This window comes from Streptomyces sp. NPDC087270, from assembly GCF_044744625.1.
In the GTDB taxonomy this organism is placed as follows: domain Bacteria; phylum Actinomycetota; class Actinomycetes; order Streptomycetales; family Streptomycetaceae; genus Actinacidiphila.
In genome coordinates, this window is the sequence record NZ_JBIUYR010000005.1 from 338738 (window position 1) to 396408 (window position 57671).

A 57671-nucleotide genomic window follows, 5' to 3' on the forward strand; every position below is an offset into this window, starting at 1 on the left:
AGTCGCTGTGACCGCGGCCCCGGAGATCCGAGCCGAACTGCTGGACTGCTTCCAGAGCAACCTCGCGGTGCTGGCCGACCGGTACCACGGCGCCGGGACCCACCTGCGGCTGGGCGCCGCGCTGCGCCTGCGCACCCGCCCCGGTCCGCACGGCCTGCCCACCGTCGAGCCCTCCCTGGACGAGGCGTTGGCCGACGCCGCGGACCTCCTCGGCCTCGCCCTCGCCCAGAAGTGGCCCGGCGCCGACGGCGACTGGGCGCGATCGCTACGGGAGACGGCGTGGGTGGTCGCGGACGCCTACCACCTGCCCTGGGTGCCCTACCACGGGCAGCGCCACATCGAGCACAGCTTCCTGGCCGAACCCGACGGCGACGGCGCCCTGGCGGTGACCGACGCCTACCACAACGACACTCCGTGGGGCGCGGCGCGCCCGACGCGACTGCTCCTCGAACGGGAGGAGCTGGCCGCGGTCCTGGACGCCGGCCCGGGCCGGGCCTTCCAGTTCGCCCCCACGCCCCTCGATCCCACTCGTCTCGGTCCGCCGGAGGAGGAGGTACGGATATCGTCCGCCGGGGCCGACGACTACCTGCGTCCCTACGCCGAGCATCCGGACCGGAAGCTGACGCTGGATCAGTTCACCATGGAGACCTGGCTGCTGGCCCGGTCACGCCGGCTGCGTGCGGCGTATCTGGCCCAGGGGGACGCGGGGACCCCGCAGCACGTCGCGGAGCACCTCGCCCGCTGGGACGGGTTGGTCGAGTACACGTATTTGACCTCCCGCCGCGTCGCCCGGGGCCGGGCGGAGCCACCCGATCTGCTGCCGCGGGCGGCCGAACTCCTGCACGCCGACTGGGAAGTGCTCTGCGGTGGCGACCGGGGGGCAGGCGGCATCGGGGCGGCCGGTGCTGCCGGGGCGGCCGGCGGTGGTCCGCCTTCCCCCGAGCAGGTCGCCTCGACGGTGGCCGGGATCGTCGGGCGGGTCCTCGGCATACGGGACGTGCCCGCGCCCGACGCCGACCTGACCGGACTGCCCGCCTTCAACTCCCTGCGCATGCTGGAGATCGTCGACGGCCTGGAGGAGGGCTTCGCCATCGAGTTCGGCCCGGGGGACCTCCTCCCCGAACGACTGCACCGCATCGTCGACCTGTGCGAGCTGGTCGAGCGACGGCTCAATGGCGGCGCCGGGTGAGCCCGGCGTCCACACCGACCGAGAAGGGTGCCCGCGCCGTGATGGACGAACGCTTCACCGGGATACTCCGGCCTTTCCTCCCCCACCTGGCCGACCGGCCGATCACCCCGGACACCCGGCTGCGGGAGGCCGGGCTGACCTCCATGCAGTCGATCGAGCTGCTGCTCGCCCTGGAGGACGAGCTGGGCGTCGAACTGCCCGACGAGGCGCTGGTCGAGAAGACCTTCAGCACGGCCGGCGCGCTGTGGTCGGCGGTCGCGGCACAGGAGGGCGGCGCCGATGTCTGAGTCCGCGCGTCCCCGCCCGGCGGCCGGCGGCCGCTTCGCCCGGCAGACCGATCAGGCCCGCGCGGTGGCCGAGAAGTACGCCCAGCAGACCGACGCGGCGGCCGAGTTCCCGGTCGCGGTGCTCGACGAGCTGCGGGCCGGCGGGCTGCTCGGGCTGATGGTCCCCACCGAGTACGGCGGCCTGGGCGGCACCCTGGACGAACTGCTGGACGTGAGCATCGCGCTGGGCCGCACCGACCTGTCCGCGGCTCTGATCTTCGCGATGCACTGCCAGCAGGTGGCCTGCGTGGTCACCCACGCCGCCCCGCCGCTCGCCGAGGAGTTGCTGCCGCAGATCGCGGCCGGGCGGATGTACCTGGCGTCGGTGACCACGGAACCGGGCAAGGGCGGCCATCTGCTCACCGCGGGCGCCCAACTCTCCGCGGAAGAAGGGCGGTCCGGGCACCTGGAACTCGACCGGTTCGCGCCGATCGTGACCGGCGGGGCGTACGCCGACGGCTTCCTGATCAGCATGCGCGCTCCCGAGGCGCCCTCCGCCGACGCGGTCTCCCTGGTCTTCGCCCGCCGCGACCAGCTGGAGATCACCGCCTCCGGGGAGTGGGACCCGCTCGGGATGCGGGCCAGCCACAGCGTGGCCCTGCGGCTGACCGGCAGCATCCCGGGGCACCAAGTCGTCGGCGAGCACGGCGAGTTCCGCGCGGTGGTGCTCCAGACCCTCGGTCCGCTGGCGCACCTGGGCTGGTCGGCCTGCTGGCTCGGCACGGCCGCGGGGGCGCTGTCCCGGGTGCTGCGGATGCTGCGGGAGTCCGCCCGGGGCAAGGACGGCAAGGACGGCCGGCTCGAGTCGGAGCTGCTGCTGAGCCGGCTCTCCCGGGCCCGGCAGCGGCTGGACACCGTCCACGCGCTGCTGCGCCACACCGCCGCCGTGGTCACCGCCGCCGCCGAGGGCGGCACCGATGTCTCGCTGCCCCGCAACCAGTTGCTGATCAACAGCCTCAAGCTGACCGCCTCCGAGGAGTGCCATCGCGCCGTGGAGGACCTGATCGACGCCGTCGGGCTGCGGCACGGCTATCTCAGGAACTCGCCCACCCGCCTGGAGAAGGCGTTGCGCGATCTGCGCTCCGCACCGCTCAACTACAGCAACGACCGTCTCCACCAGGCGGACGGCGTCCTCGCCCTGCTCGACGCGGGGGTGTCCTTTGCCTGACGTGCATGACGCCCGCGCCGCCGCTGTTCCCCCGGGCGCCGATCCCCCGGCCCCCGATCCCCCAACCGCCGTTCCCTCAACCGGCCTTCCCCCAAAGGCCGTTCCCCCGGCCGGCGTCCACCGGCTCCTCAAGGAGTTCGCGGACGCCGGGGAGTTCCGGCGGCTCTACCCGCACCCCGCACCTGGCCGGCTCGACCCGGTCGTGCTCAGGGAACTGCTGGCCGCCGCCGACGCCGAGGGGGCGCTGGGCCCGGTGCTCTCGCTCTGCGTCCACCTGGCGTCGGCGGTGCCGCTGCTCGCCGCGGGCTCCCGCTCGAAGACGACCGCCGCGTGCCTGGAGGCGGCGCTGCGCGGCGAGCGGCTGGTCGCCCTGGCCGCCACGGACGAGGGCGCGGGCTCCGACCTGGCGGCGCTCACCACCACGGTCCGCACGCGTCCCGACGGTCTGGTGGTCGACGGCACCAAGCGCTGGGTGACCTCGGCGACCACCGCCGGCGACGCCCTGGTCCTGGCCCGCCGGTCGCCCGGGCGGCACTTCACCAACTTCACCTGGGTCCTGGTGCCCCTGGACGCTCCGGGGGTCACGGCCGAGCCCGCGGACACCGAGCTGTTCGCCGGCTCCGGGGTCGGCCATCTCCGCTTCTCCGACGTCCGGTTGACGACGGACCACCTGGTGGGGCGGCAGGGCCGCGGCATGGCGGCCTTCGCCCAGCACATCGCGGTGGAGCGGCTGGCCTCCGCGGGCTGGGCGATCGACCTGTGCCGCAGGATCATCGCCGACACCGACCGGCGGCTGGGCAGCCGCATCGTCGAGGACACCGCGCTGCGCCGGCGGTCCGGCGTCCGCCAGCGCCTGGCCGAGTGCGCGGTCCGCGTCGCCGGGCTGCACGCCCTGTGGACGCAGCTGCGGGACCGGATCGCCGACGAGCGGGACGGCACCGCGGCCGCCCTCCTCAAGGCCGCGTCGGGGGCGACGGTGGACCATGTGCTCGCGGAGTGCGCGCGGTTGCAGGGCGCCGACGGCTTCGCACGGGGCGGGGCGCAGGCGCTGCGCGCCGAGGCGGCGATCTTCGGCATCGGCGGCGGCACCACCGAGGTGACCCTGGACATCGTCGCCGAGCGTCTGGACGCCGTGTTGGACGGGCTGGCGCCATGACCGTACCGCCGCCGGCCACGGGGCCGGGCCTGCGGCTCGAAGCCGCCCCGGGCATCTGGGTCGCCCTCCACGAGAGGCGGGGCGCCTGCCACGACGAGGAGCGGTTCGACCGCCACCAGGAGCCCGCGCCGCACGTGCCTCCGACCCGGGAGGATCTGGCCGCGGCCGACGGCCTTCCGCCGTGGCGGGCCGCCGAACTGCTCGCGGGCCGAGGGCTGTTGCGTGCCCTGCTCCGGGCGCGGTACCCGGAGGCCGCCGGCGCGCCCGTCGTCTACGAGCCGGGTGGCCGCCCCGCCCTGGCCGGCCGGCCCCGGATCGGCATCAGCATCAGCCACGACCGGGGGGCCGTCGCCGTCTGCGCGGCACTGGACCGCGCGGTCGGCGTCGACGTCCAGCACGTCCCGGCGGAGGTCCGGCCCGCCCTGCTGCGGCGCTGCACCCAGGGCCGCGCCGAGGAGTGGGCCCGGCTGCCGGCCGAGCGCCGGACCACCGAGTTCGCCTGGCTGTGGACGGTCCAGGAGGCGTGCGTCAAGGCCGAGGGCAGCGGCTTCGCCGGGCGGCCCTGGCGGGTCCGGGTCCGCCCGGCGGCGCGGGCCGGCAGCTGGGGCCGCTACTGCTGGGTGTCGCTGCGCGACCGGACCTCCCTCCCCCTGAGCGTCGCCTACGGCGCACCGGCCCCGTTCCCCATCGAGCCCGCGGAGCAGCAGCCATGACCCCACAGCGCGGCATGTACGGGTGGTTCGCCGACACCGCGCGCCGCCATCCCGCCGCGGTGGCCCTGGAAGTCGGCGGCCGGCCCTGGAGTTACGCCGAACTCGGCGACCTGGCAGGCCGGTTGGCCGAAGCGCTGCACGCGGCGGACCCCGGCCGGCCGCTGCGGCGGATCGGGCTGCTGGCCTCCCGTACCCCGCACGCCTACGCGGGCTATCTGGCCGTCCAGCGGCTGGGCGCGAGCGTGGTACCGCTCAACCCGGCCTTCCCGGCGGCCCGCAACGCGGCCATCGCCAAGGCGGCCGGGCTCGATCTGGTCCTCGCCCAACCCGACTACGCCACAGCCGAGTTGGGCGCCCGGCTGCTCTCGCCCGACCTCGGCTCCCTCCCGCCCGCGCGCGCGTTGCCGGCCCTCCCGGCGGGCGCCCGGGGACCGCGGGACATCGGCTACGTCCTGTTCACCTCGGGATCGACCGGCTCCCCCAAGGGCGTCCCGATCCAGCACCGTTCCGTCGACGCCTATCTGAGCCATGTCATCGACCGCTACCAACTGGACGTCGGCGCACGGCTGTCGCAGACCTTCGAGCTCACCTTCGACCTCTCGGTCTTCGATCTCTTCGCGGCCTGGGGATCGGGCGCGACGCTGGTGGTGCCGGGCCCCGACGACGTCCTGGCACCCGCCCGCTTCGTCGCCCGCGAACGGCTGACCCACTGGTTCTCCGTGCCCTCGGTCATCTCCTTCGCCCGGCGGCTGCGGGCGCTGGCCCCGGACAGCATGCCGTCACTGCGCTGGAGCCTGTTCTGCGGCGAGACGCTCACCCTCGCCCAGGCGAGCGCGTGGCAGCGGGCCGCGCCGCACAGCGTGCTGGAGAACCTCTACGGCCCCACCGAACTCACCCTCAGCTGCACCGAGTTCCGGATGCCCGCACCGGGCACTCCCGCCGCCGGCACTCCCGCCGCGCGCACCGGCACTCCCGCCGGCAGCACGCCCGCCGCCGGGCCGGGCGGCGCCGTACCGATCGGCACCCTCTACCCCGGCCTGGAGCACCTGGTCGTCGACGAGGACGGCCGCGAGGCCGACGAGGGAGAGCTGTGCGTACGAGGCGTCCAGCGCTTCCCGGGCTATCTCGACCCCCAGGACAACATCGGGCGCTTCCTGCGCCGGGAGCAGGGGCGTACCACCGTGGTCGAACGGGCCGATCCCCCCTCCGACGACCTCTGGTACCGCACCGGGGACCGGGTGCGCCGGAGCCCGGACGGGCTGGTCCACCTGGGCCGGCTCGACCACCAGATCAAGATCCGCGGCTACCGCGTCGAACTCGGCGAGATCGAGGCGGCGTTGCGCGCGCTACCGGGCGTCAACGAGGCGGTCGTGCTGTCACTCGACGGCGCCGCCGGACAGGAGCGGCTCGCAGCCGCCTGCACCGCGCAGTCCGGCGCCCGGCTCGACCCGGACACCCTGCTGGCGGGGCTACGGGAGCGGTTGCCCGCCTATATGGTGCCGGTGACCGTCAGCGTCCGTCGTTCCTTCCCCTACAACACCAACGGAAAGATCGACCGTACGGCGCTACGCGAGGCGCTGGCGCGGAACCCCTGATGAGCGCGATGAGGAAAGGCCCCGCCATGAACGTGGAGCCCGGCGCGACCACCCGGCGAGCCGCCGCACCGGCGGACGTGGCGGAGGGCGCCGATCGAGCGAGAGTGCCGGGGAGCGTGTCGGCCGTGGCGGGGGTGGTGGTCTTCTCGCTGACCTTCCCGACCACCGCCTGGGCCCTGGAGGGCATGGGCCCCTGGACGGTGACCACCGTGCGCGCCGTGCTGGCCGCGCTGATCGCGGGCGGCTGCCTGCTGGCCCGGCGCGTCCCCCTCCCCCGGCGCGCGCACTGGGCCGGACTGGCCACCGTGGCGGGCGGGTTGATCGTCGGATACCCGCTGCTGACCACGCTGGCGCTACAGACCACCACCTCCACCCACGCCGCGGTGATCGCCGGGCTCCTGCCGCTGACCACGGCCGTCTACGGCACCGCGCGGACCGGGGTCAGGCCGCCGCCGGTGTTCTGGGCCGCCGCGCTGACCGGGGCGGCGGTGGTCGTCGGGTTCGCGTTCCAGCAGGGCGGCGGGACGTTCTCGGCGGCGGACCTGTACCTGTTCGCGTCACTGCTGGTCGCCGCGGCGGCGTACACCGAGGGCGGGCTGCTGGCCCGGGCCATGCCGGGCTGGCAGGTGATCGCGTGGGCCCTGGTGATCTGCCTGCCGCTCACGGCCGCCGGCTCGGTGGCCGCCCTGCTCGTCGACCATCCGCACCCCACCGCGCGCTCGCTGATCGGCCTGATCTGGCTGGGCGCCGGGGCGCAGTTCCTCGGCCCGCTGGTCTGGTACCGCGGGATCGCGGCCATCGGCATCACCCGGGCCAGCCAGATCCTGCTCTCCCAGCCGCTGCTCACCCTGATCTGGTCGGTTCCGATGCTGGGCGAGCGCCCGCCGGTGATCGCGGCCGTCGCCGCGGTCGCGGTGCTGGTGTGCATCGCCGTCACCCAGCGGACCGGCCGATGAGCGAAGAACCCGGGCTGCTCATGACCCTGGGCCGGCGCAGCGGCCCGCTGGACACGGTGCTGATCCACCCCGCCGGCGGCGGGCTCGGCCAGTACCTCCGCCTGGCCCGGCGACTGGCCCGGCACGGCACGGTCTACGGCATCCGCGCCGCGGGCCTGCTGCCCGGCGAGCGCCCGGAGCGGAGCGTCCCACGGATGGCGGCCGCCTACCGGGAACTCCTCGACGCACTGCCCCGACCGCCCGCCCTGCTCGCCGGCTGGTCGCTGGGCGGCATCCTCGCCTGGGAACTGGCCGCCCAGGCCGCTGCCACGGGGAACGCCGGGGATACGCCGCCGCCCGCCGTCGTCATGATCGACAGCCACCCCGAACTGGAACCGGACAACGCGCTGCTGCGCTCCCACCCACTCGACAGCATCGAACACTCCGTCAGCGGGCTGTCCTCGGGCTTCGAGCCGGCGCTGCTGCGCTCCACCGCCGCCGCCCATCTCACCGCCGCACGAACCCATCGCGTCCGACAGCCCGGCGACACCCCCACACTCCTGCTCGCCTGCGCGAGCCCCGACCGCGAGGCGCAGATCGCCCGCTGGCGCTCGCTCGCCACCCGCCTCACCGTCCGGGACCTGAACTGCGGCCACTTCGAGATCTTCACCCCACCCCACCAGGACGAACTGCTGGGCCACGTCCAGCCGTTCGTCGACGGTCTCATCGCGGCACGCTGAGCCGCCCGTCCCTTTTGGGGCGGCTCCCGCGCGCTTGACCTCCGGCAGCCGTGAAGCCGTGACAGGCGCCGGGGAACTCGCGGGGCCCGGCATCCCCAACCCCTTCCGCCGGGCGTAGGTCACAGGGTGCGCAGGGCGCCGCCATCGATGTGGATCATGGTGCCGGTGACGTAGGACGCCGCCGGCGACAGGATGACCGCGGCCAGGCGGCCGAACTCCTCAGGTGTGCCGTAGCGTCGCAACGGGATTTCGGCGGTCCGTTCGGCGCGGGCCCGCGCCGGATCGTCGTTGGCCGACTCCAGGCTTTTGAGCCGGTCGGTGGCGATCGAGCCGACAACGAAGCCGTTGACCCTGATGCCGCGTGGACCCAGCTCGTCGGCGAGTGTTTTGGCGGCCATAGCGAGCCCCGGGCGCAAGCCGTTGGAGACGCTTATGTTCGGCCAGGGGGATTTCACGGACAACGACAGCACGAATCCGATCGATCCGTCGGACGGGAGTACGGGTGCGGCGGCACGGGCGAGGCGCAACGCACCGAGGAATACCGACTCGAAGGAATCCCGCCACTGCTCATCGGTGATCGTGGTGATCGGGCCGGTGGGCGGACCGCCCACGCTGATCAGCACGCCGTCCAACCGGCCGAAGTGGCGCAGGGCGGAGGCCACCATCTGCTCCGCCGCCAGGGCGTCCGCGTTGTCAGCGGCCAGGCCCAGCACGTTCTCCGGGCCGCCCAACGCCGCCGCGGCCTCGTCGACCGCGGCCTGGTTGCGTGAGGAGACCACCACCCGAGCGCCCTCACCGACGAGGGCATGGGCGGCGGCGAGGCCGAGTCCCTTGGTCCCACCGGTGATCAGGAAGACTTTGCCGTCAATTCCCAGGTCCATATGACTCCGCCGGCTCCACTGAATCCGCTGTGTTCAGACGCGAGGAGCGCTGGTATTTCCTTCAACGCACCACCGCAGGCCCGGGCCTGACTCTATCCGAGATCCAACACAGCGCGTGCCACCGCTGGATGGCCCCGATCGGCGCCGTCTCGCCTTTGCCGGCCGGTCGGCTCTTCGAGTCGGCGAGCCGTTCGATTTCTTGGTCACGGTGAATGCGGAACGGAGTAGCGCGCCGAGCAGGCCACCGGGTCGAGGGAGCGGTCGGCCGTGTCCATGAGGCGCAGGCACCCCGCGGCGATGCGATCGGCGTCCCGGAACGCCTCCCCGGCAATGCCCGACACGTCGAGGGAGGTGACCCAGGGCACGAGTTCGGTCGGCGGGCCGTAGCCGAAGCGCCGCGGGTGGGGCGTCCCGTCGGCACGGACGACCGCCACCGTCGCGGTGTCGACGTCGAGCGCTCCGGTGGCGTAGTCCCCCCGGCCGTCCGGGAGGGAGCGCTGGCGGATCTGGCCGGTAGCGGCGAGATGGCGCAGCAGCGGGTCGCTGGTGCGGCGGATGTCGGGCGCCGGCAGGTGGGCCTCGATCAGGCAGCGCGCGACGACCCGGCTGCCGCTCACCGCCGGTGAGTACGCGGCGAACCGCCCGGCGTCCTCGTCGGCCTCGATCAGCATGTGCGGGCCGACCAGGCAGACGGCAGCGCTGTCCATCAGGGCCGACAGCTCCTCCAGCCGGGCGCTCTGCGGGCCCTCCGCGCCCACGTTGTCCAGGGAGGCGAAGGTCCCCAGGACGTGGTCGCGGAAGGACCTGCCGCTGATGCGGCCCTCGCGCGCGAGGTCGCGGACCTGCCGCCGCACCGAGCTCAGCGCGCGGCCGACCGCTTCGGGGCGCGCGCCCTCGGGCCGCAGGTCCGTACGCATCAACCGGGCGGCCCACTCACGGTATTCGCCGGGGCTGCGGAAGGTCAGCCCCGAGGCCGGCCGGACCAGCGCGTCGACGTCGCGCTGGGAGGCGGATGTGCCGTCGACCGGCACGGGCGCCGCCGAGGCGTTGCGCAGCCGTCCGATCTCGTGCAGGGCCAGCGGCCAGATGTGGCGGCGGAAGTCGATCGGGCCGCTGCCCGCGCTCTCCCGCAGCCGGGCGGCGAGGTCGACGCCCGGCGCGGAGGGCGGCTCGGAGGCCGGCAGGGAGGGCTGCGGGACGCCGCGGCCCGACCCCGCGAACAGCACGGGCTCGCGCCCGGAGGCCAGGTAGCGCAGCCGTCCGTTCGCCGCGCGCTCGTAGCGGCCGCCGCGTCCCGTGGTCAGCATCGCCACGTAGTCGAAGAAGTTGAGGCCGAGGCCGCGGATCAGGACCGGCTCGCCGGCGGCGATGCCGTCAAGGTTCACGTCGGCCGGATTCGACGCGGGTACGTGGACCAGGCCCCGGGCCCGGGCCCAGCCGGCGAACCAGTCCTCGCCGGCGTCGGGGAGCATGTCGACGTGGCCCTGGGCGAGGACGACCGCGTCCACGGTCAGCGTCAGCTCCCGGCCGTCGGCCGCGGCGATCCGGACCGCCTGGCAGCCGTTCGGGGCGTCGTCCAGCGCGCGGGCGGTGGCGCGGTGGTCGAAGATCTGCACCCGTGCGGGTGCGCTGCGCCGTACGTGGTCGAAGGCCCAGCGGAGGTAACTGCCGTGGAAGGCGCGGGTGGTGCAGGCCGCGGGGGTCAGCGAACGGGCCTCCGCCGCCGCCTGGGGGTCGGCGGGGACGCTGCCGTCGGCCACGGCGCGGGCCCAGTCCCACAGCGTCGGTCCCGCGGTGGGCCGTGCGGCACGCTCGCCCGGCAGGGGCGGTTCGCCGAACACCGTCACGCGTGAGCAGGGGCTGTTCATCAGCAGTGACCTGCTCTGGTCGCCGCGCCACACCCGCCCCGCGCCCGGCTCGTACGGGTCGATCACATGGAGGTGGACCGGCCGGTCGGACGCGGACGCGGCGAGGCCCGAGCACAGCCGTTGCAGAGCGATCAGGCCCCTCGGTCCCGCCCCCACCAAACCGATGCCGAACGGTTCAACCCGCGTCACGTAGGCTCCTTCGCAACGTCCTCACCCGATGGGGAAGCGTGCTCGGCCGGAGCAGTGTCCGGCAGGCCGGGCGCAGCTCCGGGCCCAGCCCTGGGGGCGGCCTCAGGCCGGCCGCGAAGTGCCCCCTGGTCAATATAATTGACGCCCCGTCATCTCTCCAGCGAGCCTCGCCCCCGCGAGGGCCGGGGGCCCGGGTTTTGGCCACGTCCGGTGACGGGGAATCCGGTTCGCACTTTATAGTGAGCAGCGGTCCGGTTGACTACGACTTCGGGGGCACCGTGGAGGGGGAGGTCTCGCGCCTTTTCGGCGACGGCGCCAAGCGCTATGACGAGGCCCGCTCGCGGCTGGTCCCCCACCTCAACGACTTCTACGGCCTGGCGATCGACGTGGCCGTGCGCGGGCACGGCCCCGCGCCGCGGGTCCTCGACCTCGGCGCCGGTACCGGCCTGTTCAGCGGGGAACTGGCCCTCCCGCTGCCGAACGCCTCCGTCGACCTGGTCGACTCCTCGGCCGCCATGCTGGCCGTCGCCGACCAGATGCTCGACCTCTACGCGGTGGAACGGACGATCTACGAGCAGGATCTGCGGGCGCCGCTGCCGCAGGGGCCGTACGACATCGTGATCTCCGCCCTGGCCATCCACCACCTTCCGCACCCCGACCAGCGCGACCTCTACCGGCGGGTGCGCGAGGTGATGAGGCCGGGCGGCGTGTTCGTCAACGCGGAGCAGGTGGCCGGCGGCACCCCCGCCCTGGACGCGCTGTACGAGGAGACCTGGCACCGCGAGGTGGTCGCGCTCGGCGCGAGCCCGCGGGAGATCGACGAGGCCGTGCAGCGGATGGCCTACGACCTTCCCGCGCCCGTCTCCACGCACCTGAGCTGGCTGGCGGAAGCGGGATTCAGCCAGGTGGACTGCCTCTACAAGAGGTACCGCTTTGCGGTGGTGGCCGGGTGGGTGTGAGCGGGACCGGGGACCGGCCGGCGCGCGGGGCCCGGCCGCGGGTGCGCTGACCGGCGGTCAGGCGGTTTCGTCGCGCGCGTCCTCGGTCTCGGTCCCGGGCGCGAGCGGGTCCCCCGGCGGGAAGTCGCCGTCCTCCCAGGAGGCGGTGAGGCAGCGGGCGGCGCGGGCGGCCTGGAGGCGCAGCCGCTCGATGTTGGGCACGATCCGCTGCATGGGGCCGCTCACCGACAGGGCGCCGAGTATCCGTTTGGGGCCGGTCATCACGGCCGCGCTGACACTGGCGACGCCGACTTCGCGTTCGGCGATGCTGTAGGCGGTGCCTTCCAGGCGGATACGGTCGAGTTCCGCTTTGTCGATGTCGCCGAACTGCTGCCAGTCGTCGGACCAGGCGAGCAGGATCTTCGCCCCGGACCCGGCGTTCAGCGCGAGGCGCTCGCCGACGGCGACGGTCTCCCGCAGCCCGGTGGGGCGGTCGACGGCTGCGACGCAGAGGCGCTCGCGGCCCTCGCGCACGTAGAACTGCACGCTCTCGCCGGTCTCCTTGTGGAGGGTGCCCAGCACGTCGCGGACCGTGGTCAGCCACGGCAGGGCGGCGACGGCCGCGGTGCCCCAGGACAGGACGCGGGTGCCGAGCAGGTACTCCCCGGCGCTGGTCCGCTGGACCACGTCGTGCGACTGGAGGGCGGCGGCGATGCGGTAGATCGTGGAACGCGCTATGCCCGTCTCCTGGGCGAGTTCGGCAGGCGAGGAGCCGCCGCCGGCCAGGGCGTCGAGGACCGCGATGACACGGTCCACCATGACGATCCCTGACTCTGTGCTTCGCTGCGTCAATCTGCTCTCCACGAGGACCGTCCGTCGCCTGTCAGTCCTCGGACGCTATCAGGCACTTTACCGGGTGCCTTCGCGGTCGTGCCAGGTCCGGTGGCCGGTGCGGACGCCCCGGGTGGTCCGGGTGGCCCGGTCCCGGGCACCGGTTCCCCCCGGGGCGGCCGCTCGCCGGCCGTGCGCGGCCTACCCCGAGACGGGGTTGCGGAGCACTCCGACTCCGGCGATCCCCACCTCCACCACGTCGCCGTCGTGGAGGGCCGCGCTGCCCTCCGGGGTGCCGGTGAGCAGAACGTCCCCCGGCAGCAGCGTCATCAGGGCGCTGAGGTCCGCGACCAGCTGGTGGACGCTTCGCACCAGGCCGGCGGTCGAACCCGACTGCCGGACTTCGCCGTTGACCCGGGTGGTGATCTCCGCGTGGAGCGGGTCGAGGTCCGTGGTGATCGACGGGCCGAGCGGGCAGAAGCTGTCGAAGCCCTTGGCCGTGGTCCACTGGCCGCCGTCGCTCCCCACGTCCCACGCCGTGACGTCGTTGGCGCAGGTGTAGCCGAAGACGGCCCCGTCGGCCTGCTCAGGGGCGATGTCCCGGCAGGCCCGCCCGATGACGACGGCGAGTTCGCCCTCGAAGCGGGTGTCGCGGGAGATCCGCGGCAGGACGACCGGGTCGTTGGGCCCGATCACGGCGGTCGGCGGCTTGAGGTGGACCACGAGGCGGCCGGCCTCCTCGGCGCGGCCGCCGTAGTTCCGGCCGATGACGATGATCTTCCCCGGCTCGGCCGGGGCGAGCAGCAGTTCCTCCTCGAACAGGACCAGTTGTCCCGACTCGGCCGCCACCCCTTCGTGGAGATCGCGCACGATCTCCACGAAGGTCTCCCCCTTCAGCAGGTGGACGGTCCCGGAGGCACGGTCCACCCGCCCGTAGGAGGCGCCCCGTTCGGTGCGCACGCGCACGATCTCCATCAGTGCACCCCCTTCGCGGCCCAGATGCCGGTCGTCGGGTTCCAGTCCAGCACCCGTACCGAGGCGACCAGGCCGGCCTGGGTGAAGGGGTCGGCCGCCAGGACGTCGTCCAGGTCGGACCGGTCGGCGGCGCGGTAGACCAGCAGGCCGCCGTTGACACCGGCCACCGGTCCCGCCGCCAGCAGGACGCCGCGCTCGATCAGTTCCTCCAGGTACGCGCGGTGCTGCGGGACCCAGCCGGCCCGGGCGCCGCGGTCCCCCACGTAGGTGCGCTCCACGACAAAGGTTCCCATCGGTGCTCTCCTTCCACGGTGTGTCGCCCCCCTGGTGAGGGGAGCCGGTCAGATGAGCAGTCCGCCGTTGACGTCGATGACGGTGCCGGTGGTGTACCCGGCCTCCTCGGAGCAGAGGTAGAGCACGCTGCCCACCGCCTCGGCGACGGTGCCGAGCCTCCCCACCGGGATCTTGGACAGGACCTGCTCGCGCTCGGCCGCGGGGCGCCGCTCCCACGCCGTCGCGATCCGCTCGGTGGCGATCGGGCCGTGCGCGACGGCGTTCACCGTCACCCGGAACGGCGCGAGTTCGTAGGCGACCTGCTTGGTCAGCCCGACGACGGCCGCCTTCGCGGCCACGTACGCGGCGTTGCTGAAGTGGCTGTACGTACGCCCGCCGGCGGAGCTGAAGTTGACGACGCGGCCGTAGCCGGCCCGCCGCATCGCGGGGACACACAGCCGGATCGCGGTGAGCACCGGGACGACGTTGCGGGCCAGCGACTCGGTCAGGAACGCCTCGTCGAGGTCGGTGACCGGAGCCACCCGGGTGTCGCCGCCCACGCCGTTGACCAGGATCTGCGGAGCCCAGCCGGCGCTGAGGGTGGCGAGCTGTTCCTCGGTGCTGCGCACGTCGGTGATGTCCACGTTCAGGGTGCGGACCTGCGTGAGCTCGGCGACCTCGCCGGCCAGCTCCTTCAGGGCCGCGCCGTCGCTGTCGAGGAGCACCAGCCGGTCGCCGCGGCGGGCGAGGGCGCGGGAGAGTTCCGCGCAGATGCCGCCCGCGGCTCCGACGACCAGGGCGGTTCGCGGGGTCGCGGTCACAGGTCTTCCGTCCTCTCCGGAGAGGTGCGCAGGTACGGCGTGAGGGCCGCGGACGGGGCGAGGCCGTGGCCGTGGCCGGCCACCGGCGGGGCCAGCCCCCGGTCGCGGTCGATGGCGAAGGCGGGCTCGGTCAGCGGGGTGGGGAACCACTCGTCCTGGCGCCCGGCCTCGACGGTCACCGGGTCGTACAGCCGGGCGGCGAGGGTCCGGCCGACCGACCACAGCGGCCCCACCTCGCCCACCTGGACGCCGAGTTGGACCCGCATGCCGTGGTCGGCCGCCCGCGCCGCGGTGCGCAGCGCGGGCAGCAGCCCGCCGCATTTGGAGACGCGCACGTTCACCAGGGACGCGGCGCCGGCGGCGGCGGCCAGGTCGACGTCCACCGGGTCCACGGCGGACTCGTCGAGCATGACCGGGACGCCGAGTTCCTGGATACGGCGCATCGTCGCCCAGTCCCGCGGGGTGGTGGGCTCCTCCAGCCAGTCCGGCCGGGCCTGGTCACGCAGCAGGCCGGCACCCTTGAGCGCGTCCTGCGGGTCCCACGCGCCGTTCGCGTCGACCGACAGGCCCACCTCGTCGCCGAGGGTCCTGCGCACCTCGACCGCCCGCCGGGCGGTCTCCTCCGGGTCGCCCAGCGCCTTGAGCTTGACGTGGGCGAGGTGGGAGCGCGCCGAGGCGCCGAGGGCGCCGAACTGCTCGGCGGGTGAGCGGCTGAGGTCCACCACCTGGCTGACCGGCCGCGGGGGCACCCGGCGTTCGGCCAGGGCGCCGTCGACGCCGGGGCAGGCGTCGATGACGGCCTCCATGGGCAGTCCGTGCCGGCGGCACAGCGCGTCGAGCAGGGCGGTCTCCAGTGCGGCGGCCGCGGCCGGTGCCCGTCGCAGGCCGCCCAGCAGCCGTGGCAGGTCCAGGTCGGCCAGTACCGCTACGGCGGGGCCGAAGTCGAGGCCGGACAGCAGCACGTCCAGCACCGCGGTGTCCAGACCGGTCAGCGCGGTGTGCGCGCTGACCAGCGTCTCGCCGGTGACGTAGGGCCGGGGTGCGCCCTCGCCCCAGCCCTGGACACCGTCCCAGCGCAGGTGGAGCAGGACGGACCGGGTGCGGCTGTGGGAGTGGGTGGCGTGGGCGAAGGGGCGGTGCAGCGGGACCTGTGCGATGCGGACGTCCAGGTCGGTGATCACGCCTGGGTCCTCTCCCGGCAGACGGTGTGGAGCACCGCCGTGTCGGCCAGCCAGTCCCACAGTTGCCGGCGCACCGCCGAGAACTCCAGGTAGTGGGTGTCCGCGGCGAAGTGCACCTCGACCGCCTCCGGCTGGAGGCGGGCGAGTTCGCGGCGCGCCACGTCCAGGTCGATGATCGCGTCCCGTTCGGGCCTGGCGAAGTACACCGGGCCGCGTACCGCGAACGGGCACCAGGGTCCGGCCGCGGTGTAGGCGAGTTCGAGCTCGGCCATGACCGAGCGGAACCGGTCGCTGACCTGACGGAGCATCAGATGGTCGTTGGCCATGACCGCCAGGTAGCGCGGGTCGTCGGTGTAGTCGGTGTCGGACAGGGCGACCGGGGTGCGGCAGGTCCCCTCCAGCTTCAGCTGCTCCGCCATGCCGTCCCTGCCGAGCCGGGCATGCTGCTGGCCGAGGGCAGGCGCGCAGAACACGGCGGCGTCGGGGGTGATGCGCGTGGTGGACAGCAGCGCGGCGAGCAGGCTGCCGCCGAAGCTCTGGCCGACGACGGTCAGCGGCAGCCCGGGCGTGCGGTCGCGGACCACGTCGAACAGCGCCGCGTAGTCGTCCAGCACGCTCGCGGCGGAGGGGAGGTGGCCGCGCAGGCCGCCGCTGGCACCGGAGCCGCGGCGGTCCGGCGCGTAGACCGCGATCCCCCGTCCGGCGAGTTCGGCGCCGGTCTCGAAGAGCCAGCCGGCGTGGCTCTGCAGGCCGTGGATGTAGAAGAGGGCCGCTTCGGGGGCTCGGTCGGTCGGGAGCCACCGGTGGAGGCTGAGCGGGGTGCCGTCCGCAGCGGGGAACTCCTCGGTGCTGCGAGCGACCGGTAACGTTGCGTCATGGTCCATGGGCATGGCGAGGCGATGACCTCTCATGGCAGAAGGGCTGGGGTGCCGCGGCCGGTGGCCCGGCGCGGTGGTCACCGGCGGACGGTCAGGCCCATCTCGGTGACGATGTCCAGCAGCGCGTCGTTGCGCTGTATCCAGTGGTGCTTGATCTGCATGGCCGCGGCTCCGCGCCGGCGCTGCTCCTCGGCGATCAGGCCGAAGCTTCCGGCGACGAGCGGCAGGACCCGCAGCGGGGTGAGCCGGTCGGTACGGCGCTTCTCCGCGTACTCGGAGTTGAGCCGTTGCAGCGCGCGCTCGGCGCCGACGGCGAGCTCGGCCTCGGCGACAGCGCCCAGGCCCTCGGGCCACTCCACGGCGATGACGTATCCGGGCGGGGTCCCCCACGAGGGGATGCAGGTGAACAGGGGCAGCGCGCCCCAGGCGGGGGCGAAGGCCAGCCGCAGGGCGTCGTGGATGTGGGTCTCGGTGAGCTTCTCGCCGGTGAACGAGCTGGCGAAGCCGGCCCGGCCGGAGAACTCCAGCCGGGGCACGGCGCCCACCTTGCCGACGACCTTGTAGACGTCCCCGATGTCGTACCGGTAGAGGCCGTTGGCCTGGCTCATCACCAGGCGGTAGGAGCGGCCGACCTCCACCTCGTGGAAGTCCAGGGTCTCGGCGTCGGACGCGAGCGGGCCGCCGTCGTCGCCGTCCTCGTACGGGGCGAACTCGTACCACCCCTGGTCGACGGCGAGCGGGCCGGCCGACGGGTGGTCGTCGACGGGGAGGGTGACGATGCCCTCGGTGCCCGTCGTGCTGAAGGGCAGCTTCGGGATGCCGGGCGTGACGTTCTCCAGCCAGTCCCGGTACAGGCCGGCGGAGGCGGAGTTCCAGCACACCACCAGGGAGAGGTTGGGCCACAGGTCGGTGAGGCGCAGGCCCGCGTCGCCGCGGTCGAGCATCAGCTGGATGCGCCGGGCGAGTTCGGGATCGGCGGACGCGCCCTGGAAGGGGCGTCCGGCCACGGTGCCCTCGTGCACGTCCCGGACGAGTTCCGTTCCGCGCGCGGCGAGTTGCTCGGCCAGGCCGACGATCTTGGAGGGGTTGAGGGTGACCAGCAGCCGGACGTCGCCGCCCACCAGCAGCCGCAGCTTGCGGTAGAGGCTGTCGCCGTACTCCTCGTCGTCGTCACCGGTGAACCAGGGGGTGTCGTACCACGGCGGCACCCAGTCCTCGGCTCCGACCGCGCCGGGCCGGCGGGAGATGCTGTAGACGGGGAAGCCCTGGTGCTCGACGGCGACGGGAGCGCGCTCCCAGGACAGGTCGAGCAGGCCGGAGCTGAACGGGCGCGGCCGGCCGACCTTCTCGAAGTAGAGCCCCCACTGGGCATAGAGGCCGCGGCCGCGGTAGTGGTCGCGCCAGTGCCGGGTGCTGGGAACGTACTTGGGCAGCCCGGAGGAGCCGGACGTCTTGAGGAAGGCGTAGGGCGCGCTGCGGGTGAGGACCTGCGGCTCGCCCGCCAACTGGCGTTCCACGTAGGGGCGGAAGCCCTCGTAGTTGCGGATCGGCAGGGCCCGCTTCCACTGCGCGGAGGTGGCGACGGAGCCCAGGTGGTGCTGGCGGCCGAAAGCGGTGCTCCTGGCCTGGTCGAGCAGGTCCTGGAGTACGTCGTCCGCCACCTGCCCGGGGTTGAGGCACAGCGCTCGCTGCCAGCTGAGCGCGCTTTGCGTGCGGGCGAAGAAGTCGCCGCCGCCATGGAGTTTCGGCAGCGCGGGAGAGGATGTATGAAGATTCATTCTACTTCCCTCGGATGATGAAGCCGGAGAAATGGATCTCATTTCTCCGGCTTCAATCATGTCGCAAATCCGTGCGAACGAAAAGGGAAACCGTCAGGCGTTGTTGCGGTTTTAACGTGCCCGCAACCGAGCGCTCGCGGCGGCCTTCAGACGTTCACCGTGGACGCCGCATTGGCGCCGGCGATGCGGCCGAAAACCAGGCATTCGGTGATGTTGCTCGCCCCCTGGTAAAGGTATCCCCACACCGAGCCGAATTCTCCGGCCGAGAACAGCCGCGGAATCGGGTTCCCGTCGGTGCCGATGACCCGCCCCTGCTCGTCCCGCCTGGCGCCGCCCTGGGTGTTGAGGACCACCGGGTGCAGCGGGATCGCGTAGAACGGGGGCGCCAGCGGCTTCAGGGTGGCCGCCGAGCGGCCGAACTCGGTGTCCTGCCCGTCGGCACAGGCCGCGTTGTAGCGGGTGAGAGTGGCGGTGACCACGGACGCGTCCATGTCGAGCCGTTCGGCCAACTCCTCCACCGAGCCGGCCTCGACGATCCAGCCGCGCTCGACCTCCGCCGTGTTGTCGGGGCTCCAGCGGTACAGGTCGCGGTTGTAGCCGCTCGTGTTCCAGGTGAGCGGCCCGGCCAGCCGGGTCTGCTCGTTGAAAATCGCCCAGCTCGGTATCCGCGGGAACTCCACGTTCTCGGCGTCGAAGTGGGAGAACACCCGGTAGAACTCGTGCAGCTCGATTCCGGTCTCGTCGACGTAGCGGTTCCCGGCCCGGTCGGTGTAGATAAATCCGTCGGACGGGAAGAAGATGCCGAACGCCGCCTCGAACTCCGGTGCCTGAAAACCGACGATGGTGGAGGTGCGGGTCATGTGCCACAGGTCGGCGCCGACGCGTTGCGCCATACGTATACCGTCCCCGGTGTTGCCGGGGTTCCCGGCGAACTTCAGCGGCTTGGGCGGCGCGTAGTCCCATTTCAGTTCCGGGTCGTTCTCGAAGCCGCCGCAGGTCAGCACGACGCCCTTGCGGGCCCCGATCGTGATCTGCCGGCCGCCGGCCGTCGCCACGACGCCGACCACCCCGCCCGACGCGTCGGTGAGCAGGTCGCGCGCCGCGGTGCCCAGCCGGACCTGGACCGACCGCTCGGCCACGTTGCGGGACAGCAGGTTCCACAGCCGCAGCGACGGCGGGACGTCGGCGTCGCCGCGGATGCAGTACTTGTCGAAGTTCCCGCTGCCGCCGGGCACCTTGGGGAAGCCGGGGCCCTTGATGGTGCGCGGGTAGGTGCCGGAGACGATGAGCTGCTCGGGGATGTGCAGGTCGCCGCCGAGGTCGGCGGCCCATTTGACCAGCGAGCGCGCCTCGGTGACCAGCGCTTCGAGCACCGGGCGCGGGGTCGTCCCGAAGCAGAGCCGGTCGAGGTAGTCGGTGAAGCCCCGCACGGCCTCGTCGCTGTCCCGGGGGATCACGCAGTTGCCGCCGCTGACACGGGAGTTGCCGCCGGGCTGGGCCATCTTCTCCAGGATCACCACCTCGGCCCCGGCGTCGTGGGCGGTGATGGCGGTGGCGGCTCCCGCGTAGCCGTAACCGATGACGACGACGTCGGTCTCCACGTCGAAGGACTGCTGCTCTGCCATCCGCATGTGTGCTCTCCTGACTGGTGAGTCTGGTGCGATGCGATTGCGTGCGCTCGACCGATCCGCTGATTCGCCGATCCGGCGGTCCGGCGGTCCGCGGTCAGGCGTGCGAGGGCTGCCCGATGCGCGAAGGTCTCCGCAGGACGCCCGGGTTGGCCAGGTACTGCGGCGGCCGCCCGTCGAGCAGGGCGGTGACGTTGCGGATCGCGGTGGGGGCCAGCGAGTCGAAGAGTTCTCGGGTGTGCCCCACGATGTGCTCGGTGAGGATGACGTTGTCGAGCCGGCGCAGCGGGTGGTCCGCGGGCACCGGTTCCACCGCGAAGGTGTCGATCGCCGCGCCGCGCAGCCGGCCGGAGGTGAGGGCGCGGGCGAGCGCCGCCTCGTCGACCAGCCCGCCGCGCGCGGTGTTGAGCAGGACCGCGCCGGGCTTCATCCGGGCGAGCTCGTCGGCGCCGATCAGGCCCCGGGTGGTGGCGGTCAGCGGCAGGTGGAGGCTGACCACGTCGCTCCGGCCCAGCAGGGTGTCGACGTCGGTGAACTCGACGTCCGCGGCGTCCTCGGTGCCCGCGTAGTGCTCGGGACGCCGGGTGGCGACCAGTATCCGGCCGACCCGCCAGCCGCGCAGCCGGGCGACCACCTCGCGGGCGATCCGCCCGTAGCCCAGCAGGCCGACCGTGGAGCCGGCCAGCATCCGGCCGGTCTGCTCGTAAGGTGCGGGCCTGGCCAAAGAGCGCGCCAACTGGGCTTGTTTGGCGGGGAGTTCGAGCATGAGGGCGGACATCAGCATGACCGTGGACTCGGCCATGCTCTCCATGTTCTGCGGGGTGGCCCCGTTGGCGACCAGGACGCCGTGGGCGGTGGCCGCGTTCAGGTCGCAGGACGCGGTGCTGCTGGAGGCGAAGACCACGCCCCGCAGGTTCTCCGCCCAGCCCATCAACTCCGGTCCGATCAGCGTCCGCGAGCTGATCACGGCCACGGCCGCCCGGGCGAAGTAGCGCGGCCACTGGTGCGGCGGGTAGTCGGTCCTGGCCGGCGCGGGCTCCGCGGGCCCTCGAACGACCCGTACCCCCGCCCGCTCGAAGTGCTCCGCCACCTGCGCGAGTACGTCACCGAGCACGTGGTCGTCGCCGACGAATATCTCCGGAACCCGCGGCGTGGTGGTCATCGTCCCTCCCCGTGGTGGTGCGGCGGCCCGGCCCCTTCATGTGACCCGCCGGACCGACCGGTTGTCGTTGTCCATGCCGAACGCCGCGGCCGCGGCCAGGAAACGCCCGACCGCGTCGTCGGTCATCCAGGCCATGTGCGGCGTGACCAGCACCCGCGGGTGCGCGGCCAACGGGTCCCGCGCCGGCAGCGGTTCCACGTCCAGGACGTCCAGGGCCGCACCGCCCAGCAGGTCCGCCCGCAGCCGGCGGCGCAGTTCTGCCATGTCCAGCAGGGCGGCGCGGGCGGTGTTCACCAGCAGTGCCTCGGGCCGCAGCAGCGCCAGCCTGCGCGCGTCGAGAATGCCGCGGGTCTCGGGCACCGCCCGCAGGTGCAGGCTGACGACCTCCGACTCGGCCAGCAGCGTGTCGAGTTCGCGGCGCCGGACGCCGGCGGCGCGCGCGGCCTCCTCCCCCAGCGACGGCGACCACGCCGCCACGTCCATGCCGATGGCCTGGGCCAGCCGGGCCAGCCGGGCGCCGATCCGGCCCCAGCCGACGATGCCGAGGGTGCGCCCGGCCAGATCCCGGCCGGCCACGGAGCGCCAGTCGCCCGGCGCACCGACCGCCGACGGCAGGCGGTGGGCCAGCGCGAGCATCACGGTGAGCGTGAACTCGGCGACCGTATCGGCCGCCAGGCCCGGCGTGTCGTAGACCTCGACGCCGGCCGCGCGCATCGCCGCCGTGTCCACCACGCCGGCGGCCGGCCCGGCGATCACGACCCGGCGGGGCCGCTCGGCCACCAGCGCCTCGGTGTCCACTGCGCCCGAGTCGAAGAAGTGCAGGACGCTGTCGGCGCCGCGGATACGGTCCGCCCACGCCGCGGGTGACCCGGGCGCGTCCGGGTGCACCTCGATCCGCAGGCCCGCGTCGGGGTGGGAGCGCCGCACCAGGTCGGCGAGGCCGGGGTAGCCGTGGCAGGCGGGCATGACGAGCGTGCCCGCCGCCGCGCCCGCCCTCGTCGGCCCGGCCGCTGTGCGCTCAGGCCGCGACATGCCAGTTGTGCAGGTACGGAAGGCGCTGGGCAACCTCGGAGATGGCTGCGCCGGCTTCTGACAGGGTGGTCAGGGTGTCCCAGTTCCCGGCCACGAAGCGCCGGCGCTGCGACTCGTTGATGGTCACCGGCCAGCGCAGGGAGCCGGCCCGCAACTCGCTCCGCTCCAGGTCGACGACGACTTCGAGGGCCGGGTCCGCGTCCACTGCGGCCCGCGCCGCGGCGGCGTCGACGGGCGTCAGCAGCACGCACGGCAGGCCGATGGTCGCCGAGTTGCCGCTGAAGATCTCGCCGAAGCTCACTCCGGCGATCGCCCGGATGCCCCAGCGGTGGAGCGCCTGCGGGGCGTGCTCGCGCGAGGAGCCGCAGCCGAAGTTCTCCGCGGTCAGCAGGACGGACGCGGTGGCGTGCTCGGGCGCGTCGAACGGGTGCGCCCGGCCCGCCGCGGTGGCGATGCGGCGGTCGCCCTCGAAGACGTGGTCGCCGAGCGCGTCAAAGGTGAGCGACTTCAGGTACCTGGCGGGGATGATCCGGTCGGTGTCGATGTCGTCGCCGTGCAGCGCGATGGCTGTGCCGCGCACGGAGACCAGGGGTTGAACGGGGATCGCCATGGAGTGCCTTTCTCGGATTTTCGGTGTGGCGGGCGGGTCACGCGGCGCGGGAGCCCGATGCGTCGGCCCGGCGGGGCCGTGCGAGTCACGCGAGCCGGTCGGGCTACGCGAGCTGTGCAGGTCACGCAGGCCGTGCAGGCTGTGCGGGTCACGCGGGCCGTGCGGGTCCCGCGGGCCGGTCGGGCTACGCGAGCTGTGCAGGTCACGCAGGCCGTGCACGCCGTGCGGGTCACGCGAGCCGTGCAAGCCGTATGGGTCACGCAGGCCGGTCGGGCTACGCGAGCCGTGCGAGCTGTGCGAGCCGTGCAGGCCGTGCGGGTCACGCGGGCCGGTTGGGCTACGCGAGCCGTGCGAGCTGTGCGGGGGTCACGCGGGCCGTGCGAGCTGTGCAGGTCACGCAGGCCGTGCGGGTCACGCAGGCCGTGCGGGTCATGCGGGCCGTGCGAGCCGTGCGAGCTGTGCAGGTCACGCGGGCCGTGCGGGGGTCACGCAGGCCGGTCGGGCCGGTCGGGCCCGGTCGGGGCCGGTCGCATTCTCTGGCCGGCCGGTTGAACGCCCCAGCCGGCCGGTTGGATCGCTCCGGCGGCCGGTCGGCCGGATTCGGTCAGACCGGTCAGACCGGTCGAGCTGAGTCGGGACCGGCCGGGACCAGTCGAGACCCGTCGGCGAGGCCGAACACCTCGCGCGGGTCGGCGACCGCGCCGCGCACCGCTGCCGCGGCGACCGCCAGCGGCGACATGATCAGGGTCCGGCCGGTCGCCGCCCCCTGCCGCCCCTTGAAGTTCCGGTTGGAGGACGAGGCCGCCGTCTCCCCGTCCGCGAGCCGGTCCTGGTTCATCGCGATGCACATGGAGCAGCCCGGCTGCCGGAACTCGAAGCCGGCCCGTTCGAACACCACGTCCAGCCCTCGCTCCACCATCTGGGCCCGCACCTCGTGGGAGCCGGGGACGGCGAGGGCCCGTACCCCCTCGGCCACCTTGGCGCCGGTGCGCACCAACTCCTCGGCCACCGCCTCGAAGTCCGACAGCCGCCCGTTCGTGCAGGAGCCGAGGAAGGCCACGTCGATGCGGATGCCGGCGACCGGTTGGCCCGGTTCGACCCCCATGAACGCGCGGGCGTCCGCCAGGGCCGCCTCCTCGTCGCCGGAGGCCCGCTCCGGCACCAGTCCGTCGACCGGGACCGACTGCGCGAGGTTGACGCCCCAGGTGATCATGTGGCCGATGGCGGAGCCGTCGAAGACGACCTTGTCGTCGTACACGGCGTCGTCGTCCGACCGCAGCGAGCGCCACCAGGCGACGGCGCGGTCCCAGTCCTCGCCCTGCGGCGCGCTGGGCCGGCCGTCGAGGTAGGCGAAGGTCGTCTCGTCGGGGTTGCAGTAGCCGACGAGCGCGCCGCCCTCCACCACCATGTTGCACACGGTCATGCGCTCGTCCATGGACATGGCGTCGACCACCGGGCCGCCGAACTCGTACGCGTAGCCGACGCCGGCCTTGGAGCCGAGGTGGTGGATGACGTGGAGGATGACGTCCTTGGCGGTGATGCCGGGGGCCAGCGCGCCGGTGATCTCGATGCGCCGCACCTTGAGCCGCTTGGTGACCACGGTCTGGGTGCCGAGCACGTCGCGCACCTGCGAGGTGCCGATACCGAAGGCCAGGGCGCCGAAGGCACCGTGTGTGGCGGTGTGCGAGTCACCGCACACGATCGTCAACCCGGGCTGCGTCAGACCGCGTTCGGGGCCGACGACGTGCACGATGCCGTTCTCCCGGCGCTCGGGCGACAGGAAGCGCAGCCCGGCGGAGGAGGTGTTCGCCTCCAGCGCGCTGATCATCGCCTCGCTCAGCGGGTCGGCGAAGGGGCGGGCGACGTCGTCGGTGGGGATGACGTGGTCGACGGTGGCCACGTTCCGCTCCGGGTAGGCCACCTTCATCCCGCGCTCGGCCAGCATCGAGAACGCCTGCGGGCTGGTGGCCTCGTGGATCAGGTGCAGGCCGATGAACAGCTGGTACTGGTCCTCACCCAGTTCACGCACCACATGCAGGTCGAAGACCTTGTCGTACAGAGTCGAGGTCATGGTCGTTCTTCTCCTTGTGCAAGGGCGTGGACTGTGGTGGTGGAAGATCAGGAGTGGCCGGCGGTGACGCCGCCGTCGACCAGTACGGTCTGGCCGGTGACGTAGCTGCTCAGCGGACTGGCCAGCCAGAGGGCGGCGTTGGCCACCTCTTCGGGCGCTCCGAGCCGCTTGAGGGGGGCCCGGCTGCTGCGGGTGGCGAGCGCGCCGGCGTCCGCGTAGAGGGAGCGCAGGAGTTCGGTGTCGGTGGACCCCGGGCTCACCACGTTGACCCGGACCCCGGAAGCGGCGTATTGCAGCGCGGCGGACTTGCTCAGGCCGATCACCGCGTGCTTGGTCGCCGAGTACAGCGGGCTCTTGGCGTGGCCCAGGTGCCCTGCCACCGAGGCGCAGTTGACGATGGAGCCGCCGCCCGACGCCAGCATCCGGGCCACCTGGTGCTTCATGCAGCTCCACAGGCCGTGCAGATTGGTGCCGACGACGAGGTCGAAGTTCTCCTCGTCGTCCTCGTGCAGCGGACCGAACCGGCCGAAGGTGCCGGCGTTGTTGAACGCCGCGTCGAGGCCGCCGAAGCGGCCGACGGTCTGCTCGACCAGATCGGCGACCTCGTCCTCCCGCGCGACGTCGGTGCGGACGGCGAGGGCGTCGTCCGGGTGCGGCAGCAGGAGGCGGGTCTCCTCCAACTGGTCGGCGCGGCGGCCCGCGACGACGACGTGCGCCCCGGCCCGCGAGAACGCGACCGCGGCCGCGCGTCCGATGCCGCTGCTCGCGCCGGTGACGAGCACCACCTTGCCGCTGAGCCCGAACGCGTCGCTCAACGCCTGGTCTTCCGAGGGTGATTCGACGATCGAGGTGGAGGGTGCCACAACTACTCCCATCAGAGCCTGCGGTCGTGCCCGGGGACCTGCCCCCCGACGCCAGCGGCGGAGTGCTGTCCACCGTACGGGAATCGATTCTTGCACGGCAAGAGAAGAAATCCGGGCGCCGCCGTGACAAAGGCGGGCGAAGTGCCTCCCCTCGGCGCGTCAAATGGCCTGATCTCGTGGCAACATGACGCGAAGTCAAGGAACGCCGTCAGCTGATCAGCTTTCAGGACTGTCCATTGGGTGAGGTGCTAGTCTCATTATTCGCAGTGGAGACCCTCGACCTGAAGGAACTGTCCGATGGCAGACGAGTCGATCGCGGGCGGGTACACGGGCACCAGGCCACCCCGGACGGCGGAGCCCGCAGAGATCCCCTCAAGCACGCCGGGCGGCGACCGGCTCCGCGTGACCATGGCCTACGCCGGCGGCGTCCTCGGTCCGCTCGGCGGCGGCGTCGTCTCGCCGATGATGTTGCAGATCGGCCTCTCGCTGCACGCGTCGACGAGCGAGGTGGCCACCTCGCTCACCACCTACTTCGTCGCCTTCGCCGCCGCCCAACTGGTCTCAGGGACACTGGGCGAGCGCTGGGGCCGCAAGCGGACCGTACGCACCGCGTACCTGGTCTACGCGGTGGGGTCGGTGGCCTGCGCCCTGGCACCGAACCTCTCCGTCCTGCTGGTCATGCGGGCGGTGCTGGGCGTGGCGAACGCCTTCACCTCCCCGCTGCTGCTGGCGGGGCTGGCGGACATCGTCCCGAAGGAGCGGCTGAGCCGTTCGGTCGGGATCTACGCCAGCTGCCTCGCCGCCGGCCAGTCCTTCGCGCCGCTGGTCGGCGGCCTGGCGGCCGGCTCGTCCTGGCGGCTGGGCTTCGTCGTCGTCGCCGTCGCCGCGGCCGTACTCGCCCTCTTCCCGCCCCCCGGCGAGCCCCGGCCCGGCGCGTCGGCGCCGCCGTGGCGACCGCTGATCAGCCGGCGGATGGCCTGGCTGTCGGCCGCGGCCTTCGCCTCCTACATGGGCGCCTCGGCGCTGCCGTTCCTGGTCTCGGTCTACGCCGAGGAGCACTTGGGCCTGGGCTCGGGCGTCACCGGTGTGGTCGTCCTCGGCTTCGGCCTCGCCGGCCTGCTCCTCGGCGCCTCGTGGGGCTCGCTCACCGACCGCTACGGCGCCAAGCTCTGCGGGACCGTCGCGGCCGTGGTCAGCGCGGTCTTCGTCACGCTGTGCGGCATCACCGGCTCCGGCGTCACCCTGGCGCTCGCCTGGCTGGGGGCCGGCGTGAGCGCGTCCATGGTCACCGTGGCGCTCCAGAACCTCACCGTCCGGGCGGTCCCCGGTAACCGCAGCGGCTCCCTCTCGGCGGTCTCGGCCTTCCGCTACAGCGGATCGGCCATCGCCCCGCTGTGCTGGCTGCCGATCTACAACTCCTCGCCGTCCGCCTCCTTCGTGGCCGCCGGAGCGACCGCGCTCCTCGCCGCGGTGGCCCTCCCCCTGGTCCGTACCGGCCCCGAGCAGCCGGCCCGCGCGGGCGCCTGACCGCCCTCCCCTGACTCCCCCGACTCCCCCGACTCCCCCGACTCCTCCAACTCCCCCGCACCATCGGTATCCGTCAAGTTTCGGCCTCGTCGAGCAACGTGACGTCGGAAAGGAACTCCTGTGAGTGATCCCTCTGGTCTCCGCATCCTGGTGCTGAACGGCCCCAACCTCAACCTCCTCGCCGAGCGCGACCCGTCCCTCTACGGGCGGACGACACTCAAGGAGATCGAGCACCAAGTCACCGCCCTCGGAGAGGAGTTGGGTGTCTCGGTCACCTGCGACCAGCGCAACTCGGAAGGGGAGATCGTCACCCTTCTCCAGGACAGCCGTACGGCCTACGACGGCGTGGTCCTGAATCCCGGTCCCCTGTCGCACTACAGCTACGCGCTGCGCGATGTCGTGGACGTGATCAGCACCCCGGTGGTCGAGGTGCACATCTCCAACATCCTCGCCCGGGAGGCGTTCCGGCAGACCAGCGTCACCTCACCGGCCGCGCAGGGGGTCATCTGCGGCTGCGGCGCGTTCGGTTACGAGCTGGCGCTGCGCGCGGTGCTGCACCGCATCGCACAGAAGCAGGACCCCGCCGTCCGGTAGTGCCGCGACCGGCAAGGTTCACCGGTGCGCGGCACCCGGCACAGCGCTGGCAGGAGGGCCGCCCCTCCTCCCGCGCCGGCCGCGCCGGCACCCGACGGGACGGGCACGACGTGCGAAGGGCCCCAAGCCCCAACCCATCCACCACCCCGGGCGGTGGGGCCCGCGGTTCGCGGTGGTTGCGGTGACGGCCCGGGGCGGAAGCGGCGGTGTCCGCCGCGGGCGCCGGGGAATCCGAGGTCGCCGGGGAACGGCCCGTCAGGTGGGTGAGGAGGCGACGGCAGACCGGCCGCGGCATCCGGACCTCACCCTCCTCCCCCGCCGCCACCAGCCGCTTCGCCGCAGCCGCCGACGCCGACACGTCGTCCCGGCCGGCGTCGGCCGCCCGCGCCGGGACGGCCGACGCCCGCTCCGCTGCGGACCGTGGGGTGGCCGCTGGGTCGTCAGGCGGACGCGACCGGCCGGGACCGCGGAGCCGAGCGGCCGATCCGTCCCGCTCGGGTTCGCGGTCTGTCGGCCCGACCGTCGACGCGGCCCCGCGCCGCACCTCCACCGTCGACCGGCCCCGCGCCGCACCCTCCACCGTCGACCGGGCCGGCGCTGCACCCTCCACCGTCGACCGGGCCGGCCTCGTCGAGTACCACCTCCGCGGCGCCGGGCCACGGCCGCGGCGCCCGGGGCGACGACGGCGGTCGAGCAGCGTCAGCATTCGCAGGATGCACCCAACCCGCCCTGTATATAGTCCATTTGACGGCTGACGAAGGGGCAGGACCGAGATGCGCTACTACCTCTACGTGTCCCGTGCCAAGGTCGACATGCTCTTCGGACAGATCCCGCGGAAGCTGCTTCCTCAGCTGGTCACCGAGGCCCGCGCCGACCTGAAAGTGCTCAGCGTCTCGGTGCGGCAGCCGCGCGAGGAACCCACGCTCTACGACCGCCTCAGCGTGGTCGAGACGCACCTGGACCGCGAGTACGACATCGGCTGGATGACCGAGCCCGCCCGATGGTTCCGCGGCGAGTCGGGACTGCGGACCGCGGTGACCGGCATGCCGGGCAGCCCGGTCCTCATGACCTGCGTGGACGAGGACATCGTGGTCGCGCTGATCGGCTCCTCGCACCACCTCGTGGGCGGCGAGGAGCCGCCCGCCGAACTGGGACGGGTGGGCCACTCCTGGCTCCCCGCGCTGCACGCACTGCTTGAGGAATCCCGGGCCGGCCGCGAAACGCCGGACACCGAAGCCCTCGACTCCGACGGGACGCTGCGCGACGTCATCGCCTTCGCCCAGCACGCGACCGGACCCGCCACCTGGTGCGAGTTCCTGGCCCGGCAGCTGCTGCGCGGCAGGGCCACCGGTCCTGACGGCCGCGAGCGGGACGTGGTCGTCGCGACCCCGCTCTACGTGGCCATGTCCGACGAGACCCAGGAAGCCTGAGTGCGCGGCGCTCCCCCGAGCAGCCCGGCCAGGCTACGTCTCGTCGGCGATGTCGACGGCCTCGCCCGGATCGCGCTGGGCCGGGAGGCCACACCGGCTGCCCAAGCCGCCGCCCTGCTCTCCGACATGGGCGGCCTGGACGCGGCGAACGCCCTCTTGATGTGCGTGCGCCGGCACGGCAGACGCTGCCGCGTCGAAAGCTACGACGACGAACAGCTCTGGCCGCTGCTGGAGGCCGTACGCGGGCTCGGCCGGCTGCGCGAGCACCGCGCCGTCCCGCTGCTGCTGCCGCTGCTGGACCCGGGCACCATGATCCCGGACTACCTCACCTACCAGCTGGAGACGGCGGTCATACGAACCCTGCTCGCCATCGGAGCGCCCGAGGGCACCGACCTGCTCCTGGCCCGGCTGGCCGGGGCTCCGGACAGCGCGGACATCGACCTCGTGCACGAACTGCGCGACCCTGAGGCCGTCGTACCCCTGCTGGCCCTCCTGTGGAACATGCTGCCCGGCTACCCCGTCCAGGCCGTACGGGCGCTCGGCTCGTTCCGCGACGCACGCACCGGGCCGGCCATGCTCTACCTCGCCTCCTCCACCGGCTCCACGCGCGAACTCCGCCGGGCGGCGCTCCAAGCGCTTGTCGACCTCCCCGACGTGCCGTGGGCCACGACCCGCAACAATCTCGGGATCAGCGCCTTGCTGTGGCGCCTCACCCAGGACCCCGACCGCGAGACGGTCTGGCTCGCCGCGGTACTGCATTCCCGCACGGAAGACGGCCGGCAGACGCTCGTGAGCCGCCTGCGCCACCCGCACAGCGCCCACGACCGTGCGGTGCCCGAGTCGCTGCCGTCCGAGACCGCGTGCATGATGGCGTGCGCCGTCATCAGCGAGAAGCCGGACCTCTTCGACGCCGCGGAAGTCGGCCCGCTGTTGAGCAGGCTGCTGCTCGCCCGCGAGGAGCCCCGCCCGCTGCGGCAGGCCGCGGCCGAGGCCCTGGGCTCGCTCGGCGGGCAGGCCGCGACCGCCGCCCTCCTGGATGCCCTGGGCCACGACCGGATCGCCGACTCTGCCGCCGACGTACTCGCCCGCCTCCCGGCCCCGCCCGAACAGCGGCTGCTGGAACTGCTCGCCGGCAGCGGCGACCCCGTACGGCGGCGAGGAGCGGCTGTGGCTCTCGGACTTGCCCGAAGCACGGCCGCCGCGCCACTCCTGCTGGCCGCCCTGGACCGGGCGGGACCGCGCCCGCTGCGCGCCGCCGCCACCGACGCCCTGGGCCTGCTCGGCCACCGGCCCGCAGCCGAACCCCTCGGCGCGATACTCACCGACCCGGCGGAAGCCCCCGGTCTCCAGGCCCGCGCCGTACGGGCACTGGGCAGGATCGGGGTACCGGAATCGCTGACCGCGGTGTCCGCGGCGGCCCGCGCCCCCTCCGAAGCGGTACGGCTGCGGGCCGCCGAAGCGCTGGGCGGATTCCCCACCGACGAGGCCGTCCGACTGCTCGGCCACCTCGCGGGCGACCCCGACGCCGACATCGCGTGCGCGGCGCTCAGCGCGCTGGGCCGTATCGGCACCCCCGCCTTGCGGGAGCTGACCGCCCTGGTCGAACGCGCACCCGGACAACGGGCGCCCGCACAGCGGGAACTGGTCCAGGCGCTCAGCCGCTGCGCGGGAGCCGAGGCCGTCACCGCGCTCGGACGTGTGGCGACCGGACCGTTCGAAGCCGCGGCCCGCGCCGCAGCGGTCGACGCGCTCGCCGACCGGCCGGAACCGGAGCGGCTGGGGCCCCTGCTCCGGTTTCTCGACGGCAACGGGCCCGCCCGGATGCCCAGGCATGTCGACGTGGTGGGGGCACTGGCGCGCATCGATGACGACTTGGCCGTCGAATCGGTGATCGCCTACTTCGAGAGCCAGAGCTTCTTCACCGCCCAGCACTATTGGGACGAGGCCCGTAAGAGCCTCACCACCCTCGCAACCCGCCGCCTCCGGGGCTCCACCCTCTAGACCCCCGCCGTGGGGATTGCGCCCCTTTCCGGAGCCGCCGGATACTTCCGCCGCTTCCCGCCCCGGTTGGCGTGTCAGTCCGAGAGGCGCAGTGCGGGCACCAGCGCCGGGATGATCAGTATGAGGAGGGACGGCAGGAGCAGGGCGACGCGGAGGCTGGTCGCGCCGCTGACGAAACCGATGAGCGCCGGGCCGACCAGGAAACCGATGTAGCCCATGCCGACGATGAGCGAGAGCGCACGACCGGCGCTGCCGTGGGCCACGTCGCCGGCGATCGTGTAGATCTGCGGGGTGAGCCCGGCCAGGCCCAGGCCGAGTCCCGCGAAGCCGGCCACCGCGAGCCATGGCGCGGTCGACAGCACCCCGGCACCGAGGCTGACCGCCCCGAGGGCCGCGCTGTACTGGAGGAACCGCCGGGTGCCCAGGGAGGTGACCACGCGGTCGCCCGCCACTCGCGAGATGAACATCGCGATCGAGAACACCACGAAGGCGGAGCTCGCGAACGCGACGCCGGCACCGAGGTTCTCGTGCAGGTAGACGCTGCTCCAGTCGCCGACGGCGCCCTCGGCGACCATGGCGAACATGGCGAAGAGCCCCAGCAGGACGGTCGCGAGCCGCAGGCTCGTGCCCCTCGCTGTGACGTGCGCACGAGCCGACCGGACGTCCGCGTCCCCGTCGATGTCAGCGTCCACGTCCACCTCCGCGGTGCCGGTGCCCCCGGGCAGCCGCCACGCGTGCGCCAGCACCGCGGGCACGGCCGCCACGCAGAGCACCGCCAGGAAATGGTGCCGGATGGAGATCCCCGCACCCGCGGCCAGGCCCCCGCTCGCCGCCCCTGCCAGCCCGCCGACGCTGAACAGGGCATGGAAGGACGACATCATCCGCCGGTGGTAGGCCCGTTGGACATCCACCGCGGCGGAGTTCATCGTCACGTTCAAGGTGCCCTGGACGGCGCCGAAGAAGGCGAGGACGCAGCAGAGCACCGGCAGGTTCGGGGCCATGGCGGCCAGCACGAGGGCGATCGCCTGGGTCAACGCGAGGGTGCCCAGCGCCCGTGCCGGTCCCAGGGCGTCGATCACCCGGGCCAGCAGCAGCATTCCCAGCACCGACCCGGCGGCGAAACAGACCAGTGCGGTGCCGAGTTGGGTGTCGGTCAGCCCGAGCCGGTTCTTGAGGGTCGGCAGCCTGCTGGTCCACGTGCCCACGACGACACCGAAGTACGCGAACACCAGCGAGACGGCGACACGGGCCCGCACCAGATGACGGGAAGGGCGCGCCGCCGGGGCGTCCCTGCGGCCGGCGGTGCGGGTCGACGCCGCCGATCCCCTCACCTGACCGCCAGCGGTCGGTCGACCCGGGTGAACAGGTCCGACACCCGCTCCGCGATCTGCTCCGGGGCCCACCGGCGCGATCGTCGTTCGGCCGCGGCACCCTTGCGTACGGCGTACGCCGGGTCCGCGATCAACTTCATTGCCCGGTCGAGGAATTGAGCCCGGTCGGCGAACAACAGGGCGTCGTCACCGATGATTTCGGGGATGGCGCCGCGCCGGACGCCGAGCACCGGGCGCCCGGACGCCATGACGTCGACCACGGCCATGCTCCACAGCGCACCGGCGCGCAGCGGCGCGACACCTATGTCGGTGCGCGCGATGACCGCCTCGTAGGCGGACCGGGTCGGCGCGTCCACCGTGCTCACGAAGGGCAGTTGCGAGATCCGCGCCAGCACGGCGTCCACGCTGCTGTCCAGCTTCCGCCGGCGTGCCGACCGTCGCCCGGTCGGGTTGGTGACCACCACGCGGAACGGGGTCGGCGAGATCTCGGCCAGCTCCTCGAACCAGTCGAAGAGTTCCGTGGTGCCGTAGTGGGCGTAGAGCCGGTGGTTGTAGAGGAAGGTGGGGATCGGCGGCGAGTCACCGGTGCCGGCCCGCGGGTCCGTACCGCGTACGGTCGTCGCGGGCACCACCTCAACGTCCGTACCGCGTACGGTCGTCGGCGGGGGCACCACGGCGAGCTTGTCCGCCAGCGCCTCCGAGCCGGGGGCCGCCGACAGGAACAGCCGCCTCCCCCACTCGCTGCCGATCATCAGCAGGTCGGCGAAGTGCGCCGCCTCGACCTGGCGCGCCCAGATGCTGCCGGCGAGGCCGTTGGCGTTCAGGCTGGGGTCGAAGTGAACGTCGCCGGAGGCGTCGACCGACTCGATGGGCAGGTAGTGGTAGTAGACCCCGGTGGGAACCTTGCGGCCCGACTGCTCGGCGATCAGAGCGGACAGCGGGACCGCCAACTCCGGCTGGTTCACGAGCAGTGCGTCCGGCGCGGAACCGCACGAGGCGAGCGCGTCCTCCAGATGGGACCACGGAAAGCTGTACCGGACGGCGTACTTCGAATCGGGCATCTCCACTTCGACGGCACGCGACGAGGTGACCGCTCGCACGCCGGGCGGCCCGATCAGGACCGTCTCCCATCCGAGGTCCCGCAGGCCGCGCAGCAGCGACTCCTGGAACACGAACCCGCTGTCCGCCAGGAGATTCGAACCGTTGCTCAGGTTCAGGTACGAGTAGAGAACCGGCATTTCGTGTGCCTTCCTCTCGGCGCGGACTAGGGCCTGTCGTTCGGGTTCGGGCCGTCGGTCCATGCCCCTCGACTGCGAAGCGCCGCCCCGATCACCCGGAACGCGTCGTCCAGCGACGCGCTGAGCGTGAAGTTCGCGCGCACCTGGGCGGAGACGAACCCTTCGGCCTGCATGTGGTCGACCAGTGCGCGCAACGGGCCCCAGTACCCGTCGATGTCGGCGAACACGATCGGCTTCTCGTGCAGCCCGATCTGCCGCCAGGTGATCGCCTCGAACGCCTCGTCCAGGCTCCCCACGCCGCCGGGCAGCACCAGCACCGCGTCGGAGCGTTCCATCATCCGGCGTTTGCGCTCGTGCATGTCCTCGACGAGTACGAGTTCGCCGACGCTCGCCGACGGCGGTTCGATGTCCGCCAGGTGCTGCGGGGTGATGCCGATCGTCCGCACCCCGAGAGCGGCGGCCTCGTCGCACATCACCCCCATCAACCCGACGGCCGATCCACCGAACACGAGGTCGGCCTTCGCCTCGGCGCAGTACGCCGCGACCTGCCGGGCCGCGGCGGCGTACGAGGGTCTGCTGCCGAGCGACGAACCGCAGAACACGGCGACAGCCGGTGAGTCCATGGGGCCACCTCACAAAGGGCGTTCATACGGACCGCGTGTCGTCGATTCCGCTCGTTCTCCCCATTCTCGTTCCCGGCTCGGGAACGGAATTGGTATTCCTCGCGGGAGAGGCGCGCATAAAGGAATGCGGGGAGCCGACAGGGCGGTGTGGGAATCCTTCGTGGACCCAGTGACGGTAGATCAAGAAACAATCTGGCGTCAACACCCCTTCCGCACCCGGCTGATCATCACCCGCACCTGGCCGGAATCCGTCCGGCGCCCGCGCGAGGGAACGGTGCGGGCCGGCGCGCCCGGCCGCTGTGCCGGATGCGGAATCCGGCGGAAACGGGTCGGCGGGCGGGCGACGTCGCGCGGAGTTCAGCCCGCGAGGGCGACCGGAAGTTCGTCGAGGGAGCGGATGACGCGGATACTCCCGCCGACGTCCATGCCCGCACCGGAGTTCGCCCGGTCGAGCCAGTACGCGTGCAGTCCCGCGTCACGGGCACCCACCGCGTCGATCTCGTACTTGTCGCCGACGTAGGCCACTTCGTGCGGTCGCAGGCCCAGCGAGGCACAGCCGGCGAGGAAGATGCTGCGCGCGGGTTTGGCCGCGCCGTGCTGGTCGGAGCAGACCAGCACGGTGCCGAAGTAGGGCAGAAGGCCGATGGCTTCGAGCTTGCGACGCTGGTGGTCGGCGGAGGAGTTGGAGACGATCCCGAGGCGGTAGGCGGGGGCGAGCCTTCTCAGCGCGGGCTCGGCGTCGGCGAACCCGGCCCAGGCGGCGTTGCGATGGGCCTCGTATCCGGCGAACCAGGCGGCGACCATCCGGTCCGACAGCTCGGCGCGCGTGGCCCGTCCGATGCGGAGCAGGAATTCCCGGGCACGTTCGCGCTGCTGCCCGGGGAAGGTGAGTTCGCCCTTGACGAAGCGGGCGTACTGCTGCTCCATGATGGTCCGCCAGAGCGCGACGGCGGTGGCAGGGTCGGGAAACCGTTCGAGCAGTCCCTCGGCCCGCAGGTGGGAGAGCACGCCGACTTCTTCCGAGGACGAGTAGTCGAACAGCGTGTCGTCGACGTCGAAGAGCACGCCCCGGATCGGCACGTGTCGTCCCTTCCGGCCCTTCCGCCGGGCAGGTGCCGGGCGCGCGGGCGTCCCGTGGGTGCGCGGTGGGGTGTCGGGCCAGGACCTCCCAAGGGGAGAACACGCCCCGCCCGTCGGTGAATCGGCCGCCCGGGATTTCCGGTCGGAGGAATTCGCCCGGTGGCGAACGCAGCCCTCCCCCATGGGCCTTGAGGCGGCGGTATGACCGTAGAGCCGGCATGGTGCGAAGTCAACACCCGCCAAATTCATCGTACTTGGTCCGGAGTCCGGCCCAAGGGGCCAGAAGTGGGCCGATCGGCAGGTGCTTGACATCGGCGGGAAGGGCATTGAACACTCGCTGACGCGGCAGGCATTTCCCCTTCACCGGCCGCCTCGACAGTTCGATCCTTTTGTTTCACGGCACCCTCACCGCGAACGGTTCTGCTTTCGAAGAGGAGCCTTCATGCAGGAGAATTACTCTGCCGAGAACATATGGGCCGCCTGCTCCGTCCGGCCCGCCGGCCCCGGGCCCGGCGGCGGACGCCGGGCCCAGGGCCGCTCCCGATGACCACCGGGCCAGCCGCTCGCGAGGACACCGGGACGCGCACCCCGGCACTGCCGCACATCACCGCGGTCGGCACGGCGCTGCCACCGGTCTCGTACACCCAGCGGGAACTGCTCGACCTGTTCCGGATCACCGATCCGCGCATCAGGTCGGTCTTCACCAACAGTGCCATCGACCGGCGCTACCTCGACCTGCCCCCGGCCGAGCCCGGCTGTCCCCCTCCCGCCGAAACCCAGGGCGAACTGCGGGACCGGCACCTGTCGACCGGGCTCGACATCGGCGCCGACGCGATGCGCGCGTGCCTGAAGCAGGCGGGCGCCCAACTGTCGGATGTCCGCTACGTGTGCGCCGTCACCTCGACCGGGCTCCTCACGCCCGGCTTCAGCGCCCTGCTGATCGGGGAACTCGGGCTGTCCGACCGGTGCTCCCGCATCGACGTGGTCGGAATGGGCTGCAACGCCGGCCTCAACGCCCTTTCCGCCGTGACCGGTTGGGCCAGCGGCCACCCCGGGGAGCTGGCGCTGATGGTGTGCATCGAGGTGTGCTCGGCGGCATACGTCATCGACGGCGGCATGCCCAACGCCGTGGTGAACAGCCTGTTCGGAGACGGTGCGGCGGCCGTCGCGGTGGTCGCGGGTCCCGGTGCCGGGAACTCGCCGGCCGTCCTGGACTACGCCAGCAGCACCATCCCCGGCACGGCCGACGCCATGCGTTTCACCTGGGACGACCGCCACGGGAAGCTGAGTTTCCTGCTCGCTCCCGACGTGCCCTACGTGGTGGGAGCCCACGTCGAGGAGACGGTGGACCGGTTGCTCTCCGCCCACCGGCTCCGGCGGGCCGACATCGCGCACTGGGTGGTGCACTCCGGGGGCAAGAAGGTCATCGACTCGCTGCGGGTCAACCTCGGCCTGACCCGGCACGAACTCCGCCACACCACAGGGGTGCTCAGGGAGCACGGCAACCTGTCCAGCGGGTCCTTCCTCTTCTCCTACCAGCGTCTGCTCGACGAGGGCACCCCACGGCCCGGGGACCACGGAGTGCTGATGACCATGGGCCCGGGTGCGGCGATCGAGACGGCGTTGCTGCGCTGGTGAGCGCCTACCGGCTCCTGGAAGGGACGGACATGTACGAACACGACACGAGCAGCCGCCACGAGCATCCCGAGCGGGTACTGCGGATCGGCGCCGGGCACCCGCTCCCCGTACTGACCGATGCCGTACGGGAGGTCTGCGAGCAGGCCGAGGCGGACCGCCGGTGCCTGGTGCTGAGGCTCGTCGACGGTGGCACGCCGGGGGAAGGGTGGCCCGGTGACGTCACCATCCAGGAGGTGAACCGCTGGGAGCGTGCCGTGCGCCGGCTCGAACGGCTCCCCGCGGTCACCATCGCCGTTGCCGAAGGGACCTGCGCGGGGGCCGCCTTCGACCTCCTCCTGGCGACCGACTACCGGATAGCCGGCGCCGACCTGCGGCTGCGCCTGCCCGTCAACGCCGGTCAACTCTGGCCGGGCACAGCCGTGTTCCGGCTGGCCCAGCAGGTGTCCCCCGCGCACGCCCGCCAGTTGGTGCTGTGGCGGCACGAACTGTCCGCCCGCCAGGCACTCGAGGCGGGAGTCGTCGACGAGTGCCGCGCGGACACGGACGCGGCGGTACGGGCGGCGGTCGTCCTCCTCGGCGAACTGGCCGGCGCCGAGGTCGCGGTGCGCCGCCAGCTGATCCGGGAGGCCGCCTCCTCCCCCTACGAGGACGCGCTCGGTGCCCATCTCAGTGCCTGCGACCGCGAGTTGCGCCGCCTCGGGCGGCGCCGGCCGGTGACGCCGCTGCCGCCCACGGGCGGCGGCCGATGACCGGCACCGAGACCGTGCGGTACCGGCGAACCGCGGACTGGCTCGCCGGCGCACCGGAGTTCACCGCCGGCCTCGCGAAGGACGCGGAAGCGCTGCACGCCCACATCGCCGCCGCGGCCGAACTGCCCCCACCACGACCGAAGGCCGCGCACGGGAGCGGCGAGGGCGAGGGCGAAGGCAAGGGCGAGGGCGAGGGGGCAGGCGAGGTCGCGCAGTGCGCGCCGTCCGTCCAGGACGCATGCCGCGCACTGCGCGCACGCTTCATCGGCCGCCACGCCGACGCGGTGTACGACGAGCTGACCGACCGCCGTACCGCCCGTCCACGGCTGGCGGACCTCCTGCACCGCGCCGCCGACCGCTACCCGGGCCTGGTACCCACCCGTGCGCACATGGCCGAGCAGGCCGCCTTGGCGCAGGCGGACAAGGACGGGTCGGAGATCGACCAGGGGATCTTCGTACGCGGAGTGCTGCGCGCGCCCACGGCCGGCCGCCACCTGCTGACCTCGATGCTCCAGCCGTCACCGCGCGCCCTCGACCTGCTGCCCCGTTTCCGCCGTACCGACCGCATGGACCTGGGGTCCGTGCGGGTGGAACGGCGGGGCACGGCGGCGCACCTGACCGTGACGAACGGCTACTGCCTCAATGCCGAGGACAACGCGCTCGGCGACGCCATGGAGACGGCCGTCGACCTGGCGCTGTGCGACGACCGGATCAAGGTCGGGGTGCTCCGCGGCGGGGTGATGGACCATCCCCGGCACCGGGGGCGGCGCGTCTTCAGCGCCGGCATCAACCTGCGCCACCTCCACCGCGGGCAGATCTCCTTCGTGGACTTCCTGCTCGGCCGGGAGTTGGGCTACGTCAGCAAGATCCTCCGCGGCGTGCTGGACGAGCCCCCCGCCGGGTCCCCCGCCGATCCTTTCGCCAGGTCCTCCGGCGGCACCTTCGCCGGCCACTCCGCCGACGCCTCCGCCGACCCCTTCGCCCCGCCCCGGTTCGCGCAGAAGCCGTGGATCGCGGCCGTGGACAGCTTCGCCATCGGCGGCGGCATGCAACTCCTGCTCGTCTTCGACGTGGTGATCGCCGCCGCCGACGCCTACTTCAGCCTGCCCGCGGCCCAGGAGGGCATCATCCCCGGAGCCGCCGACTTGCGGCTGCCGCGGCTGGTCGGCGGCCGGCTGGCGCGGCAGGTCGTCCTGTCCGGCAGACGCATCGCCGCGACCGAACCGGAAGCCCGCGCGCTGTGCGACGAGGTGGTGCCGCCGGAACAGGTGACAGCCGCGGTCGAGGCGGCGGCGGCGCGGTTGGCCGACCCCGCCGTGGTCGCGAACAAGCACGCTCTGGTGGCGGCCGAGGAACCCCTGGACCTGTTCCGCACCTACATGGCGGAGTTCGCCTACGCCCAGGCCGTACGCGTCAACAGCCCGGACGTGATCGACAAGCTGACCCGGTCGCTGCCGGGCCGTCCCGCCGCGGAACGAGGTCGGGGCCCGTGCGCGTGAGTGCCCGTGAGCTGCATCCCGCCGTGTCGGACCCGGCGCTGTCCGCGGTCGGCGACCTCAACGAGGTGATGGCGCGCCATCCGACGGCGATCTCGTTCGCCCCCGGAGCGCCGCACCCCGACTTCTTCGCCGACCTCGACATCCCCGCGCTGCTCGACCGCTACGTCGGCCACCTCGCCCGCGAACGGGGCCTCGACCGAGCCGCCGCCCGGCTGCTGCTCTACGAGTACGGGCCTGCCCGCGGGCTGATCAACGATCTGGTCGCCGAGGCGCTGCGCACGGACCTGGGCATCACCTGCGGGCCCGACAGCGTGGTGATCACCGCCGGCGCCCAGGAGGCCATGCTCCTGACCCTCCGTGCGCTGTGCCGATCGGCCGAGGACGTCCTGGCGGTGGTCGACCCCGCCTACGTCGGGATCACCGGCGCGGCCCGGTTCCTGGACATCCCGGTCGTACCGGTCGAGGACATGGGCGCGGGCCCGGACCTCGGCCGGCTCGAACAGGTCTGCGCGGACGAGCGTCGCCGCGGCCGGCGCGTCCGGGCCCTGTACGTGGCACCGGACTTCGCCAACCCCTCGGGTACCCGGATGGACCTGCCCTCCCGGCGGCGCCTGCTGGAGACCGCCGCCCGTGAGGGGTTCCTCGTCATCGAGGACAGCGCGTACGGCTTCACCGCGGCCGGCGGCGACGTCCTGCCGCCGCTGAAGGCCCTGGACCAGGACGAGTCGGTGATCCATCTCGGGACCTTCTCCAAGGTGTGCCTGCCCGGCACCCGGGTGGGATACGTGCTGGCCGACCAGCGGACCCGCGGGCCGGAGGGCAGCCGGCCGCTGGCCCACCACCTCGCGGCGCTCAAGGGGGCCGTCACGGTGAACACCTCGCCGCTGTGCCAGGCCGTGATCGGCGGCATGCTGCTGGAACACGGCGGGTCGCTGGCCCCGTTCACCGCCCGGCGGTCCGCCTTCTACCGCGGCAACCTGCGAGCGCTGCTGGCCGCCCTGGAACGCCACGTCGGACCCGCGGGGCGGTTCGACACCCGCGAGGCGTCCGCGGAACCCCCCGGTCCGGTGTGGCAGCGGCCGGCCGGGGGCTTCTTCGTCCGCATGCGGCTGCCGGTTCCGGTGGACACCGCCCTGCTGGAACTGTCCGCGGCCCGCTACGGAGTGCTGTGGACCCCGATGTCCCCCTTCTGGATCGGCGGCGGCGGGGACAACGAACTGCGCCTGTCGTGCAGCTATCTCACCCCCGAGCGCATCCGGGAGGGAGCGACCCGGCTGGCCCGCTTCCTCGCCGGCCTGCCGGCGCCCGGGGGCGCAACACCACGTGTCACGCCATGACGGAGGTATCACGATGGACGCGGAACGCAGGCTGGTGCTCCGGTTCTCCGGCCTCGACCGGCGCAGCGGCCCCATGACCTGGTCGCAGTACGCGATCTGGTCCGTCATCCGCTGGGAGGGCGAGACCGCGTACCGGCGGAACCTGCCGTGCGTGTGGTCGGTGCCGCCGGGCGTCCGCGTCGACGATGTGCTCGCCGCCTTCGAGGAGTTGCTGACCGCGTGCGAGACGTTGCGCACGACCTTTCGCAGTGACGGCGACTGGCCGCGGCAGGAGGTCCACGGCTCGGGGGAGGTCCCGGTCGTGCTCAGCGACGCCGGCTCCGATGCGCCGGCCGAGCACACCAAGCTCCTGCTCGCGCGGCTTCTGGGTACTTCCTTCGACCTCGCGACGGATGTCCCGCTGCGTCTGGGCATCGTGACGTCGGGCGGACAGGTGGTGAAGGTGGCCGCGGCGTTCTCGCACGTCGCCGTCGACGGCTGGAGCGTGGAGATCGTCCGGCGCATGGTGGACGAGCTCCTCACGAAGGGTCCCGGCGCGCTGCGCTCTTACGCCGGGCAGTCCGAACAGCCCCTGGAGCGGGCGGAGTTCGAACGATCGGAAGCCGGCCTGCTGGCCGCACGGCGGACGTTGCGCTTCTGGCAGCGGGCCTTCGACGAGGTCCCGTCGGTCATGTTCGCCGGCGGCCCCGAGAGCAAGACGCTGGCGGAGCGCGGAAGCGTGCACTCGCACCGCATCGCCCGCGCCGTACGGGACATCGTGGTGCGCGACAAGGTGAGCAGTCCCGCGGTGCTCGCCGGGGCGGTGTCCCTGGTGCTGTCGGCCGCACTGGGCGAGTCCGATCTCGCTCTGCGCAGCCTGGTGGTGACGAGGTTCCGGCGCCAGGCGCGGTACTCGGTGGCGACGCTGAACCTGAACGGACTGTTCCGGCTGAAGGTGGAGCCCGGACCGATCCGAGCCCACTTCCTGCGGGCGGCCGCGGCCTCGCTCCAGGCCGTCCAGTACAGCCAGTGCAACCCGGACGAGATGGAGGGCGTGATCGACTCCGCGCTTCGGGACCGGGGGGAGGAGTTCAAGCAGTGCGTGTTCCTGAACGACGTCAGCCAGCCGATCGGCCCGGTGCCGGACCATGAGACGGGAGCCGTGGCGGCGGCACGGGGCCTGACCGCACGCGGCGGCCCGGACCACGACGCGGCCTGCTGCGACGGCGGCTCGGTATACCGCCGGATGCCGGACGGCGAACCGGACAGGGAATCGAAGTTTCTCTTCACGGTGGCACGGGTCGCACCCGTGGCGGAGGTCTTTCTCTATCTGGACCGCCGTTTCTTCCCGGTGGGTCCGACACAGATCCTGCGGGCGGTGGAGTCGGTGCTGACGGAAGCGGCCCGCGACCCTCATGTCGATACGCTTTCTCTCGCCCGCCGGTGCCTTGCTCTCGCATAAGATTCCCGTCATGCCGAACCACCCTGTTTTCACCGACCTTCTGCTGTACTCGGACGACGAACTGGAGCGGCTGCTCGGCGCTCGCCCCGCGGAACGCCGCGTGATCCAGGCGTGGCCCCTTTCCTGCGTCGAGGAAGTGCGCCTCGCGGACGGCAGGAGACTCGTCTACAAGGCCCAGTTGCCGCCCTCCGTCGAGCCGGAGTTCTACGCGGCGGCGGATTCCGTGCTCCTGCCGGCCCACCGCGACCTCGGACGGCTCGGCCGGGTGCGGATGATGGCCCTCGACTGGATCGCGGCGCCCCTGCTGTCGCAGACCGAGCACGACGCGGACGGGCTCGTCGCGCACGCCCGGAAGGTCATCGCCCTGATCGGCGAGATCGGCGGTGAACCGCCGTCGTACCTGGACGTCGGCTCGCCCGGGGCCTGGTCGGAGGCGGTCGACCGGCTGCTGGGCCGATGGTCGGGGCTGCTGGCCCGGGGGCGGCTCGCCGGCACCGGACCGGACGACCTGGACCATGTGCGGGCGTGGGCGGCGTCGGCCCCGGTCCAGGCGCTGCTCGAGGAGGGCTCCCGCCTGGCGCACGGGGACCTGAAGGCGGACCAGATCTTCGTCACCCCGGACGGCTACCGGCTGATCGACTGGCAGCGGCCGATCCTCGCCCCTCCGGAGGTCGACCTGGTCTCCCTGCTGGTCGCGGCGGGGATCGATCCGCACCCGTTCGTCGACTCGACGACGGTCGCGGTGCACTGGCTGCTGCGCCTCAACTGGGCGGTCGAGGCGCAGAGCGAGCTCTTTCCCGACCAGGTCCTGCCCCTGCTCGGGGCCTGGGCCCACGAGGCGGTGGGTCATATTCGGGACATATCCGCATCGCCGGGCCGGCCGCGGTGAAGTGCAAAGGTCGGCAATTCGACAGAAAGGGAAACTGGAAACAAAGTGAGCTGACAAGGGATTTGACAACCCGTCGCTAAAATCGACATCCGCAGGGTTGTGCGAACATGATCCGGGCATCTATTTTCAGCAGACCAGGAGGGCGCGGAACCCAGGGCGGATTATCACTCTCCGTAGGTCTTTCTCGGACAGGCGATCTTCGGCCCTTCGAATCATGGAGGTACGGCTTGCTGGGCGGGGAGGATCGCGGAATTGTCGGGGCAGAATCGGGGAACGTCACCCGTGTACGCCTCGACGAAATAACTGTCGGTGAACCTATCAGAGCGGCCGGGGTCGACGAAGCACACGTCAGAATTCTGTCGGAATCCACGGAAAAACTGCCTCCCATCCTGGTGCAGGCGAGTTCGATGCGCGTCATCGACGGTATGCACCGGCTGAGGGCCGCACAGCTCCAAGGGCGCACGGAGATCGAGGCCCGGCTGCTGGACATCTCGGACGCGGAGGCGTTCCTGCGCGGCGTGGCCGCCAACGTCTCGCACGGCCTCCCCCTGACCCTGGCGGACCGCAAGTCCGCGGCACTGCGGATCATCGAGTTGCACCCCGAGTGGTCCGACCGCGCGATCGGCGGCGCGGCGGGTGTGTCGGACAAGACCGTCCGGGCGCTGAGGCACCGTCACGCCGAGGACCTGCCGGCGCAGACCCGGCGGATCGGCCTGGACGGACGGGTCCGGCCGGTGGACGGTGCCGCCAGACGGCAGACCACCTCCGAACTCCTCAGCGCGCACCCCCAGGCGGCGCTGCGCCAGATCGCGAAGTGGGCGGGGGTCTCGCCCGGGACCGTCCGCCGGGTCCGCGACAGCATGGACCGCGGCAAGCCCGCGACGGTGCGCGGCCTCGTCCCGCTCCAGCCGCGCACACCGGCGCTCGCCGAGACGGGCAAGGAGACCGGTGGACCGCGCACGGCGGCGCGCGCCGGTGCGGCGTCGGCCGATGTGCCGGCGAAGGACGCCGAGTCGATCCTTCAGGAGCTGCGGCAGGACCCGACGCTCAGATACCGCGCCAGCGGCCGCGACCTGCTGCGGCTGCTCGGCCTGCGGCCCGCGCTCGCGCTGCGCCGCAAGGTGATCGAGACCATTCCCGAGCACCGTGTGACGGCCGTTGCCACGCTCTTCAGGATCTACGCGCAGGACTGGCTGGATCTCGCGGGCCTGCTGGAGACGTCGGTCCGGACCGAGCGCGAGCCCGTACAGCGGCCGGCGCGGTGATGCGGGCGTCCTGCGGTGTGCAGCCGCGGAAAAGCCGCACTTGCACACCGCATACTCCAACGCGCGGCACCGGCAGGGCATTTCAGGTCCTTCGGGCGCTTCGGGCCCGCCGGCCGGACGTCTCAGCTGATCTCGATGGCCATCGTCGGACACTCGTCGGCGGCGCTGCGGGCGGCCGCCTCCTGGTCCGGGGTGGGCCGCTGCGCCAGCAGCAGCACCCGCCCCTCGGCCGGGTCCTGGTCGAAGAGTTCGGGTGCGGCCGCGGTGCAGTAGCCGGAGCCGCAGCAGCGCTCCCGGAAGACCTCGATGCGCATGGGTCACCTCCTGGGTCGGACGGATGTCGGGTCGGGCCGTTCAGGACCGCTGCGGTGCCGTCTCGGTGACCGAGACCAGTCGCCGGATCGGCGAGAAGACCACCAGCAGGAGCGGCAGCGGCATCAGCAGGGTCACGCCGAGGATCGTGCGGTGCGCGCCGATCGCCGAGCCGAGCACACCCGCGAGGATCGCGCCGAGCGGTGTCACTCCCGCGATGAGCGTGATGATCGCCGCGTTGGCCCGGCCGCGCAGCTCGTCGGGAACGGCCACCTGCCGCAGGGCGGCCAGGCAGATGTTCGACCCGACGAGCCCGAGCAGCGAGACGAACCAGAGGACCGTCAACCCGGCGATCAGCAGCGGCTGCGGGCCGTGCACGAGGCCGACGCACAGCAGCCCGGCCCGCAGGCACACCATGAAGCCGAGGAACGCCCGCCCGTACCCGAACCGTTCGACCAGCCGCGGCAGCAGGAGGCTGCTCACCACGCCGCCGACGCTTCCCCCGGCGAAGACCAGGCCGATCCATCCGCCGCTCAGCCCCAGGTCCCGCGTCGCGTACAGGACGAAGAGCGTCAGCACGACCTGGGTCAGGAAGTTGGACAGTGCGGCGTTCACCGTCACCGGACGCAGATAGCGGTTGCCGAACACCGCCGTGACGCCCTCCCTGATCTCGCGTATCACCTGCCGGGGCGCCGGCCTGGCGGGGCTCGGCGATCCGGACGGGTCGGCGGACCTGCGGCGGATCAGCACGAGGCTGAGCGCCGAGCAGAAGTACGACAGCGCGTCGGCGGCCACGACGAACGGGATGCGCATCACGGCGATGGCCGCGCCGGCCACGCCCTTGCCGGTCAGGCTCAGCACGTTACGGGTCAGTTCCATCCGGCTGTTGGCCGCGATCAGCAGCGACTGCGGCAGCAGGCGCGGCAGGTACGCCCCGTAGGAGATGTCGAAGACGGTGCTGAGCACCCCGATGACGAACATGCAGACGTACATCACCTCCACGCGGAGCAGGCCGGCGTAGGCCAGCACCGGGATGGCGCCGACGGCCACACCGCGCCCGAGGTCCGAGACGATCAGCAGTCTGAGCGGGCTGACCCGGTCGACCAGCACCCCGACGAAGAGCGACAGCGGGAGGGCGGGCAGCGTCTGCAAGAACGTCAGCACGCTGATCTGCATGGTCGAGGCGCCGAGCGTGACCACCGCCACCAGGGGCAGCGCGACGCTGGAGATGCTGCTGCCCAGCGTGGAGATCGACTGCCCCGTCCAGAGCCTGAGGAAGTCGCTCTGCCCGCGCAGCGATTCGACCGCCGGCTTCTCCCGCTGGGCTTCCCCGGTGGCCATCACGCGGCCTGGTCGTCGGCGGCCAGGCGGATGGGAAGGCGCTTGAGGCCCTGCTGGAAGTAGGACGTGATGCGGGTCGGCTCCGCTGTCGGGTACGGGCGCAGGCCGCGGTCGATGAGCGAGTTGAGCAAGGTGCCCATCTCCAGCCGGGCCACGTTCGTGCCCACGCAGTAGTGCGAGCCGTTCCCGAAGCTCAGGTGCCGGTTCGGGTGCCGCGTGACGGTGAACAGGTGCGGGTCCTCGAACATGCTCTCGTCGCGGTTGGCCGAGTACAGCCAGACGCTGACCCGGTCGCCCTTCTTGATCGGCACCCCCGCGACCTCCGTGTCGGCGAGCGCGACCCGGGCGAGGTTCAGGGTCGGGGTCGTCCAGCGGAGGATCTCGTCGATCGCCGTCGGCATGATCGACCGGTCGTCGACCAACTGCCGGTACTGGTCGGGGTGTTCCATCAGCGCGAGCAGACCGCCGCCCATCGCGTTGCGGTCGGCCTGGAACCCGCCGAGCGTCAGCGCGAAGCAGTTGACCGCGATCTCCTCGTCGGAGAGCCCGCCGCCGGCGGCCTCGCCCTGCGCGACCCTGGTCACCAGGTCGTCGCGGGGGCTGCGCCGCCGCTGGAGGACGAGGTCGCCGAAGTACGCGAGCAGTTCGAGGTTCGCCTCCGAGGAACCCTTCCTGCTGGTGGTCGGAGCGACCAGGTTGAGGTCCTTGACGCCGTGCGAGACGTGCGTGAGGTTCGTGACGAGCCGCCAGTCCTCCCGCGGCACCCCCATGAGCCCGCAGGACACGGCGATCGGCAGCCGCTCGGCGACCTGCGCCATGAAGTCGAAGGACTCACCCGTCGCGACCTCGTCCACGATCTCCTCGACGATGTCGTGGATCATCGGGCGGATGCTCTCGACCGAACGGGCGGTCAGCGAGGGCGTGAACACCGACCGCAGCCGGGTGTGGACCGGCGGGTCGGTGGTGAACGTCATCAGTCCCGCGGTGGGGTCACGGGTCACCCGGGTCGGCAGGATGTTGCCGAATTCGGAACTGAAGATCTCCGGGTGCCGCAGCACGTGGACCACGTCGTGATAACGGGAGATCACCCAGAATCCGGTTCCGCCGTCAGGCGCCCGGTGCCAGTGCACCGGTGCTTTTCTGCGCAGTGTCGCGAATACTTGCAGCGCACGGGGAGTGGTGAACATGGTCGAATCCATGAGATCGATGTCCTTGACGTCCATCGTCGGCCCTCCGGTCCGTAGCGGCAGTCGGACATGGCGGTCTTCCGATCGGGTCCACGCAGCTCAACAGGTGCCGGGGACCGGGGCGGAGTGCCTCGCCGATGCCGAACAATGCCACGAACACCGCCGGGTTGTCGTGCTCCGAACGGACACCGGGCGGGCCCGCCCGGATTCCACCGCGCGCCGGCGGCACGACGGTTGACCCGGCGATCCGGTGCCACGAACATGGCTGAAGTTGTTTTCCGGGGTCGATGATTTCTGGAGGCGATTCATGTTCGATGCGAAGACCACAGAGTTCTATCTCGTGGTACGCAACGACGAGGAGCAGTATTCGATCTGGTGGAGTGATCGCGAATTGCCCGCGGGATGGCACTCCGTGGGCGATCCGGCTCCACGCGAGGAATGCCTGGCCCGCATCGACGAGCTGTGGACCGACATGCGGCCGCTCAGTCTGCGCCGCTGGATGAGCGAGCACCCCGACGACTGACCGCCCACGGGGCGACGAACGCGACGGAGCACCCGGTGAGCACCGGTTCCCGGTGCCGCCGCCCGCAGCCGACTGGAACCGTGAGACGGGAAGACCATGCGAAGCGCTGACGCGACCGACCGGTACGACACCCCCGATACGTCCGTCCTGTCCTGGGCGGTCGAACTGACCGGCCCGCTGGACTCCCAGGCCCTGCAACGCACCCTGCGGGTGACGTTGCGGAACCCGCCCGTGGGGCAGCCGGCCATGACCCGCACGCTGGACCTGAGGCACCTGCCGGCCGCCGAGCAGGACGACGCGGTCGACCGGGTCCGGCGCGAGGAGAGCGGCGCGCTCGCGGGAGTGGCCGCCGAGGCCCCGGCGCGGACGGCCGTGTGCGTCCTCGCGCCGGATCGCCACGTGCTCGTCGTGGCCGCGCCCGGGGCCTGGGCACCGCGCCGCGCGAGCGTGCTGCGGGACCTGTCGCGCCACTACCGCGGAGAGCCCGCGGCAGGCGGCCCCGGCCAGCCCGGCGTCTCCCCGGAGCGGCCGGCCGGCCCCGGGACGCCGCGCTCCGCGGAGCCGGGCGGTGACAGCGGCGCCGAACAGGTGCGCCGGTGGGCGGAGGCGTTCAAGGGCGCCGAACGGCTGGGCCTTCCGGCCGAGCACGCCGGCACGAACGCCGGACGCACGGACACCCGCATCGCGACCCGCCCTCTGGCGCCGGACGTCTCCGCCTCGCTCGGCCGGGCCGCGGCCCGGCTCGGTGTCGACGAACCGGCCCTGGTGCAGGCGGCGTTCGCGGCCTGGCTGCACCGGCACAGCGGGCAGCGCGACCTGCTGTTCGGTACCGGCCCGTACCGCTGCGACGCCGGTTCACCGCGGGCGGACGGGACGCGCGGCGGGGCCCCGCTCGTCGTCGTGCCGGTCCGGCTCGCGCTGACCGCCTCCGCGACGCCCGCCCAACTCGCCGATCGGTGCCGGAACGCCGTCGAGGAAGGCGCGGCCCTCGCCTCGCACGCCGGCACGCCGTCGGCGGCCTACCGGGACGCCGTCGGCGACCTCGCCCCGCGGGCCGTCGTCTCCGTCGTGCCCGGCCACGACAAAGACCCCTGGGTCCCGGGCGTGGCGGTCACCACCCGGCTGCCCGAGTACCACGACATCGGCGCCGACCTCACCCTCACCGTGGAGCTGGGTGCGCGGGACGAGGTGGCCGGGCGGTCCGGCCCGCTCCTCGCCCTGGCGTACCGCCCCGGGTCCCTGCGGCCCGGACTCGCGGAGCTGCTGCTGGAACGCTTCGAGCAGGTGCTGCGCCAGTCGTCGGCCGACCCGGCCGGGGTCCGGGTGGGCGAGTTGAGCATCGTCACCGCGCGGGAGTCGGCGCTGCCGGAGGTGGCCAGAGGTCCGCTCCGGGACTACCGGACGGGCACCGTGCCGGAACGGTTCGCCGAAGCGGCCGGGCGGTACGGCGACCGGATCGCCGTGGCGGACGACCACGGCGGGACGTTGACGTACGCGGAGCTGGACCGGCGCACGAACGCGCTCGCCGCGCACCTGGTCGCCATCGGTGTCCGCCCGGAGCACCGGTGCGCCATCGTGTACGAGCGGGGGGTCAACGCGATCGTGGCCGTGCTGGCGACGATCAAGGCGGGTGCCGCGTACCTGCCGGTGGACCCGGCCATGCCGGTCAACCGGATGGAGGCGCTCTTCCAGGACGCGGACGTGCGCACGGTCCTGACCCACTCGCGGCTCGCGGAGCGGCTGCCCGGCCGGGCCGCGCGGGTCGTCGCCCTCGACCTCGTCGGGCCCGACCTGCCCGCGGGGGCGGGCGCCGGCCCCCGGGTCCCGCTGTCCGCCGCCAACCTGGCCTATGTCATTCCGACTTCGGGCAGCACCGGCCGGCCCAAGGCGGTGATGATCGAGCACGCCGCCCTGACCCATTTCGTCGACATGGTGCAGGACTTCTTCGAGCTGTCCGCCGACGACCGCATCGCCCAGTGCGCGGCGCTGTGGTTCGACGTGTCGGTCTTCGAGATCTTCGCCGCCCTGCTGATCGGGGCGAGCGTGCACATCGCGGGTGACGACACCAAGCTCACGCCCGGCGCCCTCCAGACCGTGCTGCGCGAACGCCGGGCGACGGTGCTGATGACCACTCCCTCGCTGCTGGAGACCCTGGACCCGGACGGCCTGCCCGACCTGCGGGTGATGTCGGTGGGCGGCGAGCCGTTCTCGGCGGAGCTGACCGCGAGGTGGGCGCCCGGGCGGCGGTTCGTGAACGGTTACGGTCCGGCCGAGGCGACGGTCGAGGTCGTGGCGAAGGTCTGCGCGGGCTCCGGGCAGGACGACCCGCCCATCGGCCGCCCGCTGGCCAACCACAGTGCGTACGTCCTCGACGAACGCATGCGTCCGGTACCGGTCGGTGTGGCGGGCGAGTTGTACCTCGGCGGCGCGGGCCTGGCCCGCGGCTATCTCGCCCAGCCGGGGCCGACCGCCGCGGCGTTCCTGCCCGATCCGTTCGGTGCGGCCGGTGGCGGGCGGCTGTACCGGACCGGGGACCTCGTCCGCCGGCTGCCCGACGGCGACCTGCTGTACGTCGGGCGCACCGACCGGCAGGTGAAGGTCCGCGGCATGCGGGTGGAGCTGGGCGAGGTCGAGCAGGCCATGTGCCGGCACCCGGAGGTCAGCCGTGCCTGTGCCGTCACGGTGACCACCCCCGACGGGGACACCGAGATCGTCGGCTACGCCGAGGTGCGCGGCGGCGGCGCGGCGGCCGACGGCATCCGCGCCTTCACCGCGGACTGGCTTCCCCCGTACATGGTGCCGGGCACGCTCGTGGTGATGGACAGCCTCCCGGCGAACAGCAGCGGGAAGGTCGACATGGCCGCGCTGTCCGCGCTGCCGTTCCCGCCCGCCGGCACGGTGCCGGGGCAGCCCGAGGCGGCGCCGCTGCCGACGGCGACCCAGAAGGCGGTGGGCGAGATCGTCCGGGAGGTGCTGCGGGTGGAGGACGCGCCCGTGGACGAGGACCTCTTCGCGCTCGGCGGCAACAGCCTCCAGGTGCTCCGCATCCTGTCCCGGGTGCAGTCGGCGTTCGGTGTCACCCTCACGCCGCAGGAGTTCTTCGAGGAACCCACGGTGCTCGGTATCGCGGCGGCGGTGGACGGCCGGCCGGCCCATGCGTGACGAGGGCGGCGGGCGGGCGCCCGGCTCCCGTCCCCTCGACACCGGCCCCCTCGACGTCAGCCCCGTCGACGTCAGCCCCGTCGACACCGGCCCGCTGTCCCCGCAGCAGCGCCAGATCTGGCTCGCCGACCAGAACGCCCCGCCGACCGGCCTGTACAACGAGGGCTGCCTGCTGCGGCTGAGCGGCACTCTGCGGCCCGAGCACCTGCACCGGGCCCTGGTCGCGCTCGTCGGACGCCACCAGGCGCTGCGCACCACCTTCCCGCTCCAGGACGGCGAGCCGGTCCAGGCGGTCTGGCCGGCGCCCGCGGCGGCCCGGTACGCCGACCCCTGGGGCGACGACCTGGTCGATCTGAGCCATGTGCCGCCCGACGTACGGCTGGAGCGGGTGCTCGGGCTCGCCCGACAGCGCACCGAGGCCGCCTTCGACACCGCGCGCGGACCGCTGCTGCGCTGGACGCTGTTCCGGCTCGGCCCCGACGACCACGCCCTCGTGCTCGCGGTGCACCATCTCGTCTGCGACGGCTGGTCGCTGCGCCTGCTGCTGCGCGAACTGGTGGAGTGGTACGCCGCTTCGGCCCGGGGCGCGGCCCCGCCCCCGCTGCCCGACGCGCCGTCCTACCTCGCGTACGCCCGCCGGCAGCACCTGCTCGGGGCGACCGCCTGGCAGGACGAGCTGGACCGCCGCGCGGACGCGCTCGCCGGAGCGCCGACCCTCGCCGAACTGCCCGCCGACCGGCTGCGCCCCGCCGTCAAGGACTTCCGCGGCCGGCGCGACGCCTTCCCGATGGACGAGGAGACCCGTCAGGCGCTGACCCGGCTGGCAGCCGGCTGCGGGGGAAGCCGGCTGGCGGTGCTCGCCGCGATGTCCGGCGCGCTGGTCTACCGCTGTACCGGCCGCGGCGACCTGCTGCTGGGCACCGCCACCGATCCGCGGCCGGAGCGGTTCTCCCGCACCGTCGGGCTGTTCGCCAACCTCGTCCCGGTACGGCTGCGGCCCGACGGCGGCAGCACGGTCGACCGCCTCCTCGACGCCGCCTGCGACGCCGTCTTCGACGCCATCGACGCCGGCGCGGTCCCGCTGGAGGCGCTGGCGGCGGCCCTGCGGCCGGCCTACGACCCGAGCCATCCCCCGCTGGTCCAGCTCGTCTGCACCATCTGGGACCGCGACTACGCCCACCTGTCCTGCGCGGACCTCGACTGGGACGTGCTGGAGGTCCCCAGGACGCGGGCCCGCTTCGACCTGATGATGGAACACGTCTTCGACGCCGGCGCGTGGACAGTCCACGTCGAGTACGACACCGGCCTGTTCGGTCCTGACACCGTCGCGCGGTTCGTCGCGCACCTCGCGCGCCTGATCCGCGGCGCCGCGAGCGCCCCCGGCCAGCCGCTCGCCTCGGTGGCGATGCTCCCTCCGCCGGAGGTGTCCACCGCCCTGGCCGCGGACGAGGTGGTCCTCGACCGCGACGGCAAGGTGCTGCCCGTCGGCGCGTGCGGTGAGCTGCACCGGCTGGTCGCGGGCCCCGACGGCCGGCCGGCGCCGACCCCCGCCGGACGCACCGCACGCCGCCTGCCCGACGGGCGCGTCGAGACGCTCGGACCGCTCCGGCGCCGGATCAGGCTCGGCCAACTCGACGTCCAGCTCGACCAGTTGGAGGACGTGGTGCGCGGCCTGCCGGCGGTCCGGGACGCGGCGCTCACCGCGCCCCACGGCGAGGACCCGCGACCGGTCGCGTACGTGGTGACCGAGACGCCGGCCGGCGCCGCGGACCTGGCCGGCCTCCGGCGGGACCTCGCGGCGGCGCTGCCGCGGATGTGGGGTCCCTCCGAGGTGACCGTGCTGGCGCAGATCCCCCGTCGGCCGGACGGAACCGTCGACGAGGCCCGGCTGCCGGCCACGCCGCGCGGGACGGCCGGCCCGCCGCCGAACACCGGACTCGAACGCACCCTCACCGACGTGTGGAGCCTGCTCCTGCCCGGCAGGACGGTCGGGCCGCACGACGACTTCTTCGCCCTGGGCGGCGGGTCGATGGCGGCCGCGCAACTGGCCGTACGGCTCACCGAGGCGCTGGGCGTTCCCGTCGGCGTACGGGACGTCTTCCTCCACCCGACGGTGCACGACCTCGCCGCCGCCCTCACCGCGCGGCTGCGCGACCGCACCCAGGACGTGGCGGGCGCCGCCCCCACCGCGCCTGCCGGGCAACGATCGGACCGCGAGCCGGCGTTGTCCGCCGCCCAGCAGCAGATCTGGGTCAACGAACGCCTCATGCTCGGCGCCGCCGACGACTTCAACAGCGCGTTCGCGCACCGGATACGCGGGCCGCTGGACGCCGTCGCACTGCACCGCGCCCTCCAGCGGACGATCGACCGGCACCCCGGTCTGCGCGCCAGGTTCGAGGCGGTCGACGACATCCCCCGCCAGCACTTCTGCGACACCGCCACGGTGGCGATGCCGCTGCTGTCGGTGGAGGACCTGCCCGCGGCGGAGCGCGCCGCGCAGGCGGTCCGGCTGGCCCGCATCGACGCCGGCACGAGGTTCGAGACGGGGACCGCTCCGCTGGTCCGCGCCACGCTGATCCGGCTCGGCGCCGAGGACCACCTGCTGTCCTGCACGCTGCACCACCTCGTCACCGACGGCACGTCGATGGGCGTCGTCCACCACGACCTGGGCGAGTTCTACGCCGCCCAGCTCACCGGCCGCGAGCCCGCACCCGCCCCGGTCGGCGCCCACTACGCCGACTACGTACGGTGGGAGCGGGCCTGGCTGGCCGGCGAACGCGGCGCGGCGGCCACCGCGTTCTGGCGGAGCAACCTCGCCGGTGCCGCCGAGCTCCGCCTTCCCATCGCGCCGGGCCGCAAGCGGGCCACGCTGTCGGTCGCCTCCTGCCGCCGCACGGTTCCCGCGCCGGTGGTGCGGCGCCTGGCCGGCCTCGCGCGGCGCTGCCACGCCACGGTGTTCATGGCGGTCACCGCCGCGCTGACGACCGTGCTCGCCCGCTGGAGCGGGCAGCGGGACATCGTGCTGGGCACCCTGGTCGACAACCGCCCGACCGCGGAGGTGCAAGGGACGGTGGGCTGCTTCGCCGGCTTCGTTCCGCTGCGCGTCGACCACGACCCGGAGCTGGCCTTCCCGGACCTGCTGGCACGGACCCGCGATGTCTGCCTGGACGCCTACCAGCACCAGCACCTGCCCCTCGCCGACATCGTGCGGGCGGCCGGGGCCAGGCGCAGTTTCGACCGCATGCCCCTCTTCCAGGCCACGGTGCAGCAGGTCCGGCCGGAGCTCCAGGCGCTGTCCCTGGCCGGCTGCCGGACGGAGCCGGCGAAGGTCACGGCGGACGTGAGCCGCTTCGAACTCACGCTCTTCGTGCAGGAGACGGCCTCGGGGCTGGTCCTCGACCTGGAGTACGCCACCGACCTGTGGGACGAGGACACCGTCAGGGCCCGGCTCGACCGTCTCGTCACCGTCCTGGACGCCGGCAGCCGCTCAGACCGCTGAGGACACGGACCGGTCCTGGGCCATCCGGTACCGGGGCGGCGCCATCCGCACCGAGCGGAACCACTCCTCCAGCTTCCGCCGGTGGTGCGCCTGCTCGGCCGGCGCGGTCAACGGCGAGGCGTTGAACGCCATCAGGCGGCTCATGGTGGTGTGGAGATCGACCAGTTGCGCCATCGTCAGGCCCTTGCCGAGCAGGTACGGCACGGCCCAGAAGTCGTAGTTGTAGCCGGGCATCCACACCGAGCCGGTGACCTCCCGGAACACGGCGTCCGCCGCGTCCGCTGCGCGCCCGGAGTCCATCGTGGCGTGCGACCAGTCGTAGCCCTGACCGGTGATGCCGAAGGTCTCCGCCTGCTGGTGGATCGGCGAACGGTGGTTGTAGAACCACAATTCGGACCGGTAGAAGGTCGGCTGCGTCTCGTTGATGAAATCCACGGTGTTCCGGACCGTCTGCTCGGTCTCCCCGGGAAATCCGCAGATGAACGACGCGAACGTCGCTATCCCCCGCGCGTGCAACTGCTCCATGGCGAATCGGTACTGGTCGCCGCTGCTCGACTTGACCATGTTGCGCAGTACCGAGTCGTCACCGGTCTCGATACCGAGGAAGACCGCCCGGCAGCCGCTGCGCCACATCAGATCGAATATCTCGGTGTCGCGGGCGGCCGAGCAGCGGAAGAACGAATACCACTCGAACGGGAAGTCGTTCCTGATCATCATCCGGCACAGTTCCTTGAACCGGCCGATCGGCACGTTGAAGGTGTCGTCCACGAAGACCAGATGCCGGGTGCCCAGATCCGCGAGCTGCCGCAGTTCCCGCTCGACGGTCTCCACGGAGGCGACGCTCAAGGCGCCGGCCCGCACCGGGAAGTCGCAGAAACTGCACTTGAACGCGCAGCTGCGGGCGGTGCGGGTCTGCACGGTCGCGCCCAGCTCGCTCCGGTCGCACAGACCCCAGTCGATCGCGCACGCGTCGAGGCTGTTGGCCTCCGGCCGCGTGCGGGTGAACCGGAAGCCGGTGTCGGCCCGGGTGTACAGGTTGGGGACGCCCGACGGCTCCGTGCCCTGCCGCACCGCGCTGACCAGGCGTCCCAGGGACTCCTCTCCCTGGGACTCCCTGATGTACGAGTCCGCGCCGACCCACTCGAAGACGGTCGTGAGGGCTTCGGCCGACAGATCGTTGGCCAGGTTGTCCACCAGCGGGCCGCCCACGACGACATGGGCCTCGGGGTACCGCTCCCGGACGAACCGGCAGATCTCGTGCACCGGCCACGGCATGAGGTAGAACGTCGTGGTGATGGCCACCACCTTCGGCCGGCGATGCTCCAGCACCTCCTCCAGCCGGGAGGTCTCCGGCCGGAACAGGCTGATGTACTCGGCGTCGAAACCCTGCCGGCGAAGGTAGCTGGTGAGATACACGGCGGCGAGATTGGGAACTTCGCCCACGTGGTAGTACGGATCGGCGCCGACCGGTTGGAAACGTTCCGCGTAGTGGTTGATGACATCCATCGGAGCCAGCCGCGCTCCGTCCACCAGGAGGTGCTCACGCATGAACACCCGGCGTTCCGGGGATTTCGGTTCCTGAGCCATCAACCGGTGCTCGTGGAACGAGAGCGGCGGGTCGTTGTAGCCGATCACCATGCAGTCGAGACTTGAGTTCATCGTCAACCTCACTCACATGCGTCCGGGTGCGCCGGGAACAAGGGAACATGCCGACGGACAAGGCGGATGCCGAAGAGACCCATCCCGAAAATCGGTCACAGGCAGGAATCATCATGACGCCTCAACCCACCATCGCCGAGTCGGACGAAATGAAACAGAGCAGGACTCCGGTGCACCGGCTGATCGAGACGCAGGCGCGGCGGACCCCCGACCGCCTCGCCTTCACCGACGCCTCGTCGGAGCTGACGTACCGCCAACTCGACCTGCGCGCCGACGCGCTCGCCCGCGTGCTGCGCGCGGGCGGCGTCCGCCGCGAGACACCGGTCGGGCTGTACCTGGACCGCTCGGCGGACCTGCTGGTCGCGCTCCTGGCGGTGTTCAAGTCCGCCGGCACCGCTCATCTGCTGGACCCCCGGTGGCCGCACCAGCGCACCACGGCACTCCTGGCGGCGACCCCGCCCCGGGTCCTGCTGGCCCGTCCCGCCGCGCTCCCCCCGGCCGCCGCGACCGCCCGCTGCGAGGTCCTGCCGGTCGATCAGGCGGCCTCGGCCATCGGCGGGCCGGAGGACCGGGCCGTTCGCGTCCCGGTGCACCCGGACAATCTCGCCTACGTCGTGCACACGTCCGGATCGACCGGCGAGGCCAAGCCCACCGGGATCACCCACCGATCCGTCAGCCACTGCGTCGCGACCCACGCGGCCGGGCACCGCGTGCACGGCTCGGACCGGGCGAGCTGGCTGGCCTCCCCGGGCTCGTCCGCGGGCGTCGGCGAGTTGTGGCCCTACCTCGCGCACGGAGCGAGCGTGCACACCACCGACGCCGCCGTCGTCGCCTCCCCCGCGGAGCTGCGCGACTGGCTCGTCACGACGGGGATCACCAAAGCGTTCCTCAACTCCCTGACCGCCCAGGAGCTCATGGCGCTGCCCTGGCCGTCGGACACCCCGCTGAGCCTGGTGACGGTCGGCGGGGACCGGGTGGCGCGCTGGGCACCGCCGCACCTGCCGTACGAGACCGCGGTCTCCTACGGGTCGGCCGAGGCGAACGGCGTCACCAGCGGCCTCGTCCCCTGGACGCGCAGATGCACCTCCCACACCGCCGGCCACGCCCGCAGGTCCGCGCCGCCGCCGGTCGGCCGGAGCTGGCCGGACGTGCGGGTGATGGTGCTGGACGACTCGATGCGGCCGATGCCGGCCGGCGGGGTCGGTGAACTGTTCGTGGCCGGACCCGAACTCACCCGGGGCTATCTGGACCGCCCCGCGCTCACCGCCGAGCGGTTGCTGCCGCATCCCCGGCCCGCCGTCCCCGGCGAGCGCGTCTACCGGACCGGGGACCTGGCCGTCCTGGACCGCGACGGCATGCTGCATCACCACGGCCGGACCGGGGACCTGGTGAAGGTGCGCGGCCACCGGGTGGAGCCGGGCCAGGTGCAGGCGGCCGTCCTGGAACACCCGGACGTCCGGGCCGCGGAGGTCGTCGGCGTCCCGGATCAGGACGGCCGGACCCAGTTGGTGGCCTACGTGGTGGCCGGCACGGACGGGCCCGGCA

Annotated in this window: 48 protein-coding genes (2 of these 48 running past the window's edge); 25 read left to right on the top strand and 23 right to left on the bottom strand. The window is 72.8% G+C overall.

What is annotated here, in order from left to right; genetic code table 11:
• The 9 genes in view from ACIPAE_RS12880 to ACIPAE_RS12920 are tightly spaced (at most 41 nt apart) and all read left to right on the top strand, a layout consistent with a single transcriptional unit that may run on beyond the window.
• Window positions 1–11 carry the final stretch of a KamA family radical SAM protein gene (locus ACIPAE_RS12880; protein ID WP_402444880.1) on the top strand. It extends 1333 nt beyond the left edge of the window, so the window shows 11 of its 1344 coding nt (coding positions 1334–1344); the start codon falls outside the window, past its left edge; its stop codon occupies window positions 9–11.
• Window positions 8–1189: an acyl carrier protein gene (locus ACIPAE_RS12885; RefSeq protein ID WP_402444882.1), complete on the top strand. Its 1182-nt coding sequence runs from the start codon at window positions 8–10 to the stop codon at window positions 1187–1189. The genes ACIPAE_RS12880 and ACIPAE_RS12885 overlap by 4 nt, the downstream gene beginning before the upstream one ends.
• A gap of 41 nt (window positions 1190–1230) precedes the next feature.
• Window positions 1231–1476, top strand: coding sequence for a phosphopantetheine-binding protein (locus ACIPAE_RS12890; RefSeq protein WP_329373736.1), 246 nt, complete (start codon window positions 1231–1233; stop codon window positions 1474–1476).
• Window positions 1469–2683 carry an acyl-CoA dehydrogenase family protein gene (locus ACIPAE_RS12895; RefSeq protein ID WP_402444884.1) on the top strand — a complete coding sequence of 405 codons (1215 nt, stop codon included), beginning with the start codon at window positions 1469–1471 and terminating at the stop codon, window positions 2681–2683. Before ACIPAE_RS12890 ends, ACIPAE_RS12895 begins: the two co-directional genes overlap by 8 nt.
• A gap of 1 nt (window position 2684) precedes the next feature.
• Entirely contained in the window at window positions 2685–3839 is a 1155-nt protein-coding gene (locus ACIPAE_RS12900) for an acyl-CoA dehydrogenase family protein (protein ID WP_402445055.1), read from the top strand.
• Window positions 3836–4552, top strand: coding sequence for a 4'-phosphopantetheinyl transferase superfamily protein (locus tag ACIPAE_RS12905; RefSeq protein ID WP_329363025.1), 717 nt, complete (start codon window positions 3836–3838; stop codon window positions 4550–4552). The genes ACIPAE_RS12900 and ACIPAE_RS12905 overlap by 4 nt, the downstream gene beginning before the upstream one ends.
• Complete coding sequence (locus tag ACIPAE_RS12910) at window positions 4549–6147, top strand: AMP-binding protein (protein ID WP_402444886.1); 1599 nt, start codon at window positions 4549–4551, stop codon at window positions 6145–6147. The genes ACIPAE_RS12905 and ACIPAE_RS12910 overlap by 4 nt, the downstream gene beginning before the upstream one ends.
• Before the next feature lie 26 nt (window positions 6148–6173).
• Window positions 6174–7103 (top strand): DMT family transporter, encoded by a 930-nt coding sequence (locus tag ACIPAE_RS12915; protein WP_402444888.1) that lies wholly within the window; start codon window positions 6174–6176, stop codon window positions 7101–7103.
• A complete protein-coding gene (locus ACIPAE_RS12920; protein ID WP_402444890.1) occupies window positions 7100–7822 on the top strand; it encodes an alpha/beta fold hydrolase in 723 nt (240 codons plus the stop codon). Before ACIPAE_RS12915 ends, ACIPAE_RS12920 begins: the two co-directional genes overlap by 4 nt.
• Before the next feature lie 119 nt (window positions 7823–7941).
• Here the strand turns inward: ACIPAE_RS12920 and ACIPAE_RS12925 are convergent, their stop codons facing one another.
• Both ACIPAE_RS12925 and ACIPAE_RS12930 read right to left on the bottom strand, forming a co-directional pair.
• Complete coding sequence (locus ACIPAE_RS12925) at window positions 7942–8703, bottom strand: SDR family oxidoreductase (protein WP_366410763.1); 762 nt, start codon at window positions 8701–8703, stop codon at window positions 7942–7944.
• Window positions 8704–8906: 203 nt separating this feature from the next.
• A complete protein-coding gene (locus ACIPAE_RS12930) occupies window positions 8907–10760 on the bottom strand; it encodes an FAD/NAD(P)-binding protein (protein WP_402444892.1) in 1854 nt (617 codons plus the stop codon).
• Between the two features lie 239 nt (window positions 10761–10999).
• Between ACIPAE_RS12930 and ACIPAE_RS12935 the strand changes: the two genes are divergently transcribed.
• Window positions 11000–11719 (top strand): methyltransferase domain-containing protein, encoded by a 720-nt coding sequence (locus ACIPAE_RS12935; protein ID WP_366410765.1) that lies wholly within the window; start codon window positions 11000–11002, stop codon window positions 11717–11719.
• Window positions 11720–11776: 57 nt separating this feature from the next.
• Here ACIPAE_RS12935 and ACIPAE_RS12940 read toward each other — a convergent pair whose 3' ends face one another.
• The 13 genes from ACIPAE_RS12940 to ACIPAE_RS13000 all read right to left on the bottom strand — a co-directional run bounded on the left by ACIPAE_RS12940 (window position 11777) and on the right by ACIPAE_RS13000 (window position 25801).
• Entirely contained in the window at window positions 11777–12517 is a 741-nt protein-coding gene (locus ACIPAE_RS12940) for an IclR family transcriptional regulator (protein ID WP_329363040.1), read from the bottom strand.
• A gap of 213 nt (window positions 12518–12730) precedes the next feature.
• On the bottom strand, window positions 12731–13504 hold the full coding sequence (locus ACIPAE_RS12945; RefSeq protein ID WP_402444893.1) for a fumarylacetoacetate hydrolase family protein: 774 nt from the start codon (window positions 13502–13504) through the stop codon (window positions 12731–12733).
• Complete coding sequence (locus ACIPAE_RS12950) at window positions 13504–13797, bottom strand: YciI family protein (RefSeq protein WP_329363044.1); 294 nt, start codon at window positions 13795–13797, stop codon at window positions 13504–13506. The genes ACIPAE_RS12945 and ACIPAE_RS12950 overlap by 1 nt, the downstream gene beginning before the upstream one ends.
• A 48-nt stretch (window positions 13798–13845) precedes the next feature.
• Window positions 13846–14598, bottom strand: coding sequence for an SDR family NAD(P)-dependent oxidoreductase (locus ACIPAE_RS12955; RefSeq protein ID WP_402444896.1), 753 nt, complete (start codon window positions 14596–14598; stop codon window positions 13846–13848).
• The gene (locus tag ACIPAE_RS12960; protein ID WP_329363048.1) at window positions 14595–15779 is read right to left on the bottom strand and encodes an enolase C-terminal domain-like protein; all 1185 of its coding nucleotides are present in this window, start codon (window positions 15777–15779) and stop codon (window positions 14595–14597) included. Before ACIPAE_RS12960 ends, ACIPAE_RS12955 begins: the two co-directional genes overlap by 4 nt.
• Window positions 15776–16663 (bottom strand): alpha/beta fold hydrolase, encoded by an 888-nt coding sequence (locus ACIPAE_RS12965; RefSeq protein ID WP_366410769.1) that lies wholly within the window; start codon window positions 16661–16663, stop codon window positions 15776–15778. The genes ACIPAE_RS12960 and ACIPAE_RS12965 overlap by 4 nt, the downstream gene beginning before the upstream one ends.
• Window positions 16664–16734: 71 nt before the next feature.
• Entirely contained in the window at window positions 16735–18435 is a 1701-nt protein-coding gene (locus ACIPAE_RS12970) for a GH3 auxin-responsive promoter family protein (protein WP_329363052.1), read from the bottom strand.
• A gap of 146 nt (window positions 18436–18581) precedes the next feature.
• On the bottom strand, window positions 18582–20066 hold the full coding sequence (locus ACIPAE_RS12975; RefSeq protein ID WP_402444899.1) for an FAD-dependent oxidoreductase: 1485 nt from the start codon (window positions 20064–20066) through the stop codon (window positions 18582–18584).
• A gap of 94 nt (window positions 20067–20160) precedes the next feature.
• Complete coding sequence (locus tag ACIPAE_RS12980) at window positions 20161–21225, bottom strand: 2-hydroxyacid dehydrogenase (protein ID WP_366410771.1); 1065 nt, start codon at window positions 21223–21225, stop codon at window positions 20161–20163.
• A gap of 36 nt (window positions 21226–21261) precedes the next feature.
• Entirely contained in the window at window positions 21262–22257 is a 996-nt protein-coding gene (locus tag ACIPAE_RS12985; RefSeq protein ID WP_402444901.1) for an NAD(P)-dependent oxidoreductase, read from the bottom strand.
• Window positions 22244–22867 (bottom strand): 3-isopropylmalate dehydratase small subunit 2, encoded by a 624-nt coding sequence (locus ACIPAE_RS12990; RefSeq protein WP_402444903.1) that lies wholly within the window; start codon window positions 22865–22867, stop codon window positions 22244–22246. The genes ACIPAE_RS12985 and ACIPAE_RS12990 overlap by 14 nt, the downstream gene beginning before the upstream one ends.
• A 613-nt stretch (window positions 22868–23480) precedes the next feature.
• Window positions 23481–24938, bottom strand: a complete 1458-nt coding sequence (locus ACIPAE_RS12995; protein WP_402444905.1) for a 3-isopropylmalate dehydratase large subunit — start codon at window positions 24936–24938, stop codon at window positions 23481–23483.
• Between the two features lie 47 nt (window positions 24939–24985).
• Window positions 24986–25801: a glucose 1-dehydrogenase gene (locus ACIPAE_RS13000; protein WP_329363063.1), complete on the bottom strand. Its 816-nt coding sequence runs from the start codon at window positions 25799–25801 to the stop codon at window positions 24986–24988.
• A 297-nt stretch (window positions 25802–26098) separates the two neighbouring features.
• Between ACIPAE_RS13000 and ACIPAE_RS13005 the strand changes: the two genes are divergently transcribed.
• The 4 genes from ACIPAE_RS13005 to ACIPAE_RS13020 all read left to right on the top strand — a co-directional run bounded on the left by ACIPAE_RS13005 (window position 26099) and on the right by ACIPAE_RS13020 (window position 31353).
• A complete protein-coding gene (locus tag ACIPAE_RS13005; RefSeq protein WP_329363065.1) occupies window positions 26099–27328 on the top strand; it encodes an MFS transporter in 1230 nt (409 codons plus the stop codon).
• A 120-nt stretch (window positions 27329–27448) separates the two neighbouring features.
• Entirely contained in the window at window positions 27449–27922 is a 474-nt protein-coding gene (gene aroQ / locus ACIPAE_RS13010) for a type II 3-dehydroquinate dehydratase (protein WP_329363067.1), read from the top strand.
• A gap of 773 nt (window positions 27923–28695) precedes the next feature.
• Window positions 28696–29352, top strand: coding sequence for a DUF7019 family protein (locus ACIPAE_RS13015; protein ID WP_402444908.1), 657 nt, complete (start codon window positions 28696–28698; stop codon window positions 29350–29352).
• Window positions 29353–31353, top strand: coding sequence for a HEAT repeat domain-containing protein (locus tag ACIPAE_RS13020; protein ID WP_402444910.1), 2001 nt, complete (start codon window positions 29353–29355; stop codon window positions 31351–31353).
• Window positions 31354–31427: 74 nt separating this feature from the next.
• On the opposite strand, the gene ACIPAE_RS13025 is transcribed toward ACIPAE_RS13020, so the two are convergent.
• The 4 genes from ACIPAE_RS13025 to ACIPAE_RS13040 form a co-directional block, all read right to left on the bottom strand.
• On the bottom strand, window positions 31428–32609 hold the full coding sequence (locus ACIPAE_RS13025; protein WP_402444912.1) for an MFS transporter: 1182 nt from the start codon (window positions 32607–32609) through the stop codon (window positions 31428–31430).
• A gap of 71 nt (window positions 32610–32680) precedes the next feature.
• Window positions 32681–33922: a glycosyltransferase gene (locus ACIPAE_RS13030; RefSeq protein ID WP_402444914.1), complete on the bottom strand. Its 1242-nt coding sequence runs from the start codon at window positions 33920–33922 to the stop codon at window positions 32681–32683.
• Window positions 33923–33948: 26 nt separating this feature from the next.
• On the bottom strand, window positions 33949–34545 hold the full coding sequence (locus ACIPAE_RS13035; protein WP_366410780.1) for a TIGR00730 family Rossman fold protein: 597 nt from the start codon (window positions 34543–34545) through the stop codon (window positions 33949–33951).
• A gap of 357 nt (window positions 34546–34902) precedes the next feature.
• Window positions 34903–35625, bottom strand: a complete 723-nt coding sequence (locus ACIPAE_RS13040) for an HAD family hydrolase (protein ID WP_402444915.1) — start codon at window positions 35623–35625, stop codon at window positions 34903–34905.
• 543 nt (window positions 35626–36168) lie between these two features.
• Between ACIPAE_RS13040 and dpgA the strand changes: the two genes are divergently transcribed.
• The 7 genes from dpgA (at window position 36169) to ACIPAE_RS13075 (ending at window position 44443) form a co-directional block, all read left to right on the top strand.
• The gene (gene dpgA, locus ACIPAE_RS13045) at window positions 36169–37263 is read left to right on the top strand and encodes a 3,5-dihydroxyphenylacetyl-CoA synthase DpgA (protein ID WP_402444916.1); all 1095 of its coding nucleotides are present in this window, start codon (window positions 36169–36171) and stop codon (window positions 37261–37263) included.
• A 29-nt stretch (window positions 37264–37292) separates the two neighbouring features.
• Window positions 37293–38012, top strand: coding sequence for an enoyl-CoA-hydratase DpgB (dpgB, locus tag ACIPAE_RS13050; RefSeq protein ID WP_402444918.1), 720 nt, complete (start codon window positions 37293–37295; stop codon window positions 38010–38012).
• On the top strand, window positions 38009–39511 hold the full coding sequence (locus tag ACIPAE_RS13055) for an enoyl-CoA hydratase/isomerase family protein (protein WP_402444920.1): 1503 nt from the start codon (window positions 38009–38011) through the stop codon (window positions 39509–39511). The genes dpgB and ACIPAE_RS13055 overlap by 4 nt, the downstream gene beginning before the upstream one ends.
• Window positions 39508–40848: a PLP-dependent aminotransferase family protein gene (locus ACIPAE_RS13060; protein WP_366410785.1), complete on the top strand. Its 1341-nt coding sequence runs from the start codon at window positions 39508–39510 to the stop codon at window positions 40846–40848. The genes ACIPAE_RS13055 and ACIPAE_RS13060 overlap by 4 nt, the downstream gene beginning before the upstream one ends.
• 13 nt (window positions 40849–40861) lie before the next feature.
• Entirely contained in the window at window positions 40862–42289 is a 1428-nt protein-coding gene (locus ACIPAE_RS13065) for a condensation domain-containing protein (RefSeq protein ID WP_402444922.1), read from the top strand.
• 10 nt (window positions 42290–42299) lie between these two features.
• A complete protein-coding gene (locus ACIPAE_RS13070) occupies window positions 42300–43178 on the top strand; it encodes a phosphotransferase family protein (RefSeq protein ID WP_402444924.1) in 879 nt (292 codons plus the stop codon).
• A gap of 107 nt (window positions 43179–43285) precedes the next feature.
• Window positions 43286–44443: a ParB/RepB/Spo0J family partition protein gene (locus tag ACIPAE_RS13075; RefSeq protein ID WP_366410788.1), complete on the top strand. Its 1158-nt coding sequence runs from the start codon at window positions 43286–43288 to the stop codon at window positions 44441–44443.
• Window positions 44444–44565: 122 nt separating this feature from the next.
• Here ACIPAE_RS13075 and ACIPAE_RS13080 read toward each other — a convergent pair whose 3' ends face one another.
• The 3 genes from ACIPAE_RS13080 to ACIPAE_RS13090 are packed head-to-tail and all read right to left on the bottom strand — an operon-like array spanning window position 44566 to window position 47295.
• Window positions 44566–44757 carry a ferredoxin gene (locus ACIPAE_RS13080; RefSeq protein WP_402444925.1) on the bottom strand — a complete coding sequence of 64 codons (192 nt, stop codon included), beginning with the start codon at window positions 44755–44757 and terminating at the stop codon, window positions 44566–44568.
• 40 nt (window positions 44758–44797) lie between these two features.
• Window positions 44798–46096, bottom strand: a complete 1299-nt coding sequence (locus tag ACIPAE_RS13085) for an MFS transporter (protein ID WP_402444927.1) — start codon at window positions 46094–46096, stop codon at window positions 44798–44800.
• Window positions 46096–47295 (bottom strand): cytochrome P450, encoded by a 1200-nt coding sequence (locus ACIPAE_RS13090; RefSeq protein ID WP_329363097.1) that lies wholly within the window; start codon window positions 47293–47295, stop codon window positions 46096–46098. The genes ACIPAE_RS13085 and ACIPAE_RS13090 overlap by 1 nt, the downstream gene beginning before the upstream one ends.
• Before the next feature lie 295 nt (window positions 47296–47590).
• On the opposite strand from ACIPAE_RS13090, the gene ACIPAE_RS13095 reads away from it, so the two are divergent.
• The 3 genes from ACIPAE_RS13095 (at window position 47591) to ACIPAE_RS13105 (ending at window position 54467) form a co-directional block, all read left to right on the top strand.
• On the top strand, window positions 47591–47806 hold the full coding sequence (locus tag ACIPAE_RS13095) for an MbtH family NRPS accessory protein (protein ID WP_366410789.1): 216 nt from the start codon (window positions 47591–47593) through the stop codon (window positions 47804–47806).
• Between the two features lie 96 nt (window positions 47807–47902).
• Window positions 47903–50968: an amino acid adenylation domain-containing protein gene (locus ACIPAE_RS13100; RefSeq protein ID WP_402444930.1), complete on the top strand. Its 3066-nt coding sequence runs from the start codon at window positions 47903–47905 to the stop codon at window positions 50966–50968.
• Window positions 50961–54467 carry a condensation domain-containing protein gene (locus tag ACIPAE_RS13105; RefSeq protein WP_402444932.1) on the top strand — a complete coding sequence of 1169 codons (3507 nt, stop codon included), beginning with the start codon at window positions 50961–50963 and terminating at the stop codon, window positions 54465–54467. Before ACIPAE_RS13100 ends, ACIPAE_RS13105 begins: the two co-directional genes overlap by 8 nt.
• Here ACIPAE_RS13105 and ACIPAE_RS13110 read toward each other — a convergent pair.
• Window positions 54456–56126: a PhpK family radical SAM P-methyltransferase gene (locus ACIPAE_RS13110; protein ID WP_402444933.1), complete on the bottom strand. Its 1671-nt coding sequence runs from the start codon at window positions 56124–56126 to the stop codon at window positions 54456–54458. The genes ACIPAE_RS13105 and ACIPAE_RS13110 overlap by 12 nt on opposite strands.
• Before the next feature lie 113 nt (window positions 56127–56239).
• On the opposite strand from ACIPAE_RS13110, the gene ACIPAE_RS13115 reads away from it, so the two are divergent.
• Window positions 56240–57671, top strand: the 5' portion of a protein-coding gene (locus tag ACIPAE_RS13115) for a non-ribosomal peptide synthetase (protein ID WP_402444935.1). The gene runs 455 nt beyond the window's last position; 1432 of the gene's 1887 nt are visible here — the first part of the coding sequence; the start codon lies at window positions 56240–56242; the stop codon falls past the right edge of the window.

Coding starts and splice junctions, on each gene's coding strand:
- ACIPAE_RS12890 (WP_329373736.1), top strand. CDS start 1,231: ATGGACGAACGCTTCACCGGGATACTCCGGCCTTTCCTCCCCCACCTG.
- ACIPAE_RS12895 (WP_402444884.1), top strand. CDS start 1,469: ATGTCTGAGTCCGCGCGTCCCCGCCCGGCGGCCGGCGGCCGCTTCGCC.
- ACIPAE_RS12905 (WP_329363025.1), top strand. CDS start 3,836: ATGACCGTACCGCCGCCGGCCACGGGGCCGGGCCTGCGGCTCGAAGCC.
- ACIPAE_RS12910 (WP_402444886.1), top strand. CDS start 4,549: ATGACCCCACAGCGCGGCATGTACGGGTGGTTCGCCGACACCGCGCGC.
- ACIPAE_RS12915 (WP_402444888.1), top strand. CDS start 6,174: ATGAACGTGGAGCCCGGCGCGACCACCCGGCGAGCCGCCGCACCGGCG.
- ACIPAE_RS12920 (WP_402444890.1), top strand. CDS start 7,100: ATGAGCGAAGAACCCGGGCTGCTCATGACCCTGGGCCGGCGCAGCGGC.
- ACIPAE_RS12925 (WP_366410763.1), bottom strand. CDS start 8,703: ATGGACCTGGGAATTGACGGCAAAGTCTTCCTGATCACCGGTGGGACC.
- ACIPAE_RS12940 (WP_329363040.1), bottom strand. CDS start 12,517: ATGGTGGACCGTGTCATCGCGGTCCTCGACGCCCTGGCCGGCGGCGGC.
- ACIPAE_RS12945 (WP_402444893.1), bottom strand. CDS start 13,504: ATGGAGATCGTGCGCGTGCGCACCGAACGGGGCGCCTCCTACGGGCGG.
- ACIPAE_RS12950 (WP_329363044.1), bottom strand. CDS start 13,797: ATGGGAACCTTTGTCGTGGAGCGCACCTACGTGGGGGACCGCGGCGCC.
- ACIPAE_RS12965 (WP_366410769.1), bottom strand. CDS start 16,663: ATGGACCATGACGCAACGTTACCGGTCGCTCGCAGCACCGAGGAGTTC.
- ACIPAE_RS12970 (WP_329363052.1), bottom strand. CDS start 18,435: ATGAATCTTCATACATCCTCTCCCGCGCTGCCGAAACTCCATGGCGGC.
- ACIPAE_RS12975 (WP_402444899.1), bottom strand. CDS start 20,066: ATGCGGATGGCAGAGCAGCAGTCCTTCGACGTGGAGACCGACGTCGTC.
- ACIPAE_RS12980 (WP_366410771.1), bottom strand. CDS start 21,225: ATGACCACCACGCCGCGGGTTCCGGAGATATTCGTCGGCGACGACCAC.
- ACIPAE_RS12985 (WP_402444901.1), bottom strand. CDS start 22,257: ATGTCGCGGCCTGAGCGCACAGCGGCCGGGCCGACGAGGGCGGGCGCG.
- ACIPAE_RS12990 (WP_402444903.1), bottom strand. CDS start 22,867: ATGGCGATCCCCGTTCAACCCCTGGTCTCCGTGCGCGGCACAGCCATC.
- ACIPAE_RS12995 (WP_402444905.1), bottom strand. CDS start 24,938: ATGACCTCGACTCTGTACGACAAGGTCTTCGACCTGCATGTGGTGCGT.
- ACIPAE_RS13005 (WP_329363065.1), top strand. CDS start 26,099: ATGGCAGACGAGTCGATCGCGGGCGGGTACACGGGCACCAGGCCACCC.
- ACIPAE_RS13015 (WP_402444908.1), top strand. CDS start 28,696: ATGCGCTACTACCTCTACGTGTCCCGTGCCAAGGTCGACATGCTCTTC.
- ACIPAE_RS13030 (WP_402444914.1), bottom strand. CDS start 33,922: ATGCCGGTTCTCTACTCGTACCTGAACCTGAGCAACGGTTCGAATCTC.
- ACIPAE_RS13035 (WP_366410780.1), bottom strand. CDS start 34,545: ATGGACTCACCGGCTGTCGCCGTGTTCTGCGGTTCGTCGCTCGGCAGC.
- dpgA (WP_402444916.1), top strand. CDS start 36,169: ATGACCACCGGGCCAGCCGCTCGCGAGGACACCGGGACGCGCACCCCG.
- dpgB (WP_402444918.1), top strand. CDS start 37,293: ATGTACGAACACGACACGAGCAGCCGCCACGAGCATCCCGAGCGGGTA.
- ACIPAE_RS13055 (WP_402444920.1), top strand. CDS start 38,009: ATGACCGGCACCGAGACCGTGCGGTACCGGCGAACCGCGGACTGGCTC.
- ACIPAE_RS13065 (WP_402444922.1), top strand. CDS start 40,862: ATGGACGCGGAACGCAGGCTGGTGCTCCGGTTCTCCGGCCTCGACCGG.
- ACIPAE_RS13070 (WP_402444924.1), top strand. CDS start 42,300: ATGCCGAACCACCCTGTTTTCACCGACCTTCTGCTGTACTCGGACGAC.
- ACIPAE_RS13075 (WP_366410788.1), top strand. CDS start 43,286: ATGATCCGGGCATCTATTTTCAGCAGACCAGGAGGGCGCGGAACCCAG.
- ACIPAE_RS13080 (WP_402444925.1), bottom strand. CDS start 44,757: ATGCGCATCGAGGTCTTCCGGGAGCGCTGCTGCGGCTCCGGCTACTGC.
- ACIPAE_RS13085 (WP_402444927.1), bottom strand. CDS start 46,096: ATGGCCACCGGGGAAGCCCAGCGGGAGAAGCCGGCGGTCGAATCGCTG.
- ACIPAE_RS13090 (WP_329363097.1), bottom strand. CDS start 47,295: ATGGATTCGACCATGTTCACCACTCCCCGTGCGCTGCAAGTATTCGCG.
- ACIPAE_RS13095 (WP_366410789.1), top strand. CDS start 47,591: ATGTTCGATGCGAAGACCACAGAGTTCTATCTCGTGGTACGCAACGAC.
- ACIPAE_RS13100 (WP_402444930.1), top strand. CDS start 47,903: ATGCGAAGCGCTGACGCGACCGACCGGTACGACACCCCCGATACGTCC.
- ACIPAE_RS13105 (WP_402444932.1), top strand. CDS start 50,961: ATGCGTGACGAGGGCGGCGGGCGGGCGCCCGGCTCCCGTCCCCTCGAC.
- ACIPAE_RS13110 (WP_402444933.1), bottom strand. CDS start 56,126: ATGAACTCAAGTCTCGACTGCATGGTGATCGGCTACAACGACCCGCCG.